Annotated in this window: 58 protein-coding genes (1 of these 58 running past the window's edge); 33 read left to right on the forward strand and 25 right to left on the reverse strand. The window is 60.0% G+C overall.

Features of this window, described 5'->3' with window-relative positions:
• Window positions 1-142 precede the first annotated feature (142 nt).
• The 3 genes from ACIPIN_RS16715 to ACIPIN_RS16725 are packed head-to-tail and all read right to left on the reverse strand — an operon-like array spanning window position 143 to window position 2739.
• Window positions 143-1045: a transporter substrate-binding domain-containing protein gene (locus tag ACIPIN_RS16715; protein WP_401120293.1), complete on the reverse strand. Its 903-nt coding sequence runs from the start codon at window positions 1043-1045 to the stop codon at window positions 143-145.
• A 29-nt stretch (window positions 1046-1074) separates the two neighbouring features.
• On the reverse strand, window positions 1075-1425 hold the full coding sequence (locus ACIPIN_RS16720; protein WP_401120295.1) for a RidA family protein: 351 nt from the start codon (window positions 1423-1425) through the stop codon (window positions 1075-1077).
• Window positions 1426-1452: 27 nt separating this feature from the next.
• Window positions 1453-2739, reverse strand: coding sequence for a D-amino acid dehydrogenase (locus ACIPIN_RS16725; RefSeq protein ID WP_401120400.1), 1287 nt, complete (start codon window positions 2737-2739; stop codon window positions 1453-1455).
• Between the two features lie 62 nt (window positions 2740-2801).
• On the opposite strand from ACIPIN_RS16725, the gene ACIPIN_RS16730 reads away from it, so the two are divergent.
• Window positions 2802-3716 (forward strand): LysR family transcriptional regulator, encoded by a 915-nt coding sequence (locus ACIPIN_RS16730; RefSeq protein ID WP_401120296.1) that lies wholly within the window; start codon window positions 2802-2804, stop codon window positions 3714-3716.
• A 70-nt stretch (window positions 3717-3786) separates the two neighbouring features.
• Here ACIPIN_RS16730 and ACIPIN_RS16735 read toward each other — a convergent pair whose 3' ends face one another.
• From ACIPIN_RS16735 to pilG, 7 genes are all read right to left on the reverse strand, one after another.
• Entirely contained in the window at window positions 3787-4404 is a 618-nt protein-coding gene (locus ACIPIN_RS16735; RefSeq protein ID WP_401120297.1) for a hemolysin III family protein, read from the reverse strand.
• 198 nt (window positions 4405-4602) lie between these two features.
• Entirely contained in the window at window positions 4603-5064 is a 462-nt protein-coding gene (locus ACIPIN_RS16740; RefSeq protein WP_401120298.1) for a chemotaxis protein CheW, read from the reverse strand.
• The gene (locus ACIPIN_RS16745) at window positions 5057-10981 is read right to left on the reverse strand and encodes an Hpt domain-containing protein (RefSeq protein ID WP_401120300.1); all 5925 of its coding nucleotides are present in this window, start codon (window positions 10979-10981) and stop codon (window positions 5057-5059) included. Before ACIPIN_RS16745 ends, ACIPIN_RS16740 begins: the two co-directional genes overlap by 8 nt.
• A 38-nt stretch (window positions 10982-11019) precedes the next feature.
• Window positions 11020-13080 carry a methyl-accepting chemotaxis protein gene (locus ACIPIN_RS16750; RefSeq protein WP_401120301.1) on the reverse strand — a complete coding sequence of 687 codons (2061 nt, stop codon included), beginning with the start codon at window positions 13078-13080 and terminating at the stop codon, window positions 11020-11022.
• A 157-nt stretch (window positions 13081-13237) separates the two neighbouring features.
• A complete protein-coding gene (locus ACIPIN_RS16755) occupies window positions 13238-13777 on the reverse strand; it encodes a chemotaxis protein CheW (protein WP_401120302.1) in 540 nt (179 codons plus the stop codon).
• 10 nt (window positions 13778-13787) lie between these two features.
• Complete coding sequence (gene pilH / locus ACIPIN_RS16760; RefSeq protein ID WP_020295795.1) at window positions 13788-14153, reverse strand: twitching motility response regulator PilH; 366 nt, start codon at window positions 14151-14153, stop codon at window positions 13788-13790.
• Between the two features lie 57 nt (window positions 14154-14210).
• On the reverse strand, window positions 14211-14615 hold the full coding sequence (gene pilG / locus ACIPIN_RS16765; protein WP_401120303.1) for a twitching motility response regulator PilG: 405 nt from the start codon (window positions 14613-14615) through the stop codon (window positions 14211-14213).
• A gap of 233 nt (window positions 14616-14848) precedes the next feature.
• On the opposite strand from pilG, the gene gshB reads away from it, so the two are divergent.
• From gshB to ACIPIN_RS16800, 7 genes are all read left to right on the forward strand, one after another.
• Window positions 14849-15802 carry a glutathione synthase gene (gene gshB / locus ACIPIN_RS16770; protein ID WP_123426444.1) on the forward strand — a complete coding sequence of 318 codons (954 nt, stop codon included), beginning with the start codon at window positions 14849-14851 and terminating at the stop codon, window positions 15800-15802.
• 77 nt (window positions 15803-15879) lie between these two features.
• On the forward strand, window positions 15880-16779 hold the full coding sequence (locus ACIPIN_RS16775; protein WP_401120305.1) for a TonB family protein: 900 nt from the start codon (window positions 15880-15882) through the stop codon (window positions 16777-16779).
• A gap of 92 nt (window positions 16780-16871) precedes the next feature.
• Complete coding sequence (locus tag ACIPIN_RS16780) at window positions 16872-17441, forward strand: YqgE/AlgH family protein (protein ID WP_401120307.1); 570 nt, start codon at window positions 16872-16874, stop codon at window positions 17439-17441.
• Window positions 17441-17878 (forward strand): Holliday junction resolvase RuvX, encoded by a 438-nt coding sequence (ruvX, locus tag ACIPIN_RS16785; protein ID WP_401120309.1) that lies wholly within the window; start codon window positions 17441-17443, stop codon window positions 17876-17878. The genes ACIPIN_RS16780 and ruvX overlap by 1 nt, the downstream gene beginning before the upstream one ends.
• Before the next feature lie 81 nt (window positions 17879-17959).
• The gene (pyrR, locus tag ACIPIN_RS16790; protein ID WP_401120310.1) at window positions 17960-18466 is read left to right on the forward strand and encodes a bifunctional pyr operon transcriptional regulator/uracil phosphoribosyltransferase PyrR; all 507 of its coding nucleotides are present in this window, start codon (window positions 17960-17962) and stop codon (window positions 18464-18466) included.
• A gap of 26 nt (window positions 18467-18492) precedes the next feature.
• Window positions 18493-19497 (forward strand): aspartate carbamoyltransferase catalytic subunit, encoded by a 1005-nt coding sequence (locus tag ACIPIN_RS16795; protein ID WP_071552973.1) that lies wholly within the window; start codon window positions 18493-18495, stop codon window positions 19495-19497.
• Window positions 19494-20765, forward strand: coding sequence for a dihydroorotase (locus tag ACIPIN_RS16800; protein ID WP_401120312.1), 1272 nt, complete (start codon window positions 19494-19496; stop codon window positions 20763-20765). The genes ACIPIN_RS16795 and ACIPIN_RS16800 overlap by 4 nt, the downstream gene beginning before the upstream one ends.
• Before the next feature lie 98 nt (window positions 20766-20863).
• Here the strand turns inward: ACIPIN_RS16800 and ACIPIN_RS16805 are convergent, their stop codons facing one another.
• Window positions 20864-21280: an NINE protein gene (locus ACIPIN_RS16805; RefSeq protein ID WP_401120314.1), complete on the reverse strand. Its 417-nt coding sequence runs from the start codon at window positions 21278-21280 to the stop codon at window positions 20864-20866.
• A 251-nt stretch (window positions 21281-21531) separates the two neighbouring features.
• On the opposite strand from ACIPIN_RS16805, the gene ACIPIN_RS16810 reads away from it, so the two are divergent.
• A complete protein-coding gene (locus tag ACIPIN_RS16810; protein WP_401120316.1) occupies window positions 21532-22155 on the forward strand; it encodes a C40 family peptidase in 624 nt (207 codons plus the stop codon).
• A gap of 144 nt (window positions 22156-22299) precedes the next feature.
• On the opposite strand, the gene ACIPIN_RS16815 is transcribed toward ACIPIN_RS16810, so the two are convergent.
• Complete coding sequence (locus ACIPIN_RS16815) at window positions 22300-23334, reverse strand: type IV pilus twitching motility protein PilT (RefSeq protein WP_401120318.1); 1035 nt, start codon at window positions 23332-23334, stop codon at window positions 22300-22302.
• A gap of 56 nt (window positions 23335-23390) precedes the next feature.
• Here ACIPIN_RS16815 and ACIPIN_RS16820 point away from each other — a divergent pair, with 56 nt between their 5' ends.
• From ACIPIN_RS16820 to ACIPIN_RS16865, 10 genes are all read left to right on the forward strand, one after another.
• Window positions 23391-24077, forward strand: coding sequence for a YggS family pyridoxal phosphate-dependent enzyme (locus tag ACIPIN_RS16820; protein ID WP_401120319.1), 687 nt, complete (start codon window positions 23391-23393; stop codon window positions 24075-24077).
• Between the two features lie 47 nt (window positions 24078-24124).
• Complete coding sequence (proC, locus tag ACIPIN_RS16825; protein ID WP_401120321.1) at window positions 24125-24943, forward strand: pyrroline-5-carboxylate reductase; 819 nt, start codon at window positions 24125-24127, stop codon at window positions 24941-24943.
• Between the two features lie 24 nt (window positions 24944-24967).
• Window positions 24968-25555, forward strand: a complete 588-nt coding sequence (locus ACIPIN_RS16830; protein ID WP_401120323.1) for a YggT family protein — start codon at window positions 24968-24970, stop codon at window positions 25553-25555.
• Window positions 25555-25851 (forward strand): DUF167 domain-containing protein, encoded by a 297-nt coding sequence (locus ACIPIN_RS16835; protein ID WP_401120324.1) that lies wholly within the window; start codon window positions 25555-25557, stop codon window positions 25849-25851. The genes ACIPIN_RS16830 and ACIPIN_RS16835 overlap by 1 nt, the downstream gene beginning before the upstream one ends.
• Window positions 25852-26058: 207 nt before the next feature.
• Window positions 26059-27198 (forward strand): homoserine O-acetyltransferase, encoded by a 1140-nt coding sequence (locus tag ACIPIN_RS16840; RefSeq protein ID WP_401120326.1) that lies wholly within the window; start codon window positions 26059-26061, stop codon window positions 27196-27198.
• A 7-nt stretch (window positions 27199-27205) separates the two neighbouring features.
• A complete protein-coding gene (metW, locus tag ACIPIN_RS16845; RefSeq protein WP_054594465.1) occupies window positions 27206-27826 on the forward strand; it encodes a methionine biosynthesis protein MetW in 621 nt (206 codons plus the stop codon).
• Window positions 27827-27851: 25 nt separating this feature from the next.
• Window positions 27852-28286 carry a DUF4426 domain-containing protein gene (locus ACIPIN_RS16850; RefSeq protein ID WP_401120328.1) on the forward strand — a complete coding sequence of 145 codons (435 nt, stop codon included), beginning with the start codon at window positions 27852-27854 and terminating at the stop codon, window positions 28284-28286.
• A complete protein-coding gene (gene rdgB / locus ACIPIN_RS16855; RefSeq protein ID WP_401120329.1) occupies window positions 28283-28879 on the forward strand; it encodes an RdgB/HAM1 family non-canonical purine NTP pyrophosphatase in 597 nt (198 codons plus the stop codon). Before ACIPIN_RS16850 ends, rdgB begins: the two co-directional genes overlap by 4 nt.
• Window positions 28876-30078 carry a radical SAM family heme chaperone HemW gene (hemW, locus tag ACIPIN_RS16860; protein ID WP_401120331.1) on the forward strand — a complete coding sequence of 401 codons (1203 nt, stop codon included), beginning with the start codon at window positions 28876-28878 and terminating at the stop codon, window positions 30076-30078. The genes rdgB and hemW overlap by 4 nt, the downstream gene beginning before the upstream one ends.
• 38 nt (window positions 30079-30116) lie before the next feature.
• A complete protein-coding gene (locus tag ACIPIN_RS16865; RefSeq protein WP_054594469.1) occupies window positions 30117-30440 on the forward strand; it encodes a DUF3392 domain-containing protein in 324 nt (107 codons plus the stop codon).
• Window positions 30441-30572: 132 nt separating this feature from the next.
• On the opposite strand, the gene trmB is transcribed toward ACIPIN_RS16865, so the two are convergent.
• The 4 genes from trmB to ACIPIN_RS16885 form a co-directional block, all read right to left on the reverse strand.
• Window positions 30573-31298, reverse strand: a complete 726-nt coding sequence (gene trmB, locus ACIPIN_RS16870) for a tRNA (guanosine(46)-N7)-methyltransferase TrmB (protein WP_054594470.1) — start codon at window positions 31296-31298, stop codon at window positions 30573-30575.
• A 9-nt stretch (window positions 31299-31307) separates the two neighbouring features.
• A complete protein-coding gene (locus tag ACIPIN_RS16875) occupies window positions 31308-32102 on the reverse strand; it encodes a thiazole synthase (protein WP_262113224.1) in 795 nt (264 codons plus the stop codon).
• A gap of 68 nt (window positions 32103-32170) precedes the next feature.
• Window positions 32171-32371 (reverse strand): sulfur carrier protein ThiS, encoded by a 201-nt coding sequence (gene thiS, locus ACIPIN_RS16880; RefSeq protein WP_007897898.1) that lies wholly within the window; start codon window positions 32369-32371, stop codon window positions 32171-32173.
• 90 nt (window positions 32372-32461) lie between these two features.
• On the reverse strand, window positions 32462-32833 hold the full coding sequence (locus ACIPIN_RS16885; RefSeq protein ID WP_401120334.1) for a DUF423 domain-containing protein: 372 nt from the start codon (window positions 32831-32833) through the stop codon (window positions 32462-32464).
• Window positions 32834-32907: 74 nt separating this feature from the next.
• On the opposite strand from ACIPIN_RS16885, the gene mtgA reads away from it, so the two are divergent.
• A complete protein-coding gene (mtgA, locus tag ACIPIN_RS16890) occupies window positions 32908-33630 on the forward strand; it encodes a monofunctional biosynthetic peptidoglycan transglycosylase (RefSeq protein WP_401120336.1) in 723 nt (240 codons plus the stop codon).
• A 148-nt stretch (window positions 33631-33778) separates the two neighbouring features.
• Here the strand turns inward: mtgA and rpoH are convergent, their stop codons facing one another.
• From rpoH to ftsY, 4 genes are all read right to left on the reverse strand, one after another.
• On the reverse strand, window positions 33779-34633 hold the full coding sequence (gene rpoH, locus ACIPIN_RS16895; protein WP_123426423.1) for an RNA polymerase sigma factor RpoH: 855 nt from the start codon (window positions 34631-34633) through the stop codon (window positions 33779-33781).
• 112 nt (window positions 34634-34745) lie between these two features.
• Window positions 34746-35768, reverse strand: a complete 1023-nt coding sequence (ftsX, locus tag ACIPIN_RS16900) for a permease-like cell division protein FtsX (protein ID WP_401120338.1) — start codon at window positions 35766-35768, stop codon at window positions 34746-34748.
• Window positions 35765-36436, reverse strand: coding sequence for a cell division ATP-binding protein FtsE (ftsE, locus tag ACIPIN_RS16905; protein ID WP_401120340.1), 672 nt, complete (start codon window positions 36434-36436; stop codon window positions 35765-35767). The genes ftsX and ftsE overlap by 4 nt, the downstream gene beginning before the upstream one ends.
• A complete protein-coding gene (ftsY, locus tag ACIPIN_RS16910; protein WP_401120341.1) occupies window positions 36433-37995 on the reverse strand; it encodes a signal recognition particle-docking protein FtsY in 1563 nt (520 codons plus the stop codon). The genes ftsE and ftsY overlap by 4 nt, the downstream gene beginning before the upstream one ends.
• A gap of 344 nt (window positions 37996-38339) precedes the next feature.
• Here ftsY and ACIPIN_RS16915 point away from each other — a divergent pair, with 344 nt between their 5' ends.
• The 5 genes from ACIPIN_RS16915 to ACIPIN_RS16935 all read left to right on the forward strand — a co-directional run bounded on the left by ACIPIN_RS16915 (window position 38340) and on the right by ACIPIN_RS16935 (window position 43707).
• On the forward strand, window positions 38340-39701 hold the full coding sequence (locus ACIPIN_RS16915; RefSeq protein ID WP_401120343.1) for a M16 family metallopeptidase: 1362 nt from the start codon (window positions 38340-38342) through the stop codon (window positions 39699-39701).
• Entirely contained in the window at window positions 39694-41184 is a 1491-nt protein-coding gene (locus tag ACIPIN_RS16920; protein ID WP_401120345.1) for a M16 family metallopeptidase, read from the forward strand. Before ACIPIN_RS16915 ends, ACIPIN_RS16920 begins: the two co-directional genes overlap by 8 nt.
• Window positions 41184-41801, forward strand: coding sequence for a 16S rRNA (guanine(966)-N(2))-methyltransferase RsmD (gene rsmD, locus ACIPIN_RS16925; RefSeq protein WP_401120347.1), 618 nt, complete (start codon window positions 41184-41186; stop codon window positions 41799-41801). The genes ACIPIN_RS16920 and rsmD overlap by 1 nt, the downstream gene beginning before the upstream one ends.
• 72 nt (window positions 41802-41873) lie before the next feature.
• Entirely contained in the window at window positions 41874-42872 is a 999-nt protein-coding gene (locus tag ACIPIN_RS16930; protein WP_401120348.1) for a hydrolase, read from the forward strand.
• 4 nt (window positions 42873-42876) lie between these two features.
• Entirely contained in the window at window positions 42877-43707 is an 831-nt protein-coding gene (locus ACIPIN_RS16935) for an AraC family ligand binding domain-containing protein (RefSeq protein ID WP_401120350.1), read from the forward strand.
• Window positions 43708-43833: 126 nt separating this feature from the next.
• On the opposite strand, the gene ACIPIN_RS16940 is transcribed toward ACIPIN_RS16935, so the two are convergent.
• Both ACIPIN_RS16940 and ACIPIN_RS16945 read right to left on the reverse strand, forming a co-directional pair.
• Complete coding sequence (locus ACIPIN_RS16940; RefSeq protein WP_401120352.1) at window positions 43834-44688, reverse strand: sulfurtransferase; 855 nt, start codon at window positions 44686-44688, stop codon at window positions 43834-43836.
• A 33-nt stretch (window positions 44689-44721) separates the two neighbouring features.
• Complete coding sequence (locus ACIPIN_RS16945; protein WP_401120353.1) at window positions 44722-45393, reverse strand: TetR/AcrR family transcriptional regulator; 672 nt, start codon at window positions 45391-45393, stop codon at window positions 44722-44724.
• A gap of 146 nt (window positions 45394-45539) precedes the next feature.
• Between ACIPIN_RS16945 and ACIPIN_RS16950 the strand changes: the two genes are divergently transcribed.
• From ACIPIN_RS16950 to ACIPIN_RS16970, 5 genes are all read left to right on the forward strand, one after another.
• A complete protein-coding gene (locus tag ACIPIN_RS16950; protein WP_401120355.1) occupies window positions 45540-46970 on the forward strand; it encodes a coniferyl aldehyde dehydrogenase in 1431 nt (476 codons plus the stop codon).
• A gap of 26 nt (window positions 46971-46996) precedes the next feature.
• Window positions 46997-47542, forward strand: coding sequence for a twin-arginine translocation pathway signal protein (locus ACIPIN_RS16955; RefSeq protein WP_401120357.1), 546 nt, complete (start codon window positions 46997-46999; stop codon window positions 47540-47542).
• A gap of 127 nt (window positions 47543-47669) precedes the next feature.
• Window positions 47670-49265, forward strand: a complete 1596-nt coding sequence (locus ACIPIN_RS16960) for a GMC family oxidoreductase N-terminal domain-containing protein (RefSeq protein ID WP_401120358.1) — start codon at window positions 47670-47672, stop codon at window positions 49263-49265.
• A gap of 115 nt (window positions 49266-49380) precedes the next feature.
• Window positions 49381-49860 carry a pantetheine-phosphate adenylyltransferase gene (gene coaD, locus ACIPIN_RS16965; RefSeq protein ID WP_046818361.1) on the forward strand — a complete coding sequence of 160 codons (480 nt, stop codon included), beginning with the start codon at window positions 49381-49383 and terminating at the stop codon, window positions 49858-49860.
• 151 nt (window positions 49861-50011) lie between these two features.
• Window positions 50012-50263, forward strand: coding sequence for a YfhL family 4Fe-4S dicluster ferredoxin (locus ACIPIN_RS16970; protein WP_008150569.1), 252 nt, complete (start codon window positions 50012-50014; stop codon window positions 50261-50263).
• 151 nt (window positions 50264-50414) lie between these two features.
• Here ACIPIN_RS16970 and ACIPIN_RS16975 read toward each other — a convergent pair whose 3' ends face one another.
• From ACIPIN_RS16975 to ACIPIN_RS16985, 3 genes are read right to left on the reverse strand one after another with little or no spacing between them, the layout of a single operon-like run.
• Complete coding sequence (locus tag ACIPIN_RS16975) at window positions 50415-50738, reverse strand: multidrug transporter (RefSeq protein ID WP_401120360.1); 324 nt, start codon at window positions 50736-50738, stop codon at window positions 50415-50417.
• Between the two features lie 54 nt (window positions 50739-50792).
• Window positions 50793-51605 carry a bifunctional DNA-formamidopyrimidine glycosylase/DNA-(apurinic or apyrimidinic site) lyase gene (gene mutM, locus ACIPIN_RS16980; RefSeq protein ID WP_401120362.1) on the reverse strand — a complete coding sequence of 271 codons (813 nt, stop codon included), beginning with the start codon at window positions 51603-51605 and terminating at the stop codon, window positions 50793-50795.
• A 30-nt stretch (window positions 51606-51635) separates the two neighbouring features.
• On the reverse strand, window positions 51636-52451 hold the full coding sequence (locus ACIPIN_RS16985; RefSeq protein ID WP_401120401.1) for an HDOD domain-containing protein: 816 nt from the start codon (window positions 52449-52451) through the stop codon (window positions 51636-51638).
• Window positions 52452-52680: 229 nt separating this feature from the next.
• On the opposite strand from ACIPIN_RS16985, the gene ACIPIN_RS16990 reads away from it, so the two are divergent.
• From ACIPIN_RS16990 to ACIPIN_RS17000, 3 genes are all read left to right on the forward strand, one after another.
• Window positions 52681-53877 (forward strand): class I SAM-dependent rRNA methyltransferase, encoded by a 1197-nt coding sequence (locus ACIPIN_RS16990; RefSeq protein WP_401120363.1) that lies wholly within the window; start codon window positions 52681-52683, stop codon window positions 53875-53877.
• Window positions 53878-54259: 382 nt separating this feature from the next.
• Entirely contained in the window at window positions 54260-55348 is a 1089-nt protein-coding gene (locus ACIPIN_RS16995) for a SagB family peptide dehydrogenase (RefSeq protein WP_401120365.1), read from the forward strand.
• Window positions 55349-55371: 23 nt separating this feature from the next.
• Window positions 55372-55382: the beginning of an MFS transporter gene (locus ACIPIN_RS17000; RefSeq protein ID WP_401120366.1), read on the forward strand. Its footprint extends 1186 nt past the window's final position; the window shows 11 of its 1197 coding nt (coding positions 1-11); it begins with the start codon at window positions 55372-55374; its stop codon lies beyond the right edge, outside the window.

Here is a 55382-nt window from a genome sequence, read left to right on the forward strand (position 1 = left end):
GTAACAACCCGATATCCCATGATGCTTCCTTAAATCGACGCTCCTACATCATGGTCCAAAAATATTCGACCACAACACGGCAGCTCCTACGCCGAACGCGATCCCCTGTAGGAGCTGCCGCAGGCTGCGATCTTTTTGCTGTTTATTGCACCGGGTCGCTCACCGGTTTGGCGATGATGGCTTTCAGTTCGCTGGTCATCGGGAACTCCAGGTTCAGCCCTTTAGGCGGGATCGGCTGTTCGAACCAGCGCTGGTAGATACCATTGATCTCGCCCGAGCTGTACAGATCAGCCAAGGCTCCGTTCACTAGCGCAAGGAACTGCGGATCATCCTTGCGCACCATGCAGCTGTAGATCTCCCGCGACTGTTCTTCCCCAACCACCACCCACTTGTGCGGATCACGGGCCTTGGCGCGCTCACCGTAAAGCAGCGCATCGTCCATGTAAAACGCCACCGCCCGACCCGATTGCAACATCTGGAAGGCCTCGCCGTGATCCTTCGCACTGATCACGAACATGTCGATCTTGTGGTCGGCGTTGTAGCTTTTGAGAAAGCGCTCGTTGGTGGTGCCGGCGGTGGTCACCACGTTCTTGCCACGCAAGTCGGCGAAGCTCTTGATGCCGCTGTCGCTGGCCGTCAGTAACTGGCCTTTGACGTAAATAAACCCGTAGGAAAACGCCACCTGCTTCTGCCGCTCGGCGGTCACCCCGGTAGAACCGCATTCAAGGTCTACGGTGCCGTTCTGTACCAGCGGGATACGAGTCTGCGAGGTCACCAGGTTGTACTTCACCTTGAGCTGCGGCAGCGCAAGTTTCTGCTGGATACGCTCGACGATCTTGCTCGCCAGGTCCACCGAGTAGCCCATGGGCTGGCCCGACTGATCACCCACATAAGAGAACGGCACCGATGCATCGCGATAGCCCAGCGTGATGCTGTTGGCGTTGGCGATTTTGCTGAGAGTGCCGGTCAGCGGTGCCTCGGTTGCCTGAACTTGAGTCCCGAGCAGCAGGCCCAGGGTGCAGCCGATCAACGTGATTTTTTGCATTGTTATTCTCCGTTGTGGATGGTGTTTATTTAGCGGCGGGCAGCGATAACGGTGATTTCCACTAGCACCTGCGGGCGTGCGAGTTCAGCCTGTAAGGTGGTGCGACTCGGTGCGTGCCCCGGCGACAACCAGGCCGACCAGACGTCATTCATCGCCGCAAAATCCTGCCCGATGTCCTTCAGGTAAATGGTTGCGCTCAGCAGATGGTCCTTGTCGCTGCCCGCCTCGGCCAGCAACGCGTCGATCTTCTCCAGCACCTCGCGGGTCTGCCCTGAGACGTCGGTGCTGTCGCCCGGCACCTGGCCAGAGAGGAACACCAGCTCGCCAAAGGTCACGACGCCGGACAAACGACTGTTGCTGTTGATACGAGTGATGGTCATTAGACGTTCCTTTGCATGGATGAGAGGTCAGACCGCACGGGGCGTGAAACCCTGCAGGTCGATGGATGGACTGCGTTGGCCGATCAGTTCGCTGAGCACCCGAGCACTGCCGCACGCCAGGGTGAAACCCAGCGCGCCATGGCCGAGGTTGAGCCACAGGTTGCGGTAAGCCGTCGCCCCCAACAGCGGCACGCCGCTGGGGGTGGCCGGGCGCATGCCGGCCCATTCGACAGCCGCGTCGTAGGCACCGGCATTCGGAAAAGTATCGCGAGCCTGGCGCTTGATCAGTGCCAGACGCTTGGGGTCCAGCGCCGGATCGAAGCCGACGATGTCGACCATCGCCGCCACCCGCAATTGCTCGCCGATCCGCGCATAGACGATCTTGCGGTCGTAGTCGGTGATGCTCAGGTCCGGTGCGCGATGCTCCGCACCAATGGGCACAGTCAGGCTATAACCTTTGAGCGGATACAGCGGCAAGTGCACACCGGGCAGCGCCAGCAACGGGCTGCGATGACCGGCAGCGATGACCAGTTGTTCGACCGGCAGCACCTCGCCCCCCAACTCGATAGCGCTCACTGCGCCGTTGGCATGACGAATCCCGGTCACAGCCCGCCCCAGCCGAAACTCGCAGCGGCCCGAAGCCTTCAGCCGCTTCATCAGTTGCTGACAGAAGGCGTGGCAGTCGCCGACTTCTTCGTCCGGGGTATAAATCGCCCCAACAAAGGCTGCATCAGCCAGCGCCGGTTCAAGACGTGCGCATTCAGCCTGCGACAACACCTGTTGTTGCTGTGCATCGGCCAGGCTATCGCGGGCATGTTCGAAGCTCGCGGCCTGGCGAAAGGTCACCAGTTTGCCGTTGCGCCGCCAGTTGAAGCCGTCCAGCGAATCCTCTTCGCGCCAGGCTTGCAGGGTGGTCTGACTCAATAGCGCCAAGCGCAGCAAATGAGCGGCGTTCTGGCGGTTTACGGAAGTCCGGCAAGCCCCCAGAAAGGATGCCATCCAGCGCCATTGCGCTGGGTCGAAACGCATGCGCAGCTTCAGCGGCGAGTCGCCGCGCAGCATCCAGCCAATGGCCTGTAACGGCACGCCGGCATCAGCCAGCGGTGCGACGTAGCGATAGGACAGTTGGCCGCCATTGGCAAAACTGGTTTCGCTGCCGAGCGAGTCACGGGCCTCGACCACCGTCACCTCAACGCCATCACGAACCAGCGCGTAAGCCGTTGTCAGGCCAATCACCCCACCGCCGATGATGCAAACTCGCTGAGCCATGTCAGTCCTTAGCCGTTGTTGAGACGAGCCTGAGGTTAGAGCCAGGTGACAGGCGCCGAACAATGAATAAAGATGCCAGACCCATAAACAAAGGTTATGGACTTGCCATGCGCCTTCGACACATCGAGATTTTCCAGGCCATTCGCCAGACCGGCTCGGTCAGCGGCGCCGCGCAGTTGCTGCACGTTTCGCAGCCCGCCGTGACCAAGGTGTTGCAGCACGCCGAACAACAATTGGGCTTCCCGCTGTTTTTGCGGGTGCGCGGTAAATTGCAGGCCACGCCGGAAGCGCTGGAGCTGGAGCGCGAGGTCGACAAGGTCACGGAAAGCCTGCAAGGGGTTCGACGCTTGGCCCAGAGCCTGCGCCGCGAGCCAGGCCACAGCCTGCGGATCGGCGCGACACCGGCGCTGGCGCTGTCGCTGCTGCCGCCGGCGATCAACGAGTGGACCCGGCGTTACCCGGACATTGTCTGCGAGCTGTCCAGCGCCCACAGTCGCGAACTGGTGCAGAACCTGTTGATGCGTGAAATCGATGTCGCGCTGACTCTGCAACAACCCGATCACCCAGGGCTCAAGGCCCAGGCGTTGGCCTGCGGGGTGCTGGTAGCGTTGGCGCCGAGCGGTTACTGGCCTGAGGCCGACCAAGGTAAGCCGCTGCCACTGATGGCCTTGGCCAATGCGCCATTGATTGGTCTGTCCAGCGCCGACCCGTTGTCCGCCAGGCTCGATAGCTACCTGAAAGCCGTCGAGCCACCGCCACGGGTCAGCATCGCCGTGCAGACCTATTCATTGGCGCGGGCCATGGTCGAATCCGGCGCCGGGCTGGCGGTAGTCGACCCGTTCACGGCCCTTGGTGCCTCACCGAGTGCTACGGCCATTCGGCCATTGGCGCCGCCGTTGCCAATCACTTTGTACGCCGTGACCCGCGCTGACGAACCGCCGCCGCACACCTTGAGCGATTTGCTGATGATCTTCAGCACGCGTGCGCAGGAGCAGCTGGATCGGTTGGTGGATCGGGGTTGATTGCAGCGCCAGCCAAAAGATCGCAGCCTACTGGATTTGTAGGAGCTGCCGCAGGCTGCGATCTTTTGCTTCACAAGACATAAAACAGGATCGCCACGAAGTGCAGCAAACTGCCGGCGATGACGAACAGGTGCCAGATGCCGTGGGCGTGACGCAGTCGGCTGTCGAGGGCGAAGAAGATGATGCCGACGGTATAAAACACCCCGCCCGCCGCCAGCCAGGCAAAACCGACAGTGCCCAGCGCTGCCAGCAGCGGTTTGACCGCCACCAGCACGATCCAGCCCATCACCGCGTAGATCACGATCGACAGGATTCGCGCCTCGGAGCGCGGTTTGATCTCTTGCAGCATGCCGATCACCGCCAGTCCCCAGACGATCCCGAACAGCGTCCAGCCCCACGGTCCGCGCAGGGTTACCAGACAGAACGGCGTGTAACTGCCGGCGATCAACAGGTAGATCGACAGATGATCGACCTTCTGCATGATCACCTTCGCCCGCCCGCGCACGCTGTGGTAAACCGTCGAAACGCTGTACAGCACCAGTAAGGTAAACCCGTAAATCGCCACGCTGACGATCTTCCAGGGGCTACCGTCCAGACTGGCAATCACCAGCAACCAGACCGCCCCGACAAACGCCGCAATCGCCCCGAACAAATGGCTCCAGGCGTTGAATCTTTCCCCGTGATACATGTGTCTCCAACCTCAAAAAATCACTGCAACATCGCGCAAGGCTCAGGCTTGTAGCCTGGAAGCGCAATGTTTCTAAAAGATGATAGATGAATCGTTCCCACGCTCCCGCGTGGGAATGCATCCCGTGACGCTCTGCGTCACATCCGAAGCGGACGCGGAGCGTCCATGGCGGCATTCCCACGCAGAGCGTGGGAACGATCAGGAAGGAACCAACCCCGCCCCCACCAACAACTCTTCCAGCGCCAGCAAATCCGGGACCTTCGCTACTTGTTCGGCGACCTGAACCGCCGCGTGCTCCAGCGAGCACAGCGGCACGTCGACATAGCTCAACTGGCTGTCGAGCTTGTAGGAGCGTGGAATCCCTTGCACCAGCAAGGCGATGAATTTGAGGTGCGGGCGCCCGCCAAGGGCGTTGAGGACGACGATGCGCGCGCGGTCGCCGATCACGGTTTTGTTGCCGCAGGCCGATTCGAAGCTCAGCAGCGGGATCTGCCGGTCACGCCAGGTCACCAGCCCCAGGTACCAGGGCGGCGAATCGAGGTCGAAGGCACCTGGCTGGTAGTCGATCAGCTCGGCGACGGCGACATTGGGTAGGATCAGGTTGCGATCGGCCAGGGGCAGCAGCAGCCCGGTAAGGTTGCTGGTGCGGTGCTCAAGCATGGGTTTTGCTCCACAAGGCGATGCTTTCGAGCAACACCGATTCCTGGTACGGCTTGCCGAGGTAGTCGTTAACGCCGATGGCCATCGCCCGGTCGCGGTGTTTCTGGCCGGTGCGCGAGGTGATCATGATGATCGGCAGGTGCTGCAAACGTGGGTCGTTGCGCACCTGCATGGCCACTTCGAAACCGTCCATGCGCGGCATTTCGATGTCGAGCAGCATCAGGTCGGGCATGTGCTCTTCGAGCAATAGCATGGCGTCGACACCGTCCTTGGCAGTCAGCACATTCATGCCGTGGCGCTCGAGCAAGCGACTGGTGACCTTACGCACCGTGACCGAATCGTCGACCACCAGCACCAGCGTCGAACGCTGCGGCTCGGTCTCTGCGACCGGCTCTTGTATGACGCGCTGCGGCGGCAAATGCGTCTGCATCGCGCGGATATGCGCCAGCAGATCGAGAATCAGCACCACCCGGCCATCGCCAAGAATGGTCGCACCGGACAGCCCCTGCACCGCTGCGAACTGCGGACCGAGACTTTTCACCACGATTTCCCGGGTGCCGGCCATCGCATCGACCTGCACCGCGATGCGTCGCTCGTGGCACTGCACCAGCAATACCGGCAATGGCAGGCTCTGGCCCAACAGTTTCGGGCGGACGCTGGTCTTCAGCAGCTCGCCGAGGTAACACAATTCATAGCGTTGCCCAGCGTATTGGTACAGCGGCGGATCGAGCTGGTAGTAACCGTCCAGCTCAAAGGGTAGAACGCGCACAATGCCTTCGATGGTATTCAGCGGGATCGCGTACTGATCCTCCGCACACTGCACCATCAACGCCCGGTTGACCGACACGGTGAACGGCAGCCGAATACGGAAGTGCACGCCCTGCCCAGGCACAGAGTCGATGCTCATCGAACCGCCGAGTTGCCGCACTTCTTCGTGGACCACGTCCATGCCAACACCGCGCCCGGAGATCTGGGTGATTTTCTCGGCAGTGGAAAACCCTGGCTGCAGAATGAACTGCAACACGTCACGGTCGCTCATGTCACTGCCGGGGTCGAGCAACCCGCGCTTGATTGCCTTGCGCCGCACCGCGTCCAGCGGCACGCCGGCACCGTCGTCGCGGATGTCGAAAATGATGTCGCCGCCCTCACGGGACAGGTCCAGGGTGATTCGGCCTTGCTCGGGTTTGCCAGCCGCACGGCGTGCTTCGGCAGATTCCAGGCCATGGTCGACGGCATTGCGCAACATGTGTTCAAGCGGCGCCGCCATGCGCTCTAGAACATTGCGGTCCATCTCGCCTTCGGCGTTCCCGACAATGAACTCGACGTCCTTGCCCAACTCGCTGGAAACCTGACGGACGATGCGCTTCAAGCGCGGCAGCATCCGCTCGAACGGCACCATGCGCGTGCGCATCAGACCTTCTTGCAGTTCGGTGTTGATCCGGCCTTGTTGCTGCAGCAGGTTTTGGGCGTCGTGGTTACGTCGATCGAGGGTTTCCTTGAGGTCGAGCAAGTCGGAAGCCGACTCGAACAACGCCCGCGACAACTGCTGCAACTGCGAGTGACGGTCCATTTCCAGCGGGTCGAATTCTTCGTAGCCCAGACGTTCGGCTTCAACCTGCTGACGACTGAGAATCCGTCCCTGGGTTTCGGTGTCGAGCCTGCGCAGTTGATCGCGCATGCGCTCGATGGTGGTCTCCATCTCGCTCAGGGCGACCTGCGCATCATTGACTTGCTGCTCGATGCGACCACGGAAGATCGAGGTTTCCCCGGCCAGGTTGACCAGATCATCGAGCAGCTCGGCCGACACCTTGACCATGTCGGCGCCGGCATCAGGCTGCAGCGCTGGCACCTCGGGCTTGCCCACCGGTGCGACTTCAATCACTGGAGCAGGAGTCTTGTCAGCGGTCGGGTGAGTGAAGGCCTTGATCGCGTCTATCAGCCCGTCGGCCGGCAGCACCGGCAGCCCGGCGCGGGTTGCATCGAGCATCTGCGCCAGCCGGTCATGGCTGCGTTGCAACAGATCGAACAGCGCCGGCGTGGCGTGCAGCAAGCCAGTCGACAGCCCTTCGTACAGAAATTCCAGTTCATGGGCCAGGTCGCCAATCGGGGCGATTTCGACCATCCGTGCGCCGCCCTTGAGGGTGTGCAGGTCGCGCAACAGGGTTTCCATTTCCTGGCGGTTTTGCGGGTCCGCCTGCCAGCGCGACAACGCCGAGCCAGAGCTGTCGATGATGTCGAAACCTTCCTCAAGGAAGATCTCCAGCAGTTCTGGATCGTTGCTCGCCGAGTCATTCGCGGCCGCCGCTTCGACCACATCGGCCGCGCTGCCAGTACTTTGCCGGAACTGCTGGATCGCCTCGATCAGCGCACTCGGATCGCCCAGCGGCTGATGGTTTTGCAACTGTTCGAGCAACACCGCGAGGCGGTCGTGGCTTTGTTGCAACAGCGCCCCCAGCGCTTGCGAGTGACTGAAACGTCGGTCGACCAGCCCCTCATAAAGGCTCTCAAGTTCGTGGGCCAGATCGCCGACCGGCCCAACCTCGGCCATCCGCGCGCCGCCCTTGAGGGTGTGCAAGTCGCGCTGCAACGACGACAGCGGCGCAGCGTTCTCTGGATCATTGAGCCAACGCTGCAAGGCCTGTCCGGCGCTTTCGAGGATATCCACCGCTTCCTCGAGAAAGATCGAAACGATTTCATCGTCAATCGCCAACGCCTGCGTCTGCGCCAACTCGGTGGTGGCGCTGCCCAGTTCGGTGATGCTCAGGGTGCGGCTGCCATCGCTGCGGATCAACCCCGTGGCCGATGGATCAAGGCCCTCATGCAGCAAATCACGCAAGGCGCGAACCCGCGCCGGCTGAGAGCCGACTTCCTGGCCCGCGGCCAGTTCGTCGAGCATGTTGATCAGCGCTTCGTGAGCGCTTTGAGCCTCGTGGAAGAACCGCTCGCTGACCGCCAGGCTGCTTTCTTCCACCGCGCCATAGAGGTCGAGCAAGGCTTCACACAGCTCATCCACCGGGTGCAGATCGGCCAGGTGCGCGTTTTCACCCAAGGTCGTCAGTTCATCCAGCAGCGCGCTGAGTTCCTGCCGCTCGCCGGGGTGCTGCTGCCAGCGTTGCAACAGGCTTTCGGCGTCCAGCAGGATGTCCATGCCCTGGGCGAGGAAATTGTTGATCAGCTGCGGATCACGCTTGATTCGCAACCCCGTGTTCGGCGCATTGAGGATGGCTTCCAGGCGCTCGGCGAGCAGCGACTGAGTGCGTTCGATCAAGCTTTGGGCACCACTGATGGGTGTCAACGGATCACTGTTCAATTGCTTCAAGCCGCGACGCAGCAGGCCGCAGGCTTCAAGCAGCAGTTCGACTTCGTCCAGGTCCAGCGCAATCTGGTGCGCCTTGTACTCGCGGGCCAGTTGATCGAACGCTGCCGCCAGTTCGGCAATCGGCAACACACCCGCCATCGAAGCGCTGCCCTTGAGCGTGTGCAGCGCGCGCTGCAATTCATCACTGGCCTGCAACGGCACGTGCTCGGCGGCCTGATCGAGAAAGCGGTTGAGGCTGTTGAGGTGGGTTTCGGCTTCGTTGCGGAAGATCTCCAGTAACTGCGGATCAAGCACCGCGACATCCTGCGGCGCAGCGTCCAGCAAGCTTTCATCGCCCTTGGCCAACGCATGGGCGCGAGCGGCCAGGCAGTCGACATCTTCGCGCTGGCGCTGGCGGTTGGCGGCGAACTCGGCGATCAGTTCAGGGAGCAGTTGCAGCACTTCATCCAGCAGTTGATGCACCGGCGGACCCGGTTCGACGCTGCGTTCCAGCACCCGGTTGAGCAGGTTCTCCAGCGCCCAGGCCAACTCGCCCAGCACCAGTGCGCGAACCATTCGCCCGCTGCCTTTCAAGGTGTGGAAAGCGCGACGCAATTCACTCAGAACGGATGCGCTGTCGGGGCTGGCCAACCAGCGCGGCAAATATTCGCGCAGGACTTCAAGGACCTCATCGGTCTCTTCAAGGAAGACTTCCCGCAGCTCATCATCCACCGGTTCTTCATCGGCCGGCGGCGGCAGCAGACTGCCCGGTGTGATTAGCGCGGGCGGATTGACGGCGCTGGTTGGGCTGGCCAATACCTCTGCCAGCGACTGGGCGATCTGCGGGTTATCCCGCGCCTGCGATTCCTGCATCACTAACGCCAAGCCTGGGCTTGGCACTTCTTCGAGCAGCGGTACATGCACTTCGTTGGGGAAATAACCCAGTGCCGCCAGGCTTTGCTCGGTGACATCAAGAAGCTGTTCGCCGGGCGCCTCATGGTCTTCGCTCAAGCGCTCCAGGTAATACTCGATGCTGGTAATGGCGTCGGCCAGATTGTCGAGTTGCTGCCAGTCGGGCCGTGTCTGATCCACCAGCAGATGCTCGCGAATGAAGCTGTTGCAGGCTTCCAGCAGGCTCGCCGCACGGCTCAACGGGATCATCGCCAACGCGCCACGCACCTGGGTCAGCACGGCCGGTAGCGGCTGCAAAGCCTGACGATCCCAGTCGGCGTCGATGTAGTCGACGATCATGTCCTTGGCCTGTTGCAGGCAGATTCGCGCTTCCTTGATGACGATCTGGTGGATCTGGATCAGGTCGGTGGTCGGCAACCGGCTCTCTTCGCGGCTTTCCTCAACGGTACCGACCATTCCGGCCAGTGTCGCCTCGACGTAAAGCAAGGCACCGGCGACATCCATCAGGATCGCGTCGTTCGGCTCTCGTTGGCCTTGGGCCAGGCTCAGGACCACCGCCAGTTGATCGATGATCACCTTGCGCGGTTGACCGAAACCGAGCACCGCCAGGGTGTCGGCGATTTGCCGCAGTGGCGCCAGCAGACTGTCGAGGTCCGAGACATGTTGACGGTCGCTGCGCACGAACAGGTCGAGGCGCTCCTTGACCCGCACCAGTTCTTCGCAGAGCGCGGCCAGCACCGAGCGCATCGCGTCACGGTCCGGGCCGGCCAGACGGGCGCGTTCTTCATCGACCATCGCGCTGTCGGGCAATGCGTCGTCCAGCGCGTAGCGATCTTTCATGATTTGCATCTGCGCAGTGGGATGTTGTGCCTTGGCAATGTAGAACAACAGGCTCTTGAGCAGCTCTGGCGGTGCCGGCTGATTGACCCCGTGCATGCCGTGCTCCAGCAGACGCTTGAGTTCCTTGTCGGCGTCCTTGAACAGACTGCGCAACGCCGGGCTGTTGGCGATGCCGCCACTGACCATGCCTTCGACCAGCGCCGAAGCGACATGCCACAACGACCCCAATGGCGCGTCACCGCACAGCGCTTCGAGGCGTGCAAAGACCTTGGCCAGATAGCCGAGATTGGTGTTGTCGTCCTGTTCGCGAAGCAAACCCACCAGACCCATCTGCAACATTTGCCGCAATTTACGCAGCACATTCGGCAGTTCGGCGGGTTCAAGCATCGCCAGAGTGTCTTCGTCCAGCGGCGGCAGATCCTGCCACTGTGGGCTGAACAGACTGGTTTCCGACAACAGGCTTTCGCCACGGGCGCTGCGCAGGTCGTTGATCAGCGGCAACACCACCAGCGGCAAGTCGCGGCGGGCGCTGTGCACGCGGTCAAGGTAAATCGGTAACTGGCCGAGGGATTGTTGCAACAGGCGAATGGCTTCATCGCGATGGCTGACGCGGTTTTGCTGCAACGCCGCCGCGAGCTGCTCCATCTCTTCGGCGAGCAACGCCGCGCCGTAGAATTCGACTATCTGCAAACTGCCGTGGACCTGATGAATCCCCGCCAGGCACTCGTCGATCGCGTGCGCCGTCTGCGGTTCTTCGACCCGGTTGTCGAGGGCCATGCTTTCAAGGGCAATAAACGCCTGCTTCAGCGTTTCGGCAATTTCGCCCTTGACCCATTCGAGGGCCACATAGTCGTGCCGATCACCCATAACCACTCCAATCAAAATGCTTTCCCGGCAGCCATCGTTCAAGCCTTGTCGGCGCTGTGCTCAGCGACGGCCGGCAAGGTGAAACCAGACACCGAACGCCGCAGCTGGCTGGCCATTTTTGCCAGGTTGCCAATGCTCTCGGCGGTGGCCGTGGAGCCCGACGAGGTCTGCGCGGTGATCTGCTGGATCACGTTCATCGTCAAGGATATCTGACCCGCCGAAGACGTCTGTTGCTGCGCCGCGTTGGAAATACTCTGGATCAACGCCGCGAGGGTTTTCGACACGCCTTCGATTTCTTCCAGGGCCACACCGGCATCCTGCGCCAGTCGCGCGCCGCGCACCACTTCGGTGGTGGTTTGTTCCATGGAAATCACGGCTTCATTGGTGTCGGTCTGAATCGCCCGCACCAGGGTTTCAATCTGCCGAGTGGCCGCCGACGAGCGCTCCGCCAGCCGCTGGACTTCATCGGCAACCACCGCAAAACCGCGCCCGGCGTCACCGGCCATGGAGGCCTGGATCGCGGCGTTGAGCGCGAGGATGTTGGTCTGGTCGGCAATGTCGTCGATCAGGCTGACGATGTCGCCAATTTCCTGGGAAGACTCACCCAGACGTTTGATCCGCTTGGCCGTGTCCTGAATCTGTTCACGGATGTTGTCCATGCCGTGAATGGTGTTGTGCACCACCTCGTTGCCCTTGTTGGCGATTTCTACCGAGCGCTCGGCGACCGCAGAGGACTCGGCAGCATTGGCCGACACCTGATCAATGGACTGGGCCATTTCGTTGATCGCGGTCGAGGCTTCGGAAATCTGCTGTGCCTGATGCTCCGAGGCCTGGGCCAGGTGCATCGCGGTTGCCTGGGTTTCCTGTACGGCAGCAGCCACCTGACCGGCCGTCAGGTTGATGGTCGCGACCAGATCGCGCAGTTGATCGACCGAGTAATTGATCGAGTCGGCGATGGTTCCGGTGAAGTCTTCGGTCACCGATGCCGTCACCGTCAAGTCGCCATCGGCAAGATCTTCGATCTCGTCGAGCAAGCGCATGATCGCATTCTGGTTACGTTCGTTCTTCTCGGCAGTTTCCCGCAATTGGCGATTGGTTTCGCGAACCATCACCAGGCCGATCAGGATGATTGAAGTCAGCGCCAGCAAGCCCAGCACGTAACCGCCGATGGTATCGGTCGAGCGCCCCCCCACCATATTTTCGAAACCGCTGGCCAGGTGCGAAGCCTCATCAAGCAGGGTCTGCGACAAATTGAAGATGTTGCCCGCCGACTCGCGGACCTTGAACAGCTCAGGCGAGGTTTCGAGGATCTCGTCGACCGAGCCCGAAACGAACTCGAACAGCTCGGCAATCTCGGTCAGGCGGGCACGGGCGTCATGGTCTTCGACCTGGCTGATTTTCAGCGAAAGATTGCCCTGAAGCATACCGTTGAGCACCTGACCAAAGCGCGCTGCATCACGGCCAAAGGCGTCGGCGGCCTGCTGCGCGTTTTCGTCGCCAGCGAGCACCGTGTTGACCGCACCAAGGATTCGCTCGGCCAACAACGACTGGCGCTGAGCCATGGCGACCTGAGTGGCTGGCGCACCGCGCTGGAGCAGGATTTCGACGACTTTTTCGTACTCGACCTGCAACTGCGGCACGGTCTCGGCCAGGGTAGCGGCGACCTGATGCAGCGACAATACAGTCTGTTCACTGGAAAGGATCGCATCGGTGTTCTTCAGCAAGCGCTCCCAATCCTGTTGCACCGCGTGCATTTCCGGGCGTACTGCCGGGGGGGCTGGCGGCAAGCCGGTGGCCGGATCACCTTTTTTCAAGTAACCCCAGCGTTGGGCGAAGTCGTTACGGGCGTCACTCAGCAGCTTGAACGCCGCCGCTTTGCCGGCGGCCGCTTCGGTGGCGTTTTTGGCGATACGTTGGGACAGCACGCGCAGCTCGCCGGCGTGGCCGATGTACTGCTTGTCGTAGGAGGCCTGGGTGTTGAGGTAAGCGAAGTTGGCGAACAGCAATACGATGAACACGATCAGCGCCATGAACAGCACAATGATCTGCGAGCGACTGCGCGACCCTTCCGTAGCCTTGCCTGTTTTTGCTTTTATCATCGATCCTCGCCTGTTAATCAACGCTCTGCCAGGACTGGCCGAAGAACCTGTGGGAGCGGGCTTGCTCGCGAATCAGGCGCCGCGGTCTTGCTGATCTACCGCGTTATCGTTCATTCGCGAGCAAGCCCGCTCCCACACAAGATCCGTGTCGTACCGGTTAAAGGGCCACATCCATGAACCGTTGGGACTGCGCCAGGGCAAACGGGCTGAAGACCTGCCAACGCTGCTCGCGCTCGAACTGTCCCTTTATGAAAGCACCCGCCGGGCCGTTCTGCGCGTCCAGTGACGCCGGCTCGAAACTGGCCTGGTCAAAGTGCTGCATGCCGAACACCTCATCGACCATCAACCCGACAAACACCTCTTTATACTCAACCACCAGTACGCGCCGTTGCTTGCGCAGCGCAGACAGCTCAGTGCCAAAGAAACCGCACAGGTCCATGATCGGCAGCAACCGCCCGCGCAGGTTGGCCACGCCCTTGACCCACGACTTGACCCCCGGCAGCTGAGTAAAACGCGGTTCGTGCAGGACTTCGCTGACCTCGCCCATGGGCGCCACGTACCAGCGCTCGCCGAGACGAAAACCGATCCCGCTCCAGCCATGGTTACGGGTTTGCTGCGACGGCAGATCCGCCGCCAGCAGACGGCAGCGCTGGTCGATCTGCAGCAGCAGTTCGAAGGCAGTCAGCGACTCGGCCATGGGTCGGCCGTCAGCCAGCCAGCACGTTGTTCAGGGTCTTGATCAGGGTTTCTTCGTCCACCGGCTTGGTGAGGTAATCCTTGGCGCCCTGGCGGGTGCCCCAGACCTTGTCGGTTTCCTGATCCTTGGTGGTGATGATGATCACCGGAATGTGGCTGGTTTCAGCGTCTTTGGTCAGCTGGCGGGTGGCCTGGAAACCGTTAAGGCCGGGCATGACGATGTCCATCAGCACTGCGTCGGGTTTTTCCTGACGGGCCAGCGCCACACCGTCTGCGCCATTTTCGGCCTTCAACACTTCGTGACCGTGCTTTTCCAGCATACCGGTCAGTTTGTACATTTCAGTCGGCGAATCATCGACGATCAGAATACGTGCCATGGTCTTCCCCATTCTTATAGACGCCGGGCCCGTTGGCCGAGCGTCACTGTGCGTGTCCTACTGCGGCGAAACAACGACAAAGCCCGGTACATGGGCCTGGATCGCGTTCAGCAGTTCTTCCTTGCTGAAAGGTTTGGTCAAAAACTGGTCAGAGCCGACGATGCGCCCCTTGGCCTTGTCGAACAGCCCGTCCTTGGACGACAGCATAATCACTGGCGTGGACTTGAACGCGCTGTTGTTCTTGATTAAAGCGCAGGTCTGATAACCATCCAGACGCGGCATCATGATGTCGACAAAAATGATGCCGGGATGATTGTCGGCAATCTTGGCCAGGGCATCAAAACCATCGATGGCCGTGATGACCTCACAGCCCACGTTCTTCAACAGCGTTTCGGCGGTGCGACGAATTGTCTTCGAATCGTCGATCACCATGACCTTCAAGGCGCTGGAATGCTGTTCCATATCTGCTCTACCGTCGCCTTTGCGAATCAATTTGTCGTTTGCAGGTTACCAGGGCTCGAAACCCTTGATGCTCAAGGGCCAGCACGACATGGCAGTCTTTTTAGCACAGTCTCCAAATCCAATCTATCGAGCAACCTTCGAGGTGGTTTTTCCTTGACCGGGAACACTCTCAGCGCCACTCTGACGCCACTTTTTCATGTCGCTTTGACCACCCCAATTTCGAGGAAAAACCCATGAGCGTTCGCGTCGGGATTGTCATGGACCCTATCGCCAGCATTTCCTATAAAAAGGATAGCTCGCTGGCCATGCTGCTGGCCGCCCAGGCACGCGGCTGGACGCTGTTCTATATGGAACAGCGCGATCTGTACCAGGCCGAAGGTGAAGCCCGGGCGCGCATGCGTCCTTTGAAAGTCTTTGCCAACCCGGAAAAATGGTTTGAGCTGGAAGCCGAAACCGATGCGCTGCTGAGCGATCTGGACGTGATCCTGATGCGCAAGGATCCGCCGTTCGACATGGAATTCGTCTACTCCACCTACCTGCTGGAGCAAGCCGAGCGCGCTGGCGTGCTGGTGGTCAACAAGCCGCAGAGCCTGCGCGACTGCAATGAAAAACTGTTCGCCACGCTGTTCCCGCAGTGCACGCCACCGACTGTGGTCAGCCGTCGCCCCGATGTGTTGCGCGAGTTCGCCGATCATCACGGCGATGTGATTCTCAAACCGCTGGACGGTATGGGCGGCGCTTCGATCTTCCGTCACACCAAAGGCCATCCGAACCTTTCGGTGATCCTCGAAACCCTGACCCAGCACGGCAAGCAGCAGATCATGGCGCAGGGTTACCTGCCGGCCATCAAGGACGGCGACAAGCGCATTCTGATGATCGACGGCGAGCCTGTGGATTACTGCCTGGCGCGGATTCCGGCCGCTGGCGAAACCCGTGGCAACCTGGCCGCCGGTGGCCGTGGCGAAGCACGCCCGCTGACCGACAAGGATCGCTGGATCGCCGCACAGGTCGGCCCGACCCTGCGTGAAAAGGGTTTGCTGTTCGTCGGCCTCGACGTGATCGGCGAGCACCTGACCGAAATCAACGTCACCAGCCCGACCTGCATCCGTGAGATCGACAACGCTTTTGGCACGAACATCGGCGAAATGCTGATGGCTGCCATCGATCAGAAGCTTAAAGCCCGTTGATATAGAACACCCAAGTTACGACCAACATTGCGTTATCATGCGCGGCCTGTGAAAAACGCGATGTTGGTTTTCTTGTTATGACACTTCCGTCCGATCTGCCTCCCGAACTCGCCCACCGTGGCGTGCGCCCGGCCGATCGCCTCGGTTTTACCCTGTTTCTCGCGGCGCTGATTCACCTGGCCTTGCTGTTGGGCGTCGGGTTCACCTTTGTCGAACCCAAGCAGATCAGCAGAACCCTGGAAATCACCCTCGCCACCTTCAAAAGCGAAACCAAGCCGAAAAAGGCCGATTTCCTCGCTCAGGAAAACCAGCAAGGCAGCGGCACTCTGGATAAAAAGGCGATTCCCAAGACCACCGAGGTCGCGCCGTTCCAGGACAACAAAGTTCAAAAAGTCTCGCCCCCTCCTTCGGTCAAACCCCAGGTGCAGGAAGCTGCGCCGAAAGCGGCCGTGACCACGATCGCCCCCGCACCAAAGAAAGCCGCGACCAAGAAACAAGAGGTCAAGGCCGAGCCGACGCCGAAGGCCGCGACACCGACGTTCGACAGCTCGCAGCTGTCCAGCGATATCGCCAGCCTGGAAGCGGAACTCGCCAACGAACAACAGCTGTATGCCAAGCGCCCGCGTATCCACCGCCTGAGCGCCGCCTCGACCATGCGCGACAAGGGCGCCTGGTATAAGGACGAATGGCGCAAGAAGGTCGAGCGTATCGGTAACCTGAATTACCCGGACGAAGCCCGACGCAAGCAGATCTACGGCAACTTGCGGCTGATGGTCTCGATCAACCGCGACGGTTCGCTGTATGAGGTGCTGGTGCTGGAATCCTCCGGCCAGCCGCTGCTGGATCAGGCGGCGCAGCGCATCGTCCGCCTGGCGGCACCGTTTGCACCGTTTACCGGCGATCTGTCGGATATCGACCGGCTGGAAATTATTCGTACGTGGAAGTTTGCACGCGGGGACAAGCTCTCAAGCAACTGACCGCCACAAATCCCACATTTGATCACTGCCGACTGCCAAATTGCGGTATCCCCAGCTTGTCAGTTTGCCCCTCCAACGCCACACTAGCGCCTATGAAGAACGTCAGTCCCAGCTACCTCAAGCATCACTTCCTGATCGCCATGCCTCACATGGTCGACCCGAACTTTGCGCACACCTTGACCTACATTGTCGAGCACACGGCCAATGGTGCCATGGGGTTGATCATCAACCGCCCGCAGGACCTGAGCCTGGCGGATATTCTCGAACAACTACGCCCCGACATCGAACCGCCACCGCTGTGCCAGCATGTGCCGATTTTCACCGGCGGCCCGGTACAGACTGATCGCGGTTTTGTCCTGCACCCGATCGGCTCGACGTATCAGGCAACGGTTGAACTGGATGGCCTGGCGCTGTCCACTTCCCAGGACGTGCTGTTTGCCATCGCCGATGGCGTTGGCCCGGCCAAAAGCCTGATCGCCCTCGGTTACGCCGGCTGGGAAGCCGGGCAACTGGAGGCCGAGCTGACCGACAATGCCTGGCTGACTTGCCCGTTCGATGCCGACATCCTGTTCAACACCAGCAGCGAATTGCGCCTGGAAGCGGCCGCCAAGCGCCTGGGCATCAACCTCAGCCTGCTGACCAGCCAGGCGGGACACTCCTGATGGCCCTGCGTCTGATTCTGGGTTTTGATTACGGCACCAAACAGATCGGCGTTGCGGTCGGCCAGGTGATTACCGGCCAGGCCCGCGAACTCTGCACCTTAAAGGCGCAAAACGGCATTCCTGACTGGAATCAGGTCGAAGCCCTGATCAAGGAATGGAAACCCGACGCAGTAGTGGTCGGCCTGCCGCTGAACATGGACGGCACGCCCAGTGACATGTGCCTGCGGGCCGAGAAGTTCGCCCGCCGTCTGAATGGCCGCTACAACCTGCCCTTCTATACCCACGATGAACGCCTGACCACTTTCGAGGCCAAAGGTGAACGTCTGGTCCGTGGCGGGCAAAAAGGCAGTTACCGCGACAACCCGGTCGACGCCATCGCCGCCGCCCTGCTGCTGCAAGGCTGGCTCGACGAAAATGGCGCGCTGTTTGAATCCTGAAGAGGCGCTGCAGCGTCTCTCTTAGCTACAACCCGAGCCGCACTGTGCATGCAGCGTGCTCGGACCCATGAAGGAGCAACCATGAGCCTGCCCAATCCCGCCGAACTGATCAGCCAAATGGCGATCCGTCTTGACACCTATCTGGCCAAACGGGGCATCAGCGAACCGCGCTACATCGGCATTCGCACCGGTGGCGTGTGGGTCGCTCAGGCCTTGCTCGAAGAGCTTGGCAGCGACTCGCCACTGGGTACGCTGGATGTTTCCTTCTACCGCGACGACTTCAGCCAGAGCGGCCTACACCCACAGGTGCGTCCCTCGCAGCTGCCGTTCGAAATCGAAGGCCAGCATCTGGTGCTGATCGACGATGTGCTGATGAGCGGCCGGACCATTCGTGCGGCCATGAACGAACTCTTCGATTACGGCCGCCCGGCCAGCGTCACCCTGGTGTGCCTGCTCGATCTGGATGCCGGCGAGCTGCCGATTCGCCCGAACGTGGTCGGCGCCACCCTGTCGCTGGCGGCCCATGAACGGGTCAAGTTGACCGGCCCCGACCCGCTGCAACTCGAACTTCAAGACCTCGCCCTTTAATTCGCCCTTTTAAAGAGTCCATTGCGATGACGCCTCTAGACACCAAGCGCCCGCTGCAGCTCAATGATCAGGGCCAGCTGCGCCACTTCCTCTCGCTCGACGGTTTGCGCCGCGAGCTGCTGACGGAAATCCTCGACACCGCCGACTCGTTCCTTGAAGTCGGCGCCCGGGCGGTAAAGAAAGTCCCGCTGCTGCGCGGCAAGACCGTGTGCAACGTGTTCTTCGAAAACTCCACCCGCACCCGCACCACCTTCGAACTGGCGGCCCAACGGCTGTCGGCAGACGTGATCACCCTGAACGTGTCAACGTCCTCGGCGAGCAAGGGCGAAACCCTGCTCGACACCCTACGCAACCTCGAAGCCATGGCCGCTGACATGTTCGTCGTGCGCCACGGCGATTCCGGTGCCGCGCACTTCATCGCCGAACATGTTTGCCCGCAAGTGGCGATCATCAACGGCGGTGACGGCCGTCACGCCCACCCGACGCAAGGCATGCTCGACATGCTCACCATCCGTCGGCACAAAGGCAGCTTTGAAAACCTTTCGGTGGCCATCGTCGGCGACATCCTGCACTCGCGGGTTGCGCGCTCGAACATGCTCGCGCTGAAAACCCTCGGTTGCCCGGACATCCGCGTGATCGCGCCGAAAACCCTGCTGCCGATCGGTATCGAGCAGTACGGCGTGAAGGTCTACACCGACATGACCGAAGGCCTGAAAGATGTCGACGTGGTGATCATGCTGCGCCTGCAGCGTGAACGCATGACCGGCGGTCTGCTGCCGAGCGAAGGCGAGTTCTACCGCCTGTTCGGCCTGACCACTGCGCGCCTGGCCGGCGCCAAACCGGATGCCATCGTCATGCACCCGGGTCCGATCAACCGTGGCGTGGAGATCGAATCGGCGGTGGCCGACGGTCCGCACTCGGTGATTCTCAATCAGGTGACCTACGGGATCGCCATTCGTATGGCCGTGTTGTCCATGGCCATGAGCGGGCAAACTGCCCAGCGCCAATTCGAGCAGGAGAACGCCCAGTGAAGCTCAGCATTCTCGGCGCCCGCGTCATCGATCCAGGCACGGGCCTGGATAAAGTCACCGATATTCACATCGAAGCCTGCAAGATCGTCGCCATTGGCGCTGCTCCAGCCGGTTTCGTCGCCGTCGACACCATTGAGGCCAAAGGTCTGGTGGTCGCTCCCGGCCTTGTCGACCTGAACGTCGCTCTGCGCGAACCGGGTTACAGCCGCAAAGGCACGATTGCCAGTGAAACCCGCGCCGCTGCGGCTGGCGGCGTCACCAGCCTGTGCTGCCCGCCACGGACCAAACCGGTGCTGGACACCTCGGCCGTGGCCGAGCTGATCCTCGACCGCGCCCGCGAGGCCGGTAATGCCAAGGTTTTCCCGATTGGTGCCCTGAGCAAAGGTCTGGACGGTGAACAGCTGGCCGAACTGATTGCCCTGCGCGATGCCGGTTGTATTGCATTCGGTAACGGCCTGGAGAGTTTCCGCAACACCCGGACCCTGTGCCGGGCGCTGGAATACGCGGCGACGTTCGACCTGACGGTGATCTTCCACTCACAGGATCATGACCTGGCCGAAGGTGGCCTGGCTCACGAAGGTCCGACCGCGAGTTTCCTCGGTTTGCCGGGGATTCCCGAAACGGCTGAAACCGTGGCCCTGGCCCGTGATCTGCTGCTGGTCGAACAAACCGGCGTGCGTGCGCATTTCAGCCAGCTCACCAGCGCCCGTGGCGTGGCATTGATCGCCCAGGCTCAGGCCCGTGGTCTGCCGGTGACGGCCGATGTGGCGCTGTATCAGCTGATCCTCACAGACGAGGCGCTGATCGACTTCAACAGCCTGTATCACGTCCAGCCGCCGCTGCGCACCCGCGCTGACCGCGATGGCCTGCGCGCCGCCGTGAAGTCCGGAGTGGTTCAAGCCATCTCCAGCCATCACCAGCCGCACGAACGCGACGCCAAGCTGGCTCCGTTCGGCGCGACCGAGCCGGGCATCAGCAGCGTTGAACTGCTACTGCCGCTGGCCCTGACATTGGTGGAAGACGGTTTGCTCGATCTGCCGACGCTGCTGGCACGCTTGAGTGCCGGCCCGGCCGAAGCCCTGCGCCTGCCAGTGGGCAAGCTGGTGGTGGGAGCTGCAGCGGATCTGGTGGTGTTCGATCCAGCCGCGTCCACCGTGGCCGGTGAAAACTGGTTGTCGAAGGGTGAAAACTGCCCGTTCCTCGGCCATAGCCTGCCGGGCGTGGTGCGCTACACCCTGGTGGACGGACGGATCAGCCACCAGGCTTAAAACCGCGTCGTTCCAATCGCGAGCAAGCTTTGCTCCTACGGGATGTCACCGCACCTGTAGGAGCATGGCTTGCCAGCGATGGCGCCCTGGAAGGCGCCTCAGCTCTGAGCGTTGCGCACAGAGATCTGGTCATTCAACGTCCAGAAGTCATACAGCACCCCCAGAAAGAACAACCCACCGGTCACCAGGTACAGCAGGCCCGTCAGCCACTTGCCTTGGTACATGCGGTGGATGCCGAATACGCCGAGGAATGTCAGCAGGATCCAGGCGACGCTGTACTCGATAGGACCGGCGGTAAAACGCAGATCCGCTTCACGGTCCATGGCGGGAATCAGGAACAGGTCGATCAGCCAGCCAATCCCCAGCAATCCGAAAGTGAAAAACCAGATCGTTCCGGTCACCGGCTTGCCGTAATAGAACCGGTGAGCACCGGTAAATCCGAAAATCCACAGCAGGTAACCGATCACCTTGCTGTGGGTGTCCTGGTAGGGAGCAGGTTGCTGATAGGTGTTCATGGAGGACCTCATTTCAGACGATAGATAAATATTCTTGAATTCTTTGTGACTTTTTTACAGGCGACCGACGTGTGGCAAATGCTACCTTCTCTCCCGTCAAAGCCTTGTAGCGCCTGACTTGTGTCAGACAATTGATCCCTTTTGCCGCGCTTTTGGCGGATTTGACCTCCAGGTTGAATCGACCAACGGCCTCGGAAAGGACAAAAAAGCTGTTATAAAGTTGCGCGCTTCCCCATATAGAGCCTTGCCTAATGCGTCCATTTTTCAAGACATGGCTAACCATTTGCCTATTAATGCCACTGGCCGCCCACGCCACCAATCGTGAGCAACGTCTTCCGAACGTTAATGGTTACACCCCTAAATCTCATGTTTCTGTTGCTACCAGCAAAAACAAGCACGCTGTAAAAGGTCTGACTCACCTGAGCAAGGCCGACAGCAAACTGGTCCCGCCGATGGGGGCCAAACAAAGCAGCAATGTACTGAGCCGTGCGGTAAACGTGCTCGGCACGCCTTATCGTTGGGGCGGCAGCAGCCCAAGTAAAGGCTTCGATTGCAGCGGGCTGGTGAAATACGCCTTCAATGACGTTGGTACTGCTGACCTGCCACGCACCTCCAACGCCATGGCCGCGGGCCACGGGCAGAAAGTCGATCGCAAGGACCTGAAGCCGGGCGACCTTATTTTCTTCAATATCAAGAGCCGCAAGGTCAACCACGTCGCCATTTACCTGGGCAACGACCGTTTCATCCACGCACCGCGTCGTGGCAAGTCGGTGACCATCGACACCCTGAAGAAACCGTACTGGGAAAGCCATTACGTGGTTGCCAAGCGGGTTCTGCCGAAAGAATCGAAAACCATGCGCATCGCTCAGCGCTGATCCGACACTCCGGAGTCAGATCCGGAATCTGCTTCAAACATGACGCCCTCTTCGCGAGCAAGCCCGCTCCCACATTGGAATGCATTTCCCTGTGGGAGCGGGCTTGCTCGCGAAGGCGTCTTTGAAAGCGCAACAAATTCCCTCTCAGAAGTTATCCGGTGACCGCGCCTTCTCCCGCGCATGCTCGCGGCTGATCAGGCCTTTGCTCACCAGGTCCTTCAAGCACATGTCCAGCGTCTGCATTCCCAGCGAAGCCCCGGTCTGAATCGACGAGTACATCTGCGCGATCTTGTCTTCGCGGATCAGGTTACGGATCGCCGAAGTGCCGATCATGATTTCGTGAGCCACCACCCGGCCACCACCGGTTTTCTTGATCAGTGTCTGGGAAATCACCGCCTGCAACGACTCCGAGAGCATCGAACGCACCATCGACTTCTCGTCGCCCGGAAACACGTCCACCACCCGATCAATGGTTTTCGCCGCTGAGTTGGTGTGCAGGGTGCCAAAGACCAGATGCCCGGTCTCCGCCGCCGTCAGCGCCAGACGAATGGTCTCCAGATCACGCATTTCCCCCACCAGAATCACGTCCGGGTCCTCGCGCAGGGCCGAGCGCAGCGCCGTAGCGAAACTGCGCGTGTCGCGGTGCACTTCACGCTGATTGATCAGGCATTTGCGTGATTCATGAAGGAATTCGATGGGGTCTTCGATGGTGAGGATATGGTGATGCCGGTGGTTGTTCAGATAGTCGATCATCGCCGCCTGGGTGGTCGACTTACCGGAACCGGTGGGCCCGGTGACCAGCACCAGCCCGCGAGGGGCATCGGTAATACGGCGAAACACATCCCCCATGCCCAGTTCTTCCATGCTCTGGATTTTCGACGGAATGGTCCGGAACACCGCGCCCGGGCCGCGATACTGATTGAACGCATTGACCCGAAAGCGCGCCACACCCGGCGACTCGAAGGAAAAGTCGGTCTCCAGCGCCTGCTCAAACTCCACCCGCTGCTTGTCGTTCATGATCGCGTAGATCAGCTCGCGCACCTGCTTGTCATCCAGCGGCGGCAGGTTGATTCGCCGCACATCGCCATCAACCCGGATCATCGGCGGCAGCCCCGCAGACAGGTGCAAGTCGGAAGCCCCCTGTTTGGCGCTGAAAGCCAGCAGTTCAGTGATATCCATAGCGCTCCCCAATTCCAGTAGAATGCCGCGAACCTCAGACTGCCGGCGTCCCTTGAATGTCCACGATAGCAGACAACATCGCACTGGTTCAGGCACGCATCCACGCTGCTGCCCTCGCTGCAAAGCGTGAAGAGCACAGCGTCCAGCTGCTGGCCGTGAGCAAGACCAAGCCTGCCGAAGCCGTGCGTGAAGCCTACGCCGCGGGTGTACACGACTTTGGCGAGAACTATCTGCAGGAGGCCCTGGGCAAACAGCTCGAACTGGCCGATCTACCCTTGATCTGGCACTTCATCGGCCCCATTCAATCGAACAAGACGCGTGCTATCGCCGAGAACTTCGCTTGGGTACATTCCGTGGATCGCTTGAAAATCGCACAACGCCTGTCCGAACAACGCCCGGCCGAACTGCCACCTCTGAACATCTGCATTCAGGTCAATGTCAGCGGTGAAGCCAGCAAATCCGGTTGTGCCCCGGCCGATCTGCCGGCGCTGGCCAACGCCATCAGCGCGTTGCCACGCTTGAAACTGCGCGGTTTGATGGCAATTCCCGAGCCGACCGAAGATCGCGCCGCTCAGGACGCAGCCTTTGCGACCGTACAAAAGCTACAAGCCAGCCTGAACCTGCCACTCGACACACTTTCCATGGGCATGAGCCACGACCTCGAGTCGGCCATTGCCATGGGCGCCACCTGGGTTCGTATTGGTACGGCCCTGTTTGGTTCTCGCGACTACGGTCATCAATAGCCGGTCAGCCCTGAAATGGCTGACACACCTCTCTATAAGGACCTGACATGAGCAAGACCCGTATTGCCTTTATCGGTGCCGGAAACATGGCCGCCAGCCTGATCGGCGGCCTGCGTGCCAAAGGCCTGGAAACCGCGCAGATCCGTGCCAGCGACCCGGGCGCTGAAACCCGCGCCCGGGTAACCGCCGAACACGGCATCGAAACGTTCGCCGACAACGCAGAAGCGGTACAAGGCGCAGACGTGGTCGTACTGGCGGTCAAACCCCAGGCGATGAAAGCCGTGTGTGAAGCGCTGCGTCCAAGCCTTGCACCGAATCAACTGGTGGTGTCGATTGCCGCCGGGATCACCTGCGCCAGCATGAACAACTGGCTCGGCGCCCAACCGATCGTGCGCTGCATGCCCAACACCCCGGCGCTGCTGCGTCAGGGCGTGAGCGGTCTGTACGCCACGGTCCAAGTGACTGCCGAACAACGCCAGCAAGCCGAAGAGCTACTGTCGGCCGTCGGTATCGCCCTGTGGCTGAACGAAGAGCAGCAACTGGATGCAGTCACCGCCGTTTCCGGCAGTGGTCCTGCGTACTTCTTCCTGCTGATCGAAGCCATGACCGCTGCGGGCGAGAAGCTTGGCCTGCCACGGGACATCGCGGCCCAGCTGACTCTGCAAACCGCGCTGGGCGCCGCACACATGGCGGTCGCCAGTGATGTCGACGCCGCCGAGTTGCGCCGTCGCGTGACCTCGCCAGCAGGCACCACCGAAGCCGCGATCAAGACCTTCCAGGCCGGCGGCTTCGAAGCCCTGGTAGAAAAAGCACTCGGCGCCGCTGCGCACCGCTCGGCCGAGATGGCCGAGCAACTCGGTCGCTAATCAGCTCTTACAAAGGAATAAATGATGCTCGGACTCAATGACGCTGCCATTTTCATAATTAAAACCTTGGGCAGCCTGTACCTGCTGATCGTGCTGTTGCGCTTCATCCTGCAATTGGTTCGGGCGAATTTTTACAACCCGCTCTGCCAGTTCATCGTGAAAGCCACTCAACCGCTGCTCAAGCCTCTGCGCCGGGTCATCCCGAGCATGTTCGGGCTGGACATGTCGTCGCTGGTACTGGCGCTGATCGTGCAGATGCTACTGATCGCGGTCATCCTGTTGCTCAAAGGCTTCCAGGTTGACTGGCTGTTTTTGGTGCCATGGGCACTGATCGCGATCCTCTCGCTGTTTTTGAATATTCTGTTCTACGCGATGATCATCAGCGTGATTCTGTCCTGGGTTGCCCCGGGGAGCCATAATCCGGGCGCAGAGCTGGTCGCTCAGATTACTGAACCGGTCCTCGCCCCGTTCCGTCGTATGATTCCGAATCTGGGTGGCCTCGATATTTCGCCAATCTTCGCGTTTATCGTGATCCAGTTGCTGCAAAGCTGGCTGATCCCACGCCTTGCGTACTATGCCTTCATGCCAAACGGGCTGCTCGGCCTGATCTGATGAGCTATTTTCGCTGGGACGGTGACGACCTGATTCTGGAGTGTCACCTGCAACCGGCGGCCCGCAGCGATGACTTCTGCGGGCTGCATGGCGATCGGCTGAAGATCCGCCTGACCGCCCCGCCGGTCGAAGGCAAGGCCAACGCCTATCTGATGGCGTTTCTGGCCAAGGCGTTCGGGGTTTCCAAGAGCCAGGTGAGCCTGATCAGCGGTGAGCTGAACCGGCAGAAGCGGGTTCGGATCAATGCGCCGAAAAAACTGCCTGATTTGCCCGAGTTAGTGCGACTGCCCGGCTGACCGCGTCATCGTTCATCGCGAGCAAGCTTTGCTCCTACGGGTCACGGGTTGTACGCAAATCCACGACCGACACAAACTCTGTAGGAGCAAGGCTTGCTCGCGATGGGCGCACCTCGGTAGAACTGAATGAAATCAGGCCCGGCCTTTGCTTGCCGCTGGGGTCCCTGCTCATTAGACTTACGCCTCATTTCAACGAGAGCAGGGTCGATGCCAACTGCCTTTCCCGCCGATTCTGTTGGTCTGGTGACGCCGCAAATGGCGCACTTCAGCGAGCCCCTGGCCCTTGCCTGCGGCCGCTCATTGCCAGCCTATGACCTGATCTATGAAACCTACGGCACGCTGAACGCCACGGCGAGCAACGCCGTACTGATTTGCCATGCCTTGTCCGGTCACCATCACGCCGCCGGTTTTCACAGTACCGAAGACCGTAAACCCGGTTGGTGGGACAGCTGCATCGGCCCGGGCAAACCGATCGACACCAACAAATTCTTCGTCGTCAGCCTGAACAACCTCGGCGGCTGCAACGGCTCCACCGGCCCGAGCAGCATCAACCCGGACACCGGCAAGCCGTTTGGCGCCGATTTCCCGGTGTTGACCGTGGAAGACTGGGTCCACAGCCAGGCGCGCCTCGCGGACCGGATCGGCATCGACCAGTGGGCGGCCGTGATCGGCGGGAGTCTGGGCGGCATGCAGGCGATGCAGTGGAGCATTACTTACCCTGATCGCATCCGTCACTGCCTGGCCATTGCCTCGGCGCCCAAACTGTCGGCACAGAACATCGCCTTCAACGAAGTAGCGCGTCAGGCGATTCTCACCGATCCAGAGTTCCATGGCGGTTCGTTCCAGGAACAGGGCGTGATCCCCAAGCGCGGGCTGATGCTGGCGCGGATGGTCGGGCACATCACCTACCTGTCGGACGATTCCATGGGCGAGAAATTCGGCCGTGGCCTGAAAAGTGAAAAGCTCAACTACGACTTCCACAGCGTCGAGTTCCAGGTCGAAAGCTACCTGCGTTATCAGGGCGAAGAGTTCTCCGGGCGCTTCGATGCCAACACCTACCTGCTGATGACCAAAGCGCTGGACTACTTCGATCCGGCGGCGAACTTCGACGATAACCTGGCGAAAACCTTCGCTGGCGCAAAGGCCAGGTTCTGCGTGATGTCCTTCACCACCGACTGGCGCTTCTCCCCTGCCCGCTCGCGGGAACTGGTGGACGCGCTGATGGCGGCCAGGAAAGACGTTTGCTACCTGGAGATCGATGCTCCGCAAGGCCACGACGCCTTCCTGATTCCGATCCCGCGTTACTTGCAGGCGTTCAGCAATTACATGAACCGTATTTCGCTTTGAGGAAGACATGAGAGCCGATCTGGAAATCATCCAGGAATGGATCCCCGCCGGCAGCCGCGTGCTCGACCTCGGTTGCGGTGATGGCGAGCTGCTGACCTGGCTGCGCGACAACAAGCAAGTGACCGGCTATGGGCTGGAAAACGATGCGGACAACATCGCCGAATGCGTGGCCAAGGGCATCAACGTCATCGAGCAGGACCTGGACAAGGGCCTGGGCAACTTTGCCAGCAACAGTTTCGACATCGTGGTGATGACCCAGGCCCTGCAAGCCGTACATTACCCGGACAAGATCCTCGACGAAATGCTGCGGGTCGGTCGTCAGTGCATCATCACCTTCCCAAACTTCGGTCACTGGCGCTGCCGCTGGTACCTGGCGAGCAAGGGCCGGATGCCGGTTTCGGAGTTTTTGCCGTACACCTGGTACAACACGCCGAACATCCACTTCTGCACGTTTGCAGACTTTGAAGCGCTGTGCCGCGAACGTGAAGCCAAGGTCATCGATCGGCTTGCCGTCGATCAACAACACCGACATGGGTGGGCCAGTAAGCTATGGCCTAATCTATTAGGTGAGATTGGCATCTACCGCGTCAGCAGTCCTGGCCTGCAGGATCACCAGGTAGCGGTCTAACCGGGTAATTTCGAGGAGAACGATCATGGGTCGTCTAGCTCTGTTTCTATTAACCGCCTGCCTAAGCGTCAGCGCCATGGCCGCCGAAGCCATCAAAGGCGAGCGCCAGGAAACCTTCGGTGACGTGACGGTGCACTACAACACCTTCAATTCCACCTACCTGCAACCGGACATTGCCAAGGCGGCGGCACTGATTCGCAGCAAGAACCAGGGTGTGATCAATGTGTCAGTGATCAAGGCCGGCCAACCGCTGATCGCCAATGTCACAGGCACAGTGAAAGACCTGACCAGCCAAAGCATCCCGCTGAAATTCAAACAGATCACCGAAACAGGAGCGGTCTACTATATCGCCCAGTTCCCGGTGGATCAGCAGGAAGTCCGCACCTTCGAAATCAATGTGCAGACCGGCGACAAAATCAACACCATCAATTTCAACCAAGAGCTCTTCCCCGGCGAATGATCAACTTCTCGCAACTCGTATTGGCCAGCCATAACGCCGGCAAACTCAAAGAACTCCAGGCCATGCTCGGCGAATCGGTGCACCTGCGCTCGATTGGCGAGTTCAGCAGCGTCGAGCCTGAAGAAACCGGCCTGTCGTTCGTCGAAAACGCCATCCTCAAGGCCCGCAACGCCGCGCGCATCTCCGGTTTGCCGGCGCTGGCCGATGATTCGGGGCTGGCGGTGGACTTCCTCGGCGGTGCGCCGGGTATCTACTCGGCGCGTTATGCCGACGGCCAGGGCGACGCGGCGAACAACGCCAAGTTGCTCGCTGCGCTGAAAGATGTACCTGAAGCCGAACGCGGCGCACAGTTCGTCTGTGTGCTGGCATTGGTGCGCCACGCCGATGATCCGCTGCCGATTCTCTGCGAAGGTCTGTGGCACGGGCGCATCCTGACCGAAGCCAGCGGCGAACACGGTTTTGGCTACGATCCGCTGTTCTGGGTGCCGGAGCGCGATTGCTCCAGCGCAGAATTGAGCCCGACCGAGAAAAACCAGCTCAGCCACCGCGCCCGTGCAATGGATTTGCTGCGCCAACGTCTGAGCCTGAAATGACCCACGATGCATCGGCGTCGCCGCTGATTTACGGCGGCGCGCAATCGCCTCGCGCGGCCCTGCCCCAGTTGCCGCCGCTGGCGTTGTACATCCACATTCCGTGGTGCGTACGCAAATGCCCTTATTGCGACTTCAACTCCCACACTGCCAGCCCCGTGCTGCCGGAAGAAGAGTACGTGGACGCCCTGCTGGCCGACCTCGATCAAGACCTGCACGCGGTTTACGGCCGTGAGCTGAGCTCGATCTTCTTCGGTGGTGGCACGCCGAGCCTGTTCAGCGCGCAAGCGTTGGGCCGTTTGCTCAAAGGTGTGGAGCAGCGAATCCCGTTTGCCAGCGATATCGAAATCACCCTGGAAGCCAACCCCGGGACCTTCGAGCAGGAAAAATTCGTCGCTTACCGCGCCTTGGGCATCAATCGCCTGTCGATCGGTATCCAGAGCTTCCAGCAAGAGAAACTCAAGGCCCTGGGCCGGATCCACAACGGCGATGAAGCGATTCGCGCTGCTGGCATGGCCCGGCAGGCGGGGTTCGACAACTTCAACCTGGACCTGATGCACGGCCTGCCCGATCAGTCTCTGGACGATGCCCTGGACGACCTGCGTCAGGCCATCGCACTGAAGCCGACTCACCTGTCCTGGTATCAGCTGACGCTGGAGCCAAACACGGTGTTCTGGAATCAGCCGCCGACCCTGCCGGAAGACGACACCCTGTGGGACATTCAGGAGGCTGGGCAAGCACTGCTGGCCGAGCACGGTTACGCCCAGTACGAAGTCTCGGCCTATGCTCAGCCTGGTCGCCCGGCGCGGCATAACCTCAATTACTGGAGTTTCGGTGACTTCATCGGTATCGGTGCCGGCGCTCACGGCAAGCTCAGCCATCCGGACGGACGCATTGTCCGCACCTGGAAGACTCGCCTGCCGAAGGACTACCTCAACCCGGCAAAAAGCTTTCAGGCGGGTGAGAAGGCCCTGACCAACGAAGAGCTGCCGTTCGAATTCCTGATGAATGCCCTGCGCTTGACCGAGGGTGTCGAGGCGCGGCTGTATCCGGAGCGCACCGGCCTGACGCTGGAAAGCCTTGCCGAAGGCCGTCGTGAGGCCGAACAAAGTGGCTTGTTGCAGGTCGAACCGTCACGTCTGGCGGCGACTGAGCACGGACAGCTGTTCCTCAATGACTTGCTGCAGAATTTTCTGAGCTAATTTTTCTGAGCTAACTTTTCTAACCAAAGGGAAATCGAATGGATTTGGTACTGGATCTGCTTGCCACCGTGTCCCGCTGGAGCCGTAGCAACCTGTCGGAAATCGCCCTGGCACTGGTGGGCTGCCTGCTGGTGCTGTTTGGCGCAGATATCAAAGGCTGGATCGATCAACGCCTGGGCAGCATCGCCGGCGCCTTGCGCGTCCCGTTGATGGCCCTGGTGTGCATGATTGGCAGCGGCGCCGCACTGATCTACGCCACACCGTGGATTGTTCGCGGCCTGAGCCAGTTCAACAACTACAGCCTGGCGCCGGTGTTGTTGGTGGTGCTGGTGTTGATCGGCGTCGTCGCAGACCGCCGCTAATCCTAAACAACACACAAAACAAATGTGGGAGCGAGCTTGCTCGCGATGGCGATATAACATTCAACATCGATGCTGAATGTTATGGCCTCATCGCGAGCAAGCTCGCTCCCACAGTTTGTATTGCGTTACAGCTTAGGACTGTTTTTCGAACTTCAAATCCCACACGCCGTGCCCAAGGCGTTCGCCGCGGCGTTCGAACTTGGTGATCGGGCGCTCGGCTGGGCGTGGCACACACTTGCCGTCTTCGGCGAGGTTGCGGTAGCCCGGCGCGACGTTCATCACTTCCAGCATGTATTCAGCATACGGTTCCCAGTCGGTAGCCATGTGCAGCACACCGCCGACTTTCAACTTGCTACGCACCAGCTCAGCGAACGACGCCTGAACGATACGGCGCTTGTGGTGACGGCTCTTGTGCCACGGGTCCGGGAAAAACAGCATCAGGCGATCGAGGCTGTTGTCGGCCACGCAACGGTTGAGCACTTCGATCGCATCGCAATCGTAGACCCGCAGGTTAGTCAGGCCTTGAGTCAGCACGCCGTTGAGCAGCGCGCCGACACCTGGGCGGTGCACTTCAACGCCAATGAAATCCTGATCCGGCGAAGCCGCGGCCATTTCCAGCAGCGAATGGCCCATGCCAAAGCCGATTTCCAGCGAGCGTGGTGCAGACCGGCCAAACACCTGGTCAAAGTCCACCGGCGCATCGGCCAGCGGCAGGACGAACAGCGGCGTGCCTTGGTCCAGGCCACGTTGTTGGCCTTCGGTCATGCGCCCGGCACGCATCACGAAACTCTTGATGCGGCGGTGTTGGCGCTCTTCGCCTGCTTCCGTCTGGATAGGCGTGTCGTTCGATTCAGTCATCAATGGCTCTTACTTGATCAGACCATCCAGCGGCGAGGAGGCGCTGGCATAGAGTTTTTTCGGCATGCGCCCGGCGAGGTACGCCAGACGACCTGCAATAATGGCGTGCTTCATGGCTTCAGCCATCATGATCGGCTGCTGGGCGTGGGCGATGGCCGAGTTCATCAGTACCGCTTCGCAACCCAGTTCCATGGCGATGGTAGCGTCGGAAGCCGTACCGACACCGGCATCCACCAACACCGGGATCTTGGCTTCTTCGAGAATGATCTGCAGGTTGTACGGGTTGCAGATCCCCAGGCCCGTGCCGATCAGACCGGCCAGCGGCATGACTGCGATGCAGCCGATTTCCGCCAGTTGACGGGCAATGATCGGGTCATCGCTGGTGTAGACCATCACGTCGAAACCTTCCTTGACCAGCACTTCGGCGGCCTTGAGGGTTTCGATCACGTTAGGGAACAGGGTTTTCTGGTCCGCCAACACTTCCAGCTTCACCAGGTTGTGGCCGCCGAGCAGCTCACGGGCCAGGCGGCAGGTGCGCACAGCCTCGGTAGCGTCGAAGCACCCGGCGGTGTTCGGCAGGAAGGTGTAGCGATCCGGCGACAGGACTTCGAGCAGGTTCGGTTCGCCCGGGTTCTGGCCGAGGTTGGTCCGGCGCACGGCGAAGGTGACGATCTCGGCACCCGAGGCTTCGATGGCCAAGCGGGTTTCTTCCATGTCGCGGTACTTGCCGGTACCTACCAGCAAACGCGACTGGTAAGTACGACCGGCCAGGACGAAAGGCTTGTCGCTGCGAACATTGCTCATCGGAAATCCTCTGTTGGGGTGAGGTTCTTGCAGAATGCGTGTGGGGCGCGGGAGTCGCCTGCTGGCTTCTAACCGCCGCCGATAGCGTGAACCACTTCGACTGAATCGCCGTCGTTCAAAGTAGTTTCAGCATGCTGACTGCGCGGGACGATATCCAGATTGAGTTCGACCGCCACCCGGCGTCCGGTCAGTTCCAGACGGGTCAGCAGGGCCGCAACGGTTTCACCGTCGGGCAGTTCAAGGGATTCGCCGTTCAACTGAATGCGCATGCCGGATGCCGCCATCATTTTTAGGGGCCAGCATTCTAGCCCGATCAGTCAGGTCGACCCAAGCCATTCGTCTTGAAATGGACCCTTAAGTCAGCTCAAGCGCCAGGCGGCAATCCCCAGGCACAGCCAGCCCACAAGGAATGCCAATCCGCCGAACGGCGTAACGATACCGAGCTTGCTGACACCAGTCAGGGTCAGCAGGTACAGACTGCCGGAAAACAACAGGATTCCGATGGCAAATGATACGCCGGCCCAGGTGATCAAACGTCCGGGCATCTGCGTGGCCAGCAGTGCGACGCCCAGCAGCGCCAGGGTGTGCACCAGTTGGTAAGTGACGCCGGTGTGGAAAACCGCCAGGTATTCGGTGCTCAGGCGGTCTTTCAGGCCGTGGGCGGCAAACGCTCCCAGGCCAACGCCTGTGAAACCGAAGAAAGCGGCCAGCATCAGAAAGCCACGCAGCATGAGGAACTCCAGTCAGAATCATTCAACAGGGTCTGTATAATGGCTCGCTCGACAGGTTCGGCCAAGCCATCTCTATGCTGCGTTTATTGTTCCGCCGCTTCACAAAAGCCCTGCTCTGGTTCGCGGTTGGCAGCGTGTTGCTGGTGTTGGTGTTTCGCTTCGTTCCACCTCCGGGGACGGCGCTGATGGTTGAGCGCAAGATCGAATCCTGGGTCGATGGCGAGCCTATCGACCTGCAACGCAACTGGCAGCCGTGGGAGAACATCTCCGATGACCTGAAGGTCGCGGTGATGGCCGGCGAAGACCAGAAATTCCCCGAGCATTGGGGTTTTGACTTCGGTGCGATCCAGGCAGCGCTCGCCCACAATGAACTCGGCGGCTCGATTCGCGGTGCCAGCACGCTGAGCCAGCAAGTCTCGAAGAACCTGTTCCTGTGGTCCGGCCGCAGCTGGCTGCGCAAAGGGCTGGAGGCCTGGTTCACTGGGCTGATCGAAGTGTTCTGGCCCAAGCAGCGAATACTTGAGGTGTACCTCAACAGCGTGGAATGGGATGACGGAGTTTTTGGCGCCGAAGCGGCTGCCCGGCATCACTTTGGCGTGAGCGCCCGGTCGCTGAGCCGTCAGCAAGCCAGTTTGCTGGCCGCTGTGCTGCCAAACCCACGGGTCTGGAGCGCCAGTCATCCGACCAGCTATGTCGCAAGGCGGGCGGGCTGGATTCGACAGCAGATGAGCCAGTTGGGTGGGGATAGCTACCTGGTCGGACTGAACGATTCGCGCCGGGCGCCGTGGACGCAGTGATTCAACACGGCGAAAAGATCGCAGCCTTCGGCAGCTCCTACAGGGGATCCCATATTCCTGTGTAGGAGCTGCCGGAGGCTGCGATCTTTAGATCTTCAAACAAAAACGCCCCGATCAATGATCGGGGCGTTTTTTATTGCGTTACAGCTTAAGCAGCAATCGACAGCTTGAGCTTGTTCATCGCGCTCTTCTCGAGCTGACGGATACGCTCGGCCGACACGTTGTACTTCTGCGCCAGGTCGTGCAGCGTGGCTTTTTCTTCTGCCAGCCAGCGCTGGTAGAGGATGTCACGGCTGCGGTCGTCCAGCACTTCCAGCGCTTCGTGCAGGTTGCTGGTGGAGTTGTCGGTCCAGTCGGCATCTTCCAGTTGGCGGGCCGGGTCGTACCGGTGGTCTTCTAGATAGTTGGCCGGCGACTGGAAAGCGCTGTCGTCGTCCGCTTCCGCGGCCGGGTCGAAGGCCATGTCATGGCCGGTCAGGCGACTTTCCATCTCGCGCACTTCCCGCGGCTCTACGCCGAGGCTTTCTGCCACGCGATGGACTTCCTCGTTGTTCAGCCACGCCAGACGTTTTTTCTGGCTGCGCAGGTTAAAGAACAGTTTGCGCTGGGCCTTGGTCGTGGCGACCTTGACGATGCGCCAGTTGCGCAGGATGAATTCGTGGATTTCAGCCTTGATCCAGTGCACAGCAAAGGACACCAGGCGCACGCCCATTTCCGGATTGAAGCGCTTGACCGCTTTCATCAGGCCAACGTTGCCTTCCTGAATCAGGTCAGCCTGGGCCAGGCCGTAGCCGGAATAGCTACGGGCAATATGTACAACAAAACGCAGGTGGGCGAGCACCATCTGCCGAGCCGCCCCCAAATCCTGCTCATAGTAGAGACTCTCGGCCAGTTCACGCTCCTGCTCCGGTGTCAGCAATGGAATGCTGTTCACCGTGTGCACATAAGCCTCCAGGTTCGCGCCTGGGACCAGAGCATAAGCAGGTTGCAAAGAAGTGGTCATACGAAAAAACCTCCGACTTACATAACTCGTGCAGTTCAGCACTGCGAAAATTGACCGGGAACCGAAGGACAAGTTCCCCTACACGCTGAAAGGTCATACAAGCAAAAAGACACTACTTCGGTGCAAGCTCTCTCAAATGGCGTGCTACCGCAATCCATGCACCGATATACCCCAACAGCACCGCGCCTAGCAAGAGTGACAGACCATCGGCAACCGGCACCCCGGCCAACGCGAAATTACTGCCATACAAGCCGGCCAGCCCAACCACTGCGTCGTTCAGCCAGTTCAGGCCGAACGCCAGAACACCCCAGGAAAGAATCCCCGCACCGAAGCCATAAAGCGCCCCCATGTACAGAAAGGGCCTACGCACATAACTGTCAGTGCCGCCGACGAGTTTAATCACTTCTATCTCTGTGCGGCGGTTTTCAATATGAAGACGAATGGTATTGCCTATCACCAAAAGTAATGCAGAAACCAGCAACACGGTCAGACCGAAGACAAACCGCTCGCCCAGCTTGAGGATGGCCGCCAAACGCTCGACCCAGACTAGATCAAGTTGCGCCTGTTGTACCTTCGGCAGTTCGGAAAGTCTTTGTCTTAATGCTTCAAGGGTCGCTTTGTCGACTTCGTTCGGGGTGACCAGCACCACGCCAGGCAACGGATTCTGCGGCAACTCCTTGAGCGCCTCGCCCAGACCGGACTGCTGCTGGAATTCTTCCAGCGCCTGTTCGCGGCTGATGTATTCAGCATCCGCCACGCCCGGCAAGCCTTTTATCTGCTCGCGTAGCTGTTCACCGTCGTTGGCGCTGACGTCGAGCTGCAGGTACAGCGAGATCTGCGCCGCACGCTGCCAGGAACCGCCCAGACGCTCGACGTTGTTCAGCAGCAATGACAAGCCCATCGGCAAGCTCAGGGCTACGGCCATCACCAGGCAAGTGAAGAAGCTGCCAATCGGCTGCTTGCCCAGACGCCGCAAGCTGTCCAGCAAACTCGCGCGGTGGCTTTCGATCCAGGCGCGCAGCAAGGTACTGAAGTCCGGGCCGTCGTCTTCGTCGCGTTTTTTCTTCTGCGGTTGCGGGTCAGCGGCCTTGGGGGCCACGCGCTCGGAAACCTTCGGACTGCGTGTTGCACTCATACCCCGGCCTCCCCGTCGCCGATCAATCGGCCACGTTGCAGGGTCAGCATGCGATGACGCATGCGGGCGATCAGCGCCAAATCGTGACTGGCGATCAGTACGCTAGTGCCCAGACGGTTGATGTCTTCGAAGACACCCATGATTTCTGCCGCCAGACGCGGGTCGAGGTTACCGGTCGGTTCGTCCGCCAGCAGCAAGGCCGGGCGATGGACGATGGCGCGGGCAATGCCGACGCGCTGTTGCTGACCGGTGGACAGGTCGCCCGGGTAGAGGTCGGTCTTGTCCGAGAGCGCAACGCGCTCCAGGGCCGAGTCCACGCGCTTGGCGATTTCTGCCTTGGACAAGCCAAGAATCTGCAATGGCAAGGCGATGTTGTTGAATACGGTCCGGTCGAACAGCAACTGATGGTTCTGGAACACCACGCCGATCTGTCGGCGCAGGTACGGGATCTGCGCGTTGCTGATGGTGGCCAGGTCCTGCCCGGCCAGCAGCAGTTTGCCGGTGGTTGGACGCTCCATGGCCAGCAACAGCCGCAGCAAGGTACTTTTACCGGCGCCGGAGTGGCCGGTGACAAACAAGAACTCGCCCCGACGGACTCGAAAGCTCAGCTCATGCAAGCCGACGTGACCGTTCGGATAGCGCTTACCGACCTGTTCGAAACGAATCATGAACGCTCCCGCTCGGCAAACAGTGCCTGGACAAAGGGTTCTGCTTCAAAGGTACGCAAGTCATCGATGCCTTCACCGACACCGATGTAGCGAATCGGCAGACCAAACTGCTTGGCCAGGGCGAAAATCACCCCGCCTTTGGCCGTGCCATCGAGTTTGGTCAGGGCCAGGCCGGTCAGTTCAACCGTCTGGTTGAATTGCCTGGCCTGGTTGATGGCGTTCTGGCCAGTACCGGCGTCGAGCACCAGCAGCACCTCATGCGGCGCCTCAGCGTCGAGCTTGCTGATGACCCGGCGAACCTTTTTCAACTCTTCCATCAGGTTGTCTTTGGTGTGCAGACGACCGGCGGTGTCGGCGATCAACACGTCAATCCCACGGGCCTTGGCGGCCTGCACCGCATCGAAGATAACCGAAGCCGAGTCGGCACCGGTGTGCTGAGCGATCACCGGGATCTTGTTGCGCTCACCCCAGACCTGCAATTGCTCGACTGCCGCGGCACGGAAGGTGTCACCGGCCGCGAGCATGACTTTTTTGCCTTCGAGTTGCAGCTTCTTCGCCAATTTACCGATGGTGGTGGTTTTGCCGGCGCCGTTGACGCCGACCACCAGAATCACGAACGGCTTGTTCTGCGAGGTGATTTTCAGCGGCTGCTCGACAGGTTTGAGCATGCTGGCAAGCTCGGCCTGCAAGGATTTGTACAACGCATCGGCGTCGGCCAGCTGCTTGCGCGCGACCTTCTGGGTCAGGCTCTGGATGATCACCGACGTCGCTTCAACGCCAACGTCAGCGGTCAACAGGCGAGTTTCGATGTCTTCGAGCAGTTCGTCATCGATGATCTTCTTGCCGAGGAACAGGCTGGCCATGCCCTCGCCAATGCTGGCGCTGGTTTTCGACAGGCCTTGCTTGAGGCGGGCAAAGAAGCCGGCTTTGGTTTCTTCGGTGCGAACCGGTTCGGCTTCCACCGGAACCGCAACCGGAACGACCGATGCTACCGGCGCTGGCGGCGTTACCGGTGCCGCGACGACTACCGGTGCCGGCGTTGGGACAAGCACTGGCGCAGGTTCTGGTTCAACAAATGCGGCAATCACCGGCTGAGGCAGATCAGGTTCATCAACAATCAGCTGTTCAGCCGCTGGTTCGATGACTTGAACCGGTTCGACCACCAGCAGCTCTACGGCTTGCTGAACCACTGTCGGCGCAGGAATCGGTGGCGTGACGTGCGGCGCCAGCTCGTCTTCGACCAGAGCTACCGGCTCTTCAGCCACCGGCAGCGTCAACCACGGCGTGTGCGTGACGTCTGGCGTACGCGGCAACTCTGCCACTGGCGCAGGTTCTGGCTCGACAACCGGTTGCAATACCGGCTCGGCTATCGGCAATACGACGGGGGCCGGCGCTTGCGCAATGGAAGCACCATCTATTACCGGCCCAGGTGCAACCTCAGGAAGTGGCTGTGGCTGTTCAACGACGGTTTCCTGCGGCTTTTTGCGCAGCCATCCGAACAGGCTTTTCTTCTCGCCAGCCGCAGCTGGGGTCTTCTTGTCGTCGTTGGAACCAAACATGGAGGACGGCTATCTCACGGTAGCGACGCGCCAATGTGGCGCCTCGGCAAATAAATATTCGATGCAGAACAGACTGCGTTTCACCCAGCTTGTTCACGCGCAACATGTTGTCGAAGTGCTCAACAGCACCTCAAGGATCGATTTTACGAAGGACTGAACTGGCAAAATCGGCGAAAAAGCGGAGTTTAGCTGATAAACAGAGGCTTTCCGCCGTGAACCCATACAGCCTGATCAAGCACAAAAGCCTGATAGGCGTGGCCGCCAGTAAAACGGACCGTTATCCTAGCACCCTCTAGCCCGCCTACGCTAAGACCAAGCGGGCAGCCCAACAGGTTTAAAAACGAATGAATGCTCTAGCCCGCCGCGCTGCAGGCCTGCTGCTCAGCACAGTTTGTCTGCCCCTTTCAGCCTTGGCTGCCGACCCCCAACCGACCCACGAATTCACCCTCGACAACGGCCTCAAGGTCGTCGTGCGCGAGGATCATCGGGCGCCCGTGGTGGTTTCCCAGATCTGGTACAAGGTTGGCTCCAGCTACGAAACCCCGGGCCAGACCGGTTTGTCTCACGCCCTGGAACACATGATGTTCAAGGGCAGCGAGAAGGTGGGCCCCGGCGAAGCGTCGCTGATCCTGCGCGACCTCGGCGCCGAAGAGAACGCCTTCACCAGTGACGACTACACCGCCTTTTATCAGGTGCTGGCCCGCGATCGTCTGGGCGTGGCCTTTGAACTTGAAGCCGACCGCATGGCCAACCTGCGCCTGCCGGCCGACGAGTTCAGCCGCGAGATCGAAGTGATCAAGGAAGAGCGCCGCATGCGCACCGACGACAAGCCGATGGCCAAGGCTTACGAGCGCTTCAAGGCCATGGCCTACCCGGCCAGCGGTTACCACACGCCGACCATCGGATGGATGGCTGACCTTGACCGCATGAAGATCGAAGAACTGCGTCACTGGTACAAGTCCTGGTATGTGCCGAATAACGCCACGCTGGTGGTGGTCGGTGACGTGACCCCGGACGAAGTCAAAGCCCTGGCGCAACGCTACTTCGGGGCGATCCCGAAACGCGACGTGCCACCGGCGAAGATTCCGCTGGAACTGGCCGAACCCGGCGAGCGCCAGATCACCTTGCATGTACAGACGCAACTGCCGAGCCTGATGCTGGCCTTCAACGTGCCGAGCATTGCCACCGCGCAAGACAAACGCTCGGTCAATGCCCTGCGGTTGATCGCGGCATTGCTTGATGGCGGCTACAGCGCGCGCATCCCGGCGCAACTGGAACGCGGCGAAGAGCTGCTCTCCGGCGGCTCGTCGAGCTACGACGCCTACAGCCGCGGTGACAGCCTGTTTACCTTGTCAGCAACGCCGAACACCCAGAAACACAAAACCATGGCCCAGGCCGAAGCCGGTCTGTGGAAACTGCTCGATCAGTTGAAAACCACCGCCCCGTCGGCTGAAGAAGTTGAACGCGTGCGAGCTCAAGTGATCGCCGGTCTGGTCTACGAGCGTGACTCGATCACCAGCCAGGCCACTGCCATTGGTCAGCTGGAAACCGTCGGTCTGTCGTGGAAGCTGATGGACACCGAACTCGCCGAGCTGCAAAGCGTAACCCCGCAAGATATCCAGAAAGCCGCCCGCACCTATTTCACTCGCGAACGTCTCAGCGTTGCGCATGTACTGCCACTGCCCGAGGAAGCCGCTCATGAGTGAGAGTAAAAAACCACGCCTGGCCCTGATCGGCCTGGTACTCGTTGCGCTGGTCGGCTCGCTCGGCTTTTACTTCAGCCGTTCGACCGAAACCAACGCCAGCGAAGCCCTCGACCAGGCCAAGACCAGCAAAAAGTTGCAGTCACTGGCCGAGCTCGACGGTAAAGCACCGAGCCACCGCACGCTGGACGTGCAAACCTGGAAAACCGCTGAAGGCTCCAAGGTGCTGTTCGTCGCCGCCCCGGAGCTGCCGATGTTCGACATGCGCCTGATCTTCGCCGCCGGCAGCAGCCAGGACGGTGACAAGCCCGGCCTGGCCCTGCTGACCAACGCCATGCTCAACGAAGGCATTGCAGGTAAAGATGTTGGCAAGATCGCTGAAGGCTTCGAAGGTCTGGGCGCCGACTTCGGCAACGGCGCTTACAAAGACATGGCCGTTGCCTCGCTACGCAGCCTGAGCGCTGTGGATAAACGCACACCTGCCCTGAAGCTGTTTGCTGAAGTGGTTGGCAAGCCGACGTTCCCGGCCGACTCGCTGGCGCGGACCAAGAACCAGCTACTCGCCGGCTTCGAGTACCAGAAGCAGAACCCCGGCAAACTGGCGAGCCTGGAACTGATGAGGCGCCTCTATGGCAACCACCCTTACGCGCACTCCAGTGATGGTACTGCGCAAAGTGTCCCGCCGATTACTGTGGCGCAACTGCGAGCCTTCCACGAGAAAGCCTACGCCGCGGGCAATGTGGTGATCGCGCTGGTGGGCGACCTGTCGCGCAGCGAAGCTGAAGCGATTGCCGCACAGGTCTCCGCTGCGCTGCCAAAAGGCCCGGCGCTGACGAAAATCGAACAACCGGTTGAACCAAAGGCCAGCATCGGCCACATCGAGTTTCCGTCCAAACAGACCAACCTGATGCTCGCACAACTGGGCATCGACCGTGACGATCCGGACTACGCGGCCGTCTCCATGGGCAACCAGATTCTTGGCGGCGGTGGCTTCGGTACCCGACTGATGAGCGAAGTGCGTGAAAAACGCGGCCTGACCTATGGCGTCTACTCGGGCTTCACGCCGATGCAGGCCCGTGGTCCGTTCATGATCAGCCTGCAAACCCGCGCCGAAATGAGCGAAGGTACACTCAAGCTGGTGCAGGACGTGCTCGCCGACTTCCTCAAAACCGGCCCGACCCAGAAAGAGCTCGACGACGCCAAGCGTGAACTGGCCGGCAGTTTCCCACTGTCCACCGCCAGCAACGCCGATATCGTCGGCCAACTGGGCGCCATGGGTTTCTATAATTTGCCGCTGAGTTACATCGAAGACTTCATGCAGCAGTCGCAAAGCCTGACCGTCGAGCAGGTCACCGCGGCAATGAACAAACACCTGAGCACGGACAAAATGGTCATCGTTTCCGCGGGTCCTACCGTGCCGCAAAAGCCGTTACCGGCCCCTACTGACAAACCATCCGAGCAGCCGCTCGGGGTTCCGGAGCATTAATGGCCAGCCCATCGCGTCCTAAAAAACCTGTTCACAACGTCCATAACGGCGTGAACCAATTGCGCATCATCGGTGGCGAATGGCGCAGCCGTCGCCTGAGCTTCCCTGACGCTCCGGGCTTGCGTCCGACGCCCGACCGCGTGCGTGAAACCCTGTTCAACTGGCTCGCGCCGTACGTTGCCGGGGCCAAGGTGCTCGACCCGTTCGCCGGCAGCGGCGCGCTGTTCCTCGAAGCGTTGTCCCGTGGCGCCGCCATGGGCCAGGCGCTGGACTCCAGCAGCCTGGCGGTTTCCAGCCTGAAAGAGCATTTGGGAACGCTGCGCTGCACCGTCGGCCAGGTGCAGACTGCCGACGCCTTGCGCTACCTGGAAACCCAGACAGCGACCGCTTACGACCTGGTATTCCTCGATCCGCCGTTCAACCAGAACCTGTTACCCGCCGTTTGCGCCCTACTTGAAGAACGCCAATGGCTGGCCGACGACGCATGGATCTACACTGAAAGTGAAACCGCGCCATCGACCCTCGGTCTGCCAGGGGGCTGGCGCCTGCACCGGGAGCAAAAATCCGGGCGGGTCTACTACGCGTTGTGGCACCGTATGGCAGAGATCGCCGGTTAATCCACCGGCCTGAACAAGGTGCGTGCCTGGGGCCAACAGCCCCGGTGACGCACCGCTGCATCGAGAACAACCGTGTCTACATCGCCAGATCGTTTCACCCCCGCCTTCGGCCTCGGCAACCCGCACCTGCAAACCTTGTGGGGACCACTGTGGCGCGAAACCACATACCTGGATCGACAACGCGAACGTCTGTGGCTCGACGACGGTGACTTTCTCGACCTCGACTGGCACGGGCCGCACAGCGCCGATGCGCCCTTGGTGCTGGTGTTGCACGGTTTGACCGGCTCCTCGAACTCACCTTATGTCGCCGGCCTGCAAAAAGCCTTGTTCGCCCAAGGCTGGGCCAGCGTGGCGCTGAACTGGCGTGGCTGTTCGGGAGAACCGAATCTGTTGCCACGCAGCTACCACTCCGGCGCCAGCGAAGACCTCGCGGCGGCGATCAACCACCTTCGAGCCACCCGTCCCTCGGCACCGCTGTACGCGGTCGGCTATTCGCTGGGCGGTAACGTGCTGCTCAAGCACCTGGGGGAAACCGGCAATGACAGTCAGTTGCAGGGCGCGGTGGCGGTCTCGGTACCCTTTCGCCTGGACCAGTGCGCAGACCGAATCGGCCAAGGGTTTTCCAAGATCTATCAAGCGCATTTCATGCGCGAAATGCTCGCCTACATCAAGAACAAGCAACGGCAGTTTCTGCACGACGGCCGCCACGAAGGCCTGGAGACCCTGGCCAAACTCGGCTCACTGGACAACATGCGCACCTTCTGGGATTTCGATGGCCGGGTGACCGCACCGCTGAACGGCTTCAAGGACGCGCAGGACTACTATCGCCGCGCCTCCAGCCGCTATTTTCTCGGTGAGATCCGCACACCGACACTAATCATTCAAGCGGCCGACGATCCTTTCGTATTTCTCCACAGCTTGCCGCAAGCCAGCGAGTTGTCGGTAAGCACGCAATTCGAATTGCAGGCCAAGGGCGGGCATGTCGGCTTTGTCGACGGCACGTTCCGCAACCCCGGCTATTACCTGGAACGGCGCATCCCGCATTGGCTGGTCAACACAGGTCGCGAGTAAGGCCATGGAAGCCAACCTGGGCGAGTCGATCCACTTCTGGCAAACGGCCCCTTTGGCCGGCGTCGAGCTGCTGTCTGCGCGATACATCGAGCAACGCTTCGTACCCCATGTGCATGACGGGTTCGTCATCGGCATGATCATGGCTGGCGCTCAACGCTACCGCTATCGCGGCGCCGAACATCTGGCCGGCAGCGGAACCCTGGTGGTGATCAATCCGGACGAGCTGCACACCGGCCACAAAGGCACGGAAGACGGTTGGTTGTACCGGGCGTTTTATCCCGACAATCGGCAAATTCTTTCGTTGCTGGACGAACTTGAGCTGCCTGCGCACCACTTGCCGGCCTTTGGTGCGACGCTGTACCGCGACCCGGATCTGGTGAGCGGCTTTTGCCAACTGCACCGCTTGCTGGAAAGCCCGGCCAGTGCGCTGCAACAGCAGACCGTGTGGCGGGAAATGATGCTGTCGTTGCTGCAACGCCACGCCGCGGTGGCAACGCCCGGTCAACCCGGCCAGGAACACCGGGCCATCGCTCGGGCCAAGGAGTTGATGCAGGCACAACTCGCCGCACCACCCTCGCTGGAAGAACTGGCCACTGCGGTGAACCTTTCGCCCTTTCACTTCGCCCGCGTATTCCGCCACGCCACCGGCATGCCGCCGCACACTTGGCTGATGCAGCAGCGCATCGCCCAGGCCCGTGCGTTATTGCAGGAAGGTTGCCTGCCGCTGGAAGTTGCCACCCAGCTCGGCTTTGCCGACCAGAGCCATCTGAGTCGGCAGTTCAAGAAGGTTTATGGCGTAGGGCCGGGAGCTTATCGCAGCGCCCGACTGTTTTGAATCTCAAAAGCCCCCCAATACCCATGTGGGAGCGAGCTTGCTCGCGATGGCGGACTGCCAGTCAACATCATTGTCGAATCTGACGGCCTCATCGCGAGCAAGCTCGCTCCCACATTGGATCTACGCTTAATCCCCGGTGGCGACGCCCCGCGCAGGATCGGTAATCCATTCGCTCCACGATCCGGCATACAGCGAGCCCAATGGATAACCGGCCAGGCACAATGCAAACAGGTTATGGCAAGCGGTCACGCCAGAGCCGCAATACGCCACCAGCTCAGTCGGCGAGCGATCACCCAGCTTCGCGGCAAAACGTTGCTTGAGCTGGTCAGCGGGAAGGAAACGTCCGTCGGCCCCCAGGTTGTCCGTGAAGGCCGCGCATTGCGCGCCGGGAATGTGCCCGGCAACCGGATCAATTGGCTCGACCTCGCCACGAAAACGCGGCAGGCCCCGGGCGTCGAGCAAGGTCAGCGTCGGTTGACCGAGGCGCTGTTGCAGTTTCTCGGCACTCACTAACAAAGTGTGGTCCGGCGCACCGGTAAAGGAACCACGGGGGATTGCCGGGGCATCAAGGCTCAGCGGCAAGCCAGCCGCGTGCCAGGCCTTGAGGCCGCCATCGAGAATGAACACACCATTACGCTTGCCCAGCCAGGCCAGCAACCACCAGGCCCGTGCTGCATAGGCACCGGGACCATCGTCATACAGAACGATTTCGCTGTCGTTGCTGATACCCCAATCCTGCAAGCGCTCAATCAAATGATGCGGCGTCGGCAATGGATGACGACCGGTAACGCCCTTGACCACTGGCCCACTGAGGTCACGTTCCAGATCAGCGAACGAGGCACCGGTGATATGCCCTTCGGCATAGCTGCGATGACCGTAATCCGGGTCTTCCAGGGCAAAACGACAATCCAGAATCACCAACCCGGCCTGGTCTTTCTTCTGGTCCAGGGCGTTCGGGCTGATCAGTTGCGCAATCGGCATGGCGGGCTCCTGTGATTAAGTTTTTGATCGATCCTACTGCACTTCTTCCAGAGCCTGGGCCAACGGCACGTAAAACTCCTCGAACAAGGCATTGACCGCTTCGCGCGCTTGCTCCGTGACAAATCCTGCTTCCAGCACCAGCACCTGATACACGCCACGTTTAATGGCTTGCTCGCTGAGGTGGTTGGAATTTTCCCGCGTGGTGCACAGAAAACGCACCCAGGATGTGAGGATGATCCAGGCATTGAGCGTCAGGGATTCGATCTGGACCTTGTCCATGCACAGAATGCCGGCCTCGACGAAGCCTGCGTAAATCGCCGTGCCCTGGATCAGGCAGCGTTGGGAAAAGCGCCGGTATCGAGCGGCCAATTCCACATCGTTGTCGAGCAAGTGCTCGAGGTCGCGGTGCAAAAACCGGTAACGCCACATGGCGGCCAGCAATTCCTGCAAGTAGAAGCGCTTGTCTTCAACGGTCGCGGCGCGGCCCTGAGGCGGGCGCAGAAAGCTCTCGACCAGGCTTTCGTACTCACTGAACAACACGGCGATGATCGCCTGCTTGTTGGGGAAGTGGTAGTACAGGTTGCCCGGAGAAATCTCCATGTGCGCGGCGATATGGTTGGTGCTGATGCTGCGTTCGCCCTGCTGATTGAACAGCTCCAGGCTGTTCTGAACGATACGCTCGCTGGTTTTTATCCGTGGGGCCATGGCTTGAGCTTTAATTCAGAGTGCGTTGCCGGGCATCTTACGACCTATCCGCTGGCGGATAAATCATCGCTTCCCGAGGATGTCATTTGACTTTCTAGAGCATAGACTCTAAAAACTTCCTCATTCTAAAAAAAACCGGAGCTACCATGCCCGCCGACATTGCCTACCTGCAAAACTCCCAGCAGCCATTGAGCGAGCTCCACGATCTGTTTGCCGCCCAGCGTCAGGCCTACGCGGCCCACCCAATGCCGCCGGCCGCACAACGCCAGCAATGGCTCAAGGCATTGCGCGACCTGTTGAGTGACGAACGTCAGGCCTTGATCGACGCGATCAGTCAGGATTTCAGCAACCGCAGCGCCGATGAAACCCTGCTCGCCGAGCTGATGCCGAGCCTGCATGGCATTCATTACGCCAGTAAACACCTCAAAGGCTGGATGAAAGCGTCCCCGCGCAAGGTAGGCATGGCCTTCCAGCCGGCGGCGGCCAAGGTGGTTTATCAGCCGCTGGGCGTGGTCGGGGTCATCGTGCCGTGGAATTACCCGCTGTACCTGGCTATCGGGCCGTTGGTCGGCGCGTTGTCGGCAGGCAACCGGGTGATGCTCAAGCTCAGCGAGTCCACGCCTGCCACCGGGCAACTGCTCAAAACCCTGTTGGCCAAGGTATTCCCCGAAGATCTGGTGTGCGTGGTGCTGGGCGAAGCCGAGGTCGGCATGGCCTTCTCCAAACTGCCCTTCGATCACTTGTTGTTCACCGGCGCCACCAGCATCGGCAAACACGTGATGCGCGCGGCAGCCGAGAACCTGACGCCCGTAACATTGGAGTTGGGCGGCAAGTCTCCAGCCATCGTTTCCCACGATGTACCGCTCAAGGACGCCGCCGAACGCATTGCCTTCGGTAAAACCCTGAACGCCGGACAAACCTGTGTCGCGCCGGACTACGTGCTGGTGCCGGAAGATCGGGTCGGCTCCTTCGTCGAAGCCTATCGCCAAGCGGTTCGTGGGTTTTATCCGACACTCGCAGACAACCCGGACTACACCGCAATCATCAATGAACGCCAATTGGCGCGGCTGCACAGCTACCTCAGCGACGCCACCAGCAAAGGCGCGCTGCTGATCCCGATGTTCGAACAGGATCAGGGCCGACGCATGAGCCACAGCCTGCTGCTGAATGTCAGCGACGAGATGATCGTAATGCAGGACGAAATCTTCGGCCCGGTGTTGCCGATCGTGCCCTACAAAAATCTGGATCAGGCGTTTGCCTACATCAACCAACGGCCTCGTCCGCTAGCGCTGTACTTCTTTGGCTACAACAAGGCCGAACAAAACCGCGTCCTCAACGAAACCCATTCTGGTGGCGTATGCCTGAACGACACCTTGCTGCATGTCGCGCAGGACGACATGCCGTTTGGCGGCATCGGTGCCTCAGGCATGGGCCATTACCACGGCCATGAAGGTTTCCTGACGTTCAGCAAAGCCAAAGGCGTGCTGATCAAGCAGCGCTTCAATGCGGCGAAGCTGATTTACCCGCCGTATGGCAAGTCGATCCAGAAACTGATCCAGAAACTGTTCATCCGCTGACACCTCAATACCGGGTAATAACAATAATGAACCCAAGCCTGTCCCAATCCCCCGCGCTGTCCCGGCGCGGCCTGCTCAAATTCAGCCTCTGTGCCACGGCCTTCCTGACCACGGCCGGCCTTGGCGCCAGCCTCAGTGGTTGCTCGGCCAGCAGCCCGGCCAGCGGCTTCGCCATTTTGCGCAGCAGTGATTTGCCGTTCTTGCGGGCGCTGATCCCGGTGATGCTCGACGGTGCCGTGGCCGTCGAGAAACTCTCGGCCGCCCTTGAAGGCACCCTGCAATCGCTGGACAACAGCCTCAATCACCTGTCGCCGGAAATGCTCAAGCTGACCCAGCAACTATTCGACGTGCTCGGCATGACCGTCACTCGCGGGCCACTGACCGGAATCTGGGGCAGTTGGGAAAACGCCAGTGGCGATGACATCCGCCAGTTCCTCCAGCGCTGGCAAAACAGCTCGCTAAGCCTGTTGCGCATGGGCCACAGCTCGATCCTGCAACTGGTGATGATGGCCTGGTACAGCCGCGCCGAGTCGTGGGCACACTGCGGTTATCCCGGCCCACCGACGGTGTGAACCGTGGTGCCCCCATCGCGAGCAGGCTCGCTCCCACAGGGGTTTCGCGATCCATGTGGGAGCGAGCCTGCTCGCGAAGGCGCCAGCCGCATCACCACCGAATCCAAAACAATAAGAGAACCCAAAGATGCCCGTACCCGATCCGTTCCGCGAAGGCCTGGCCCGTGGCTGGAAAACCTACAACGGTTCGCAACTAGCCAATGATCTGACGCTGGAAGCCGACATTGCCATCATCGGCAGCGGCGCTGGCGGCGGCACCACCGCCGAAATCCTCAGCGCCGCCGGCTACAAAGTGCTGCTGATCGAAGAAGGCCCGCTCAAGACCAGCAGCGATTTCAAGATGCTCGAAGACCAGGCCTATTCCAGCCTTTATCAGGAAGGCATCGGTCGCATGAGCAAGGACGGCGCGATCACCATCCTGCAGGGCCGCGCAGTCGGCGGCACGACACTGATCAACTGGACTTCAAGCTTCCGTACTCCCGAACCGACCCTCGAACACTGGGCCAGGGAACACGACGTCAAGGGCCACAGCCCGGCGGAAATGGCACCCTGGTTCGAAAAAATGGAGCAACGTCTCGGCGTCGCCCCGTGGATGGTGCCGCCGAACGCCAACAACGACGTGATCAAAAAAGGTTGTGAACAGCTCGGCTATAGCTGGCATGTAATTCCGCGCAACGTGCGCGGTTGCTGGAACCTCGGCTATTGCGGCATGGGCTGCCCGACCAACGCCAAGCAATCGATGATGGTCACCACCATTCCGGCAACCCTGGAAAAAGGCGGTGAGCTGCTCTACCTCGCCCGCGCCGAACAACTGCTGATCAAGGACGACAAGGTCACTGGCCTGCACTGTGTGGCAATGGATGAGCGCTGCGTTGCGCCAACCGGGCGCAGCATCACCGTCAAGGCGCGGCATTACGTGCTGGCCGGTGGCGGTATCAACAGCCCGGCGCTGTTGCTGCGCTCCAAAGCCCCGGATCCTCATGAACGCCTCGGCAAACGGACCTTTCTGCACCTGGTGAATATGTCCGCCGGGCTGTTCGACGAAGTGATCAACCCGTTCTATGGCGCGCCGCAGTCGATTTACTCCGACCACTTTCAGTGGCTGGACGGCACCACCGGCAAAATGTCCTACAAGCTTGAAGTGCCGCCACTACACCCGGCGCTGGCCGCGACCTTGCTCGGAGGTTTTGGCAAGGACAGCGCCCAGCACATGCAACAACTGCCGCATACCCACGCGATGCTGGCGCTGCTACGCGACGGCTTTCACCCGGACAGCCCCGGCGGCAGCGTCGAGTTGCGCGGCGATGGCACGCCGGTGCTTGACTATCAGGTCTCGGCTTATGCCTGGGATGGGTTACGTCGGGCGTTTCACAGCATGGCCGAGATTCAGTTCGCCGGCGGCGCCAACGCTGTCATGCCGATGCACGCCGATGCGCGCTACGTAAAAACCCTCGCCGAGGCGCGCTCCTTGATCGACGGCCTGAGTCTTGAGCTGTACCGCACACGACTGGGCAGTGCTCATGTGATGGGCGGATGTGCCATGGGTGAAAACCCGAAAAACGCCGTCACCGACAGCCTTGGGCGTCATCATCAGCTGAGTAATCTGTCGATCCATGATGGCTCACTCTTCCCCACCAGCATTGGTGCCAACCCGCAATTGTCGGTCTACGGACTGACCGCGCAACTGGCGACCGCACTGGCGATGCGTTTAAAAAAGGCATGAAAAAACACATAATTCGCACCGTCTATAGTGCTTTCTTACCCCAAAGGCGACTTGGCCGACCGGGAATGCTGCGATACCATCCGACTCCCCAACGGACTCCCGCCAGGACGACGCGATGAACCGAGTGTTGTACCCAGGTACCTTCGACCCTATTACCAAGGGCCATGGCGATCTGGTCGAACGCGCCTCGCGCCTGTTCGATCACGTGATCATCGCCGTCGCCGCCAGCCCGAAGAAAAACCCGCTATTCCCCCTGGAACAGCGCGTGGAGCTGGCGCGCGAGGTCACCAAGCATCTGCCGAACGTCGAAGTCGTCGGTTTTTCGACGCTGCTGGCGCATTTCGCCAAAGAGAAGAACGCCAACGTGTTCCTGCGTGGCCTGCGTGCGGTGTCGGATTTCGAATACGAATTCCAGCTAGCCAACATGAACCGCCAGTTGGCCCCGGATGTGGAAAGCCTGTTTCTTACGCCGTCCGAGCGCTATTCGTTCATTTCTTCGACGCTGGTCCGTGAAATTGCAGCCCTGGGCGGCGATATCACCAAGTTCGTCCACCCTGTCGTGGCCGACGCGCTGACCCAGCGGTTTAAGAAGTAGGAGCTGCCGAAGGCTGCGATCTTTTGTGGCTACCGCAGACGGTGATTCCTCTGCACTTGATCGCGCCCGCGTGCACTGCGGGCGCCAATGCGGCACAATTGTGCGCATTAGTTTTCAGATGCCTGGGCAGACTACCCCGGCAGGAGTCCCAATGTCCCTGATCATCACCGACGATTGCATCAACTGCGACGTCTGCGAGCCCGAGTGCCCGAACGCCGCCATCTCCCAGGGCGAAGAGATCTACGTGATCGACCCGAATCTCTGCACCCAGTGTGTCGGCCACTACGACGAGCCGCAGTGCCAGCAGGTTTGCCCGGTAGATTGCATTCCGCTGGACGAAGCGCATCCAGAGACTGAAGAGCAGTTGATGGAGAAGTACCGCAAGCTTACCGGCAAGGCTTGATTATTCGGTGTCCATAAGGACGCCATCGCGAGCAAGCTCGCTCCCACATAGATCTGCTGTGAACACACTATTTGTGAACACCAAAGATCAAATGTGGGAGCGAGCTTGCTCGCGATAGGGCCAGCAGCAACACCACCCAAATCCTCGGCGCTCACTGCTGTTGTTCAAACCCGTCCCCAATACACCCCAGACAACGGACGAACGCCGCTTTAGCCGGATCGACCACCAACGCCTTCCCCGCATCGCCTACCCCGCCACCCAGGGCGGTAAACGGCAAGGACACGACAAACACCCCCGCACCGATCACCGTCGCTGCCACCAGCAACGGGCGGGCGATCAGCAGATCGCCGATCATCGCGTAAGCCGGTGGGTTGTGGATGCTGAAACTGGGGTCGCCGCTGCCGCCGTCAGACGCCTGGGCAGATACGCCGATGCTCAACAGCAGCGCGGCAGCAAGGGTTCGAGTCAACGTCATGGCACGGTCCTTCGGCTAGGCAGTCAGACCACTAACTATAGACCGTAGGAATTCTCAGCTCTGACAACGTGGGCAAAAGACGCTGGCGCGCTGCCCGAGACGAACTTCCCGCAACTCAGTGCCACAGACCTTGCACTGCTCACCGCCACGGCCGTACACGAACAGCTCTTGCTGGAAGTAGCCCGGCTGGCCGTCACCGCCAATGAAGTCGCGCAGCGTGGTGCCGCCGCGTTCGATAGCGGCGGCCAGAATGCGCTTGATCTCGATCGCCAGCTTCAAATAGCGCGCCCGGGAAATCCCCTTGGCCTCACGGCGCGGGTCGATCCCGGCAGCAAATAGCGCTTCGGTCGCATAAATGTTGCCAACCCCCACCACCACGGCGTTGTCCATGATGAACGGTTTGACCGCCATCGAACGCCCACGTGACAGTTGGAACAGCCGCTCGCCATCGAACAGATCCGTCAGCGGCTCCGGCCCCAGGCGAATCAGCAGCTCGTGATTGAGCGGATCAAGGCTCCAGAGCATCGCACCAAAACGTCGCGGATCGGTGTATCGCAGGGCCAGGCCAGACTCGAGCTCAATGTCCACATGCTCGTGCTTGAGCGCCGGCAAGCCGACTTCCACCAGACGCAAATTCCCCGACATGCCCAAATGGCTGATCAAGGTGCCGACTTCGGCGTTGATCAGCAAATACTTGGCACGTCGCTCCACCAACACGATGCGCTGCCCGGACAGCCGCACATCGAGATCCTCGGGGATCGGCCAGCGCAGACGCCGATCACGCACGATCACGCGACTGACGCGCTGCCCTTCAAGGAACGGGGCAATACCGCGACGGGTGGTTTCGACTTCAGGTAATTCAGGCATAGCGCACTCGGTTCAGGAAAGGTCCGACACTCAATGATGAGCGCCGAGCTCGCGAATCGTCTGTTTCAGGTTTTCGAAGTCGTAGTCCGAGAGGCCGACATAGTCGAGCACCAGATGCCCGACGCTGTTCCATTCATGGTCTTCAGTCTGATTGCCCAGCACCCGATACGAAGCGCAGATGTGTTCAGCCATCTTCAGGATCGCCAGCAGGTTTTTCAACTGGCTGTTGCGCGACGACTCGTCGCTGAAAATCGACAACGCATTGTGGTGATTGGCGATCGCGTTGGTCACATGCTCTGGCAGGCGCCAGGATTTCGCGGTGTAGTAACCGACCACCGCGTGGTTAGTGTTGAGCACGCGGTTTTCGGTGTCCACCACCCGACACTCGGCGTTGGCACTGGCGTAGGCTTCTTCCAGAACCGACATATAGTTGGGAAAGCGCTTGAGCATCAGCGGCACGCCACAATCGTGGAACAGGCCTAAAGCATAAGCCTCGTCCACCGCCTGCGAGCCAATGCGTTTGGCCAGGCTCAGGCTGGTCATCGCCACGTCCTGAGCGGTGTCCCAGAATCGGTTCAGGGTGACAATGGTGTCGTCATTCATCTCGCCCTTGATCGACTGTGCGTTGATCAGGTTGATGACCGAGCGACTGCCCAGCAGGTTCACCGCGCGCTGGATCGAGGCGATCTTGTTGCTCAGCCCGTAATACGGTGAATTGACGATCTTCAACAATGCGCCAGAGAGGCCCGGGTCCTGGGAGATCAGCTTCGCGATCACTTCCAGGTCCGGGTCCGGCATGTACTGCTCCATCTGCAAATCCACCATGATTTGCGGCTGAGGCGGCACGCTGATGCCTTGCAGGGCCTGTTGAATCTGTTCGGAAGATAGCTCTTGGGACATAAGTACTCACTCTGGGCAAGGGGCGATTCTAACCCTTAAAAAGCATCGCCTGACACCGTAGGAAACAGTGTGATTTTCGAGTCATTGAGCAGAATCAGGTGTTTCATCTGCCGCGAAGCTCTCTGCTGACGCAACGCGCTATACTCCCGCTCTTTTTTTCACCTGGAGCGACGTCATGTCCCTGCCAAGCCTGCGCCTCAAAGCCAACGCCGACCGTCGCCTGCGAAACGGCCACCTGTGGGTCTACAGCAACGAAATCGATGTAGCCGCCACCCCACTGCACGGCTTCAAGGCTGGCGATCAAGCGATTCTCGAAGCTGCCGGCGGCAAACCGCTGGGCATCGTCGCCATGAGCCCGAACAACCTGATCTGCGCTCGCCTGCTGTCGCGCGACATCAAGTTGCCGCTCGACAAGTCGCTGCTGGTGCACCGCATCAATGTTGCACTGTCCCTGCGCGATCGTCTGTTCGACAAGCCGTTCTACCGCCTGGTCTACGGCGACTCCGACCTGCTGCCGGGCCTGGTGGTCGACCGTTTCGGCGACATCCTGGTGGTGCAGATCGCTTCGGCGACCATGGAAGCCCATAAAGACGATGTGATCGCCGCGCTGACCCAAGTGCTCAAGCCAAGCGGCATTCTGTTCAAGAATGACTCCGCCGCACGCGATGCCGAAGGCCTCAACCGCTACGTTGAAACCGTATTCGGCCTGGTGCCGGAGTGGGTTGCCCTGGAAGAGAACGGCGTGAAGTTCGAAGCGCCAGTCATCCAGGGACAGAAAACCGGTTGGTTCTACGACCACCGCATGAACCGCGCGCGCCTGGCACCTTATGCCAAAGGTAAACGCGTGCTGGACCTGTACAGCTACATCGGCGGCTGGGGCGTGCAAGCTGCCGCTTTTGGTGCCAGTGAAGTGTTCTGCGTCGACGCTTCGGCCTTCGCCCTCGACGGTGTCGAGCGCAACGCCGCACTGAACGGTTTCGCCGACAAAATGACCTGCATCGAAGGCGACGTGTTCGAAGCCCTGAAAGAGCTGAAAGCCAGCGAAGAGCGTTTCGACGTGATCGTTGCTGACCCACCAGCCTTCATCAAGCGCAAGAAAGACATGAAAAACGGCGAAGGCGCTTACCGTCGCCTCAACGAGCAAGCCATGCGCCTGCTCAGCAAGGACGGCATCCTGGTCAGCGCTTCGTGCTCGATGCACTTGCCTGAAGATGATCTGCAGAACATCCTGCTGACCAGCGCCCGCCATCTGGACCGCAACATCCAGCTGCTGGAACGTGGCGGCCAAGGTCCGGATCACCCGGTGCACCCGGCGATTGCCGAGACGCGTTACATCAAGAGCATCACCTGCCGACTGCTGCCTAACAGCTAAAGTTTGCTTTGCCTCTTATTGATCGTTCGTACCCGCTGCGGGCGAACGATCAATTGGCTTCTATCCATAAAAATAGAAAACCCTTCTTTATTAATGACTTACTTACAACAATAAAGTTAAAGGAACGAAACCACACTACACCGGGAATCGTCCTACGCCATTTCGTTTGACCTCCAAGCAGCCAGGCCTATTATCCGTCTTACCACTTACAAACATAGGTGGCGGATATCAAACCCTATACTGGAGATTGAATCATGAAAAAGGTTAAACTCGAGCACAAACTAGCGACACACCATCACGCCATGCTTTGCATTCCTAAGTAATCACTCAGGAAAAGCCGGTCCGCCGAACTTCAGGCCCGGCTTTTAAAAAGGAATGCCAAATGCAACTGAACCCGTGCATTTTCTTACTACCTAAACCTCCTCGACTTTTTATCTGGAATTACAAATCCCACGAGCAATTTGAAATCGATAATGCCCACGCCAGTCGATTAATAGAGCTTATTGAGAAAATTTCGATATTTGATGAAAACCATCCAATAGATGCAGCACTTCTTGAAGCCGGCATTCTTGTTGATCAGCCTTTACCTCCCAATGACTGGCAATGGGATGACCTTTCAAAAATTTTCCACGTTGGCACCAAAGACCTTGGCTCTGGTGACGCCGCACAGAACACCCGGCAATGGGCCGAACACTACTTCAATCACTGCCAGGAAGTCATAAGTCGGCATGCGCCACCACCTCACCCGCTCGCCCATCTTCACCGAGAGAATATGCTATGCCTACCTGCGCCTTTGGCCGATGAAGCTATAGATGAACGCAATGGGTTCAGGCAAGCCCTGCTGCAACGGAAAACCTGCCGTTCATACCTGGATAAAGCCGTGTCACTGAATGACGTCAGCACCCTTCTCTACCTTTGCCTTGGTTACCTGAAGGAGCGAGAAACTGACACAAGCGAGCTGATACCGGTCATGTTCAGAGCGAGGCGCAGTAGTCCGTCAGGTGGAGGACTAAACGCCAGCGAAGGATATTTATACGCTTACAACGTACAAGGACTGGATCCAGGTATTTATTACTATCACCCAGACGCGTACGCTTTGACGTTATTGAGTCGTCTGAAGGAACCCCTTGGATCGCTATTACAAGGCCAACACTTTGTTGACAACATCCCTTTTGGAATTTTCATCACTTCGCGTCTAGATAAAATGTGGTGGAAATACCGACATTCACAAGCCTATCGGGTTTCGTTATTAGAGATTGGTCATATTTCACAAACACTACAGCTATGCGCGACTTCACTCGGACTAAAAACCTGGTTAACCGCTGCTCTCAGCGAGTCAAAAATAGAAAAATATTTAAACCTGAACGATTTGTCGGAGCAAGTGTTTCTCTTTGTGGGCGCAGGATACAGTAACGGCGAAGCGTTTTGCGAAGAGCTCCGCAGTCTATTAAACAAAAACAATAAGAACTGATCCATCATCCTGGAAATCAAAAAATGTCAGAGCC

Origin of the sequence: Pseudomonas sp. NPDC087697, from assembly GCF_044743155.1 — a bacterium.
Lineage (GTDB): Bacteria > Pseudomonadota > Gammaproteobacteria > Pseudomonadales > Pseudomonadaceae > Aquipseudomonas.

Coding starts and splice junctions, on each gene's coding strand:
- ACIPIN_RS16715 (WP_401120293.1), bottom strand. CDS start 1,045: ATGCAAAAAATCACGTTGATCGGCTGCACCCTGGGCCTGCTGCTCGGG.
- ACIPIN_RS16720 (WP_401120295.1), bottom strand. CDS start 1,425: ATGACCATCACTCGTATCAACAGCAACAGTCGTTTGTCCGGCGTCGTG.
- ACIPIN_RS16730 (WP_401120296.1), top strand. CDS start 2,802: ATGCGCCTTCGACACATCGAGATTTTCCAGGCCATTCGCCAGACCGGC.
- ACIPIN_RS16735 (WP_401120297.1), bottom strand. CDS start 4,404: ATGTATCACGGGGAAAGATTCAACGCCTGGAGCCATTTGTTCGGGGCG.
- ACIPIN_RS16740 (WP_401120298.1), bottom strand. CDS start 5,064: ATGCTTGAGCACCGCACCAGCAACCTTACCGGGCTGCTGCTGCCCCTG.
- ACIPIN_RS16745 (WP_401120300.1), bottom strand. CDS start 10,981: ATGGGTGATCGGCACGACTATGTGGCCCTCGAATGGGTCAAGGGCGAA.
- ACIPIN_RS16750 (WP_401120301.1), bottom strand. CDS start 13,080: ATGATAAAAGCAAAAACAGGCAAGGCTACGGAAGGGTCGCGCAGTCGC.
- ACIPIN_RS16755 (WP_401120302.1), bottom strand. CDS start 13,777: ATGGCCGAGTCGCTGACTGCCTTCGAACTGCTGCTGCAGATCGACCAG.
- pilH (WP_020295795.1), bottom strand. CDS start 14,153: ATGGCACGTATTCTGATCGTCGATGATTCGCCGACTGAAATGTACAAA.
- pilG (WP_401120303.1), bottom strand. CDS start 14,615: ATGGAACAGCATTCCAGCGCCTTGAAGGTCATGGTGATCGACGATTCG.
- gshB (WP_123426444.1), top strand. CDS start 14,849: ATGAGCGTTCGCGTCGGGATTGTCATGGACCCTATCGCCAGCATTTCC.
- ACIPIN_RS16775 (WP_401120305.1), top strand. CDS start 15,880: ATGACACTTCCGTCCGATCTGCCTCCCGAACTCGCCCACCGTGGCGTG.
- ACIPIN_RS16780 (WP_401120307.1), top strand. CDS start 16,872: ATGAAGAACGTCAGTCCCAGCTACCTCAAGCATCACTTCCTGATCGCC.
- ruvX (WP_401120309.1), top strand. CDS start 17,441: ATGGCCCTGCGTCTGATTCTGGGTTTTGATTACGGCACCAAACAGATC.
- pyrR (WP_401120310.1), top strand. CDS start 17,960: ATGAGCCTGCCCAATCCCGCCGAACTGATCAGCCAAATGGCGATCCGT.
- ACIPIN_RS16795 (WP_071552973.1), top strand. CDS start 18,493: ATGACGCCTCTAGACACCAAGCGCCCGCTGCAGCTCAATGATCAGGGC.
- ACIPIN_RS16805 (WP_401120314.1), bottom strand. CDS start 21,280: ATGAACACCTATCAGCAACCTGCTCCCTACCAGGACACCCACAGCAAG.
- ACIPIN_RS16810 (WP_401120316.1), top strand. CDS start 21,532: ATGCGTCCATTTTTCAAGACATGGCTAACCATTTGCCTATTAATGCCA.
- ACIPIN_RS16815 (WP_401120318.1), bottom strand. CDS start 23,334: ATGGATATCACTGAACTGCTGGCTTTCAGCGCCAAACAGGGGGCTTCC.
- ACIPIN_RS16820 (WP_401120319.1), top strand. CDS start 23,391: ATGTCCACGATAGCAGACAACATCGCACTGGTTCAGGCACGCATCCAC.
- proC (WP_401120321.1), top strand. CDS start 24,125: ATGAGCAAGACCCGTATTGCCTTTATCGGTGCCGGAAACATGGCCGCC.
- ACIPIN_RS16830 (WP_401120323.1), top strand. CDS start 24,968: ATGCTCGGACTCAATGACGCTGCCATTTTCATAATTAAAACCTTGGGC.
- ACIPIN_RS16835 (WP_401120324.1), top strand. CDS start 25,555: ATGAGCTATTTTCGCTGGGACGGTGACGACCTGATTCTGGAGTGTCAC.
- ACIPIN_RS16840 (WP_401120326.1), top strand. CDS start 26,059: ATGCCAACTGCCTTTCCCGCCGATTCTGTTGGTCTGGTGACGCCGCAA.
- metW (WP_054594465.1), top strand. CDS start 27,206: ATGAGAGCCGATCTGGAAATCATCCAGGAATGGATCCCCGCCGGCAGC.
- ACIPIN_RS16850 (WP_401120328.1), top strand. CDS start 27,852: ATGGGTCGTCTAGCTCTGTTTCTATTAACCGCCTGCCTAAGCGTCAGC.
- rdgB (WP_401120329.1), top strand. CDS start 28,283: ATGATCAACTTCTCGCAACTCGTATTGGCCAGCCATAACGCCGGCAAA.
- hemW (WP_401120331.1), top strand. CDS start 28,876: ATGACCCACGATGCATCGGCGTCGCCGCTGATTTACGGCGGCGCGCAA.
- ACIPIN_RS16865 (WP_054594469.1), top strand. CDS start 30,117: ATGGATTTGGTACTGGATCTGCTTGCCACCGTGTCCCGCTGGAGCCGT.
- trmB (WP_054594470.1), bottom strand. CDS start 31,298: ATGACTGAATCGAACGACACGCCTATCCAGACGGAAGCAGGCGAAGAG.
- ACIPIN_RS16875 (WP_262113224.1), bottom strand. CDS start 32,102: ATGAGCAATGTTCGCAGCGACAAGCCTTTCGTCCTGGCCGGTCGTACT.
- thiS (WP_007897898.1), bottom strand. CDS start 32,371: ATGCGCATTCAGTTGAACGGCGAATCCCTTGAACTGCCCGACGGTGAA.
- ACIPIN_RS16885 (WP_401120334.1), bottom strand. CDS start 32,833: ATGCTGCGTGGCTTTCTGATGCTGGCCGCTTTCTTCGGTTTCACAGGC.
- mtgA (WP_401120336.1), top strand. CDS start 32,908: ATGCTGCGTTTATTGTTCCGCCGCTTCACAAAAGCCCTGCTCTGGTTC.
- rpoH (WP_123426423.1), bottom strand. CDS start 34,633: ATGACCACTTCTTTGCAACCTGCTTATGCTCTGGTCCCAGGCGCGAAC.
- ftsX (WP_401120338.1), bottom strand. CDS start 35,768: ATGAGTGCAACACGCAGTCCGAAGGTTTCCGAGCGCGTGGCCCCCAAG.
- ftsE (WP_401120340.1), bottom strand. CDS start 36,436: ATGATTCGTTTCGAACAGGTCGGTAAGCGCTATCCGAACGGTCACGTC.
- ftsY (WP_401120341.1), bottom strand. CDS start 37,995: ATGTTTGGTTCCAACGACGACAAGAAGACCCCAGCTGCGGCTGGCGAG.
- ACIPIN_RS16915 (WP_401120343.1), top strand. CDS start 38,340: ATGAATGCTCTAGCCCGCCGCGCTGCAGGCCTGCTGCTCAGCACAGTT.
- ACIPIN_RS16920 (WP_401120345.1), top strand. CDS start 39,694: ATGAGTGAGAGTAAAAAACCACGCCTGGCCCTGATCGGCCTGGTACTC.
- rsmD (WP_401120347.1), top strand. CDS start 41,184: ATGGCCAGCCCATCGCGTCCTAAAAAACCTGTTCACAACGTCCATAAC.
- ACIPIN_RS16935 (WP_401120350.1), top strand. CDS start 42,877: ATGGAAGCCAACCTGGGCGAGTCGATCCACTTCTGGCAAACGGCCCCT.
- ACIPIN_RS16940 (WP_401120352.1), bottom strand. CDS start 44,688: ATGCCGATTGCGCAACTGATCAGCCCGAACGCCCTGGACCAGAAGAAA.
- ACIPIN_RS16945 (WP_401120353.1), bottom strand. CDS start 45,393: ATGGCCCCACGGATAAAAACCAGCGAGCGTATCGTTCAGAACAGCCTG.
- ACIPIN_RS16950 (WP_401120355.1), top strand. CDS start 45,540: ATGCCCGCCGACATTGCCTACCTGCAAAACTCCCAGCAGCCATTGAGC.
- ACIPIN_RS16955 (WP_401120357.1), top strand. CDS start 46,997: ATGAACCCAAGCCTGTCCCAATCCCCCGCGCTGTCCCGGCGCGGCCTG.
- ACIPIN_RS16960 (WP_401120358.1), top strand. CDS start 47,670: ATGCCCGTACCCGATCCGTTCCGCGAAGGCCTGGCCCGTGGCTGGAAA.
- coaD (WP_046818361.1), top strand. CDS start 49,381: ATGAACCGAGTGTTGTACCCAGGTACCTTCGACCCTATTACCAAGGGC.
- ACIPIN_RS16970 (WP_008150569.1), top strand. CDS start 50,012: ATGTCCCTGATCATCACCGACGATTGCATCAACTGCGACGTCTGCGAG.
- ACIPIN_RS16975 (WP_401120360.1), bottom strand. CDS start 50,738: ATGACGTTGACTCGAACCCTTGCTGCCGCGCTGCTGTTGAGCATCGGC.
- mutM (WP_401120362.1), bottom strand. CDS start 51,605: ATGCCTGAATTACCTGAAGTCGAAACCACCCGTCGCGGTATTGCCCCG.
- ACIPIN_RS16990 (WP_401120363.1), top strand. CDS start 52,681: ATGTCCCTGCCAAGCCTGCGCCTCAAAGCCAACGCCGACCGTCGCCTG.
- ACIPIN_RS16995 (WP_401120365.1), top strand. CDS start 54,260: ATGCAACTGAACCCGTGCATTTTCTTACTACCTAAACCTCCTCGACTT.